At 45.2% G+C, this 42,824-nt stretch carries 36 protein-coding genes and 5 pseudogenes; 23 read left to right on the forward strand and 18 right to left on the reverse strand.

Annotated elements, in window-relative coordinates; all coding sequences use genetic code 11:
• Positions 1-181 (reverse strand): annotated as a pseudogene (locus QUB44_RS22950) (hypothetical protein); the annotation flags it as partial.
• 63 nt (positions 182-244) lie between these two features.
• Here QUB44_RS22950 and QUB44_RS22955 point away from each other — a divergent pair.
• Both QUB44_RS22955 and tnpC read left to right on the forward strand, forming a co-directional pair.
• On the forward strand, positions 245-1,441 hold the full coding sequence (locus QUB44_RS22955) for a CapA family protein (RefSeq protein ID WP_333371059.1): 1,197 nt from the start codon (positions 245-247) through the stop codon (positions 1,439-1,441).
• 705 nt (positions 1,442-2,146) lie between these two features.
• Positions 2,147-3,599 (forward strand): annotated as a pseudogene (tnpC, locus tag QUB44_RS22960) (IS66 family transposase).
• Here the strand turns inward: tnpC and QUB44_RS22965 are convergent.
• From QUB44_RS22965 to QUB44_RS22980, 4 genes and pseudogenes are all read right to left on the reverse strand, one after another.
• A complete protein-coding gene (locus tag QUB44_RS22965; RefSeq protein WP_333371061.1) occupies positions 3,546-4,994 on the reverse strand; it encodes an NAD(P)/FAD-dependent oxidoreductase in 1,449 nt (482 codons plus the stop codon). The pseudogene tnpC and the gene QUB44_RS22965 sit on opposite strands and share 54 nt — an antisense overlap.
• A gap of 272 nt (positions 4,995-5,266) precedes the next feature.
• Positions 5,267-5,578: pseudogene (locus tag QUB44_RS22970) on the reverse strand (precorrin-6A/cobalt-precorrin-6A reductase); the annotation flags it as partial.
• A 448-nt stretch (positions 5,579-6,026) separates the two neighbouring features.
• Positions 6,027-7,107, reverse strand: a pseudogene (locus QUB44_RS22975) (ISKra4 family transposase).
• Between the two features lie 67 nt (positions 7,108-7,174).
• A pseudogene (locus tag QUB44_RS22980) lies at positions 7,175-8,318 on the reverse strand (ISAs1 family transposase).
• Between the two features lie 732 nt (positions 8,319-9,050).
• Between QUB44_RS22980 and QUB44_RS22985 the strand changes: the two are divergent.
• Complete coding sequence (locus QUB44_RS22985) at positions 9,051-9,614, forward strand: transcriptional regulator (protein ID WP_333371063.1); 564 nt, start codon at positions 9,051-9,053, stop codon at positions 9,612-9,614.
• Positions 9,615-9,911: 297 nt separating this feature from the next.
• On the opposite strand, the gene QUB44_RS22990 is transcribed toward QUB44_RS22985, so the two are convergent.
• Together QUB44_RS22990 and QUB44_RS22995 are read right to left on the reverse strand one after the other, a co-directional pair.
• Positions 9,912-11,816, reverse strand: a complete 1,905-nt coding sequence (locus QUB44_RS22990) for a penicillin-binding protein 2 (protein ID WP_333371065.1) — start codon at positions 11,814-11,816, stop codon at positions 9,912-9,914.
• Between the two features lie 282 nt (positions 11,817-12,098).
• Positions 12,099-12,674, reverse strand: a complete 576-nt coding sequence (locus QUB44_RS22995) for a hypothetical protein (RefSeq protein ID WP_333371067.1) — start codon at positions 12,672-12,674, stop codon at positions 12,099-12,101.
• A gap of 337 nt (positions 12,675-13,011) precedes the next feature.
• Here QUB44_RS22995 and QUB44_RS23000 point away from each other — a divergent pair, with 337 nt between their 5' ends.
• From QUB44_RS23000 to glgB, 4 genes are all read left to right on the forward strand, one after another.
• Positions 13,012-13,215, forward strand: a complete 204-nt coding sequence (locus QUB44_RS23000) for a serine protease (RefSeq protein WP_333371069.1) — start codon at positions 13,012-13,014, stop codon at positions 13,213-13,215.
• 119 nt (positions 13,216-13,334) lie between these two features.
• Complete coding sequence (locus QUB44_RS23005; RefSeq protein WP_333371071.1) at positions 13,335-13,643, forward strand: hypothetical protein; 309 nt, start codon at positions 13,335-13,337, stop codon at positions 13,641-13,643.
• A complete protein-coding gene (locus QUB44_RS23010; protein ID WP_333371073.1) occupies positions 13,621-13,767 on the forward strand; it encodes a hypothetical protein in 147 nt (48 codons plus the stop codon). The genes QUB44_RS23005 and QUB44_RS23010 overlap by 23 nt, the downstream gene beginning before the upstream one ends.
• A 628-nt stretch (positions 13,768-14,395) precedes the next feature.
• Positions 14,396-16,690, forward strand: coding sequence for a 1,4-alpha-glucan branching enzyme (glgB, locus tag QUB44_RS23015; RefSeq protein WP_333371075.1), 2,295 nt, complete (start codon positions 14,396-14,398; stop codon positions 16,688-16,690).
• A gap of 378 nt (positions 16,691-17,068) precedes the next feature.
• Here the strand turns inward: glgB and QUB44_RS23020 are convergent, their stop codons facing one another.
• Entirely contained in the window at positions 17,069-17,986 is a 918-nt protein-coding gene (locus tag QUB44_RS23020) for a glycosyltransferase family 2 protein (protein WP_333161493.1), read from the reverse strand.
• An 86-nt stretch (positions 17,987-18,072) separates the two neighbouring features.
• Positions 18,073-18,903 carry a hormogonium polysaccharide biosynthesis protein HpsJ gene (hpsJ-B, locus tag QUB44_RS23025; protein WP_333371077.1) on the reverse strand — a complete coding sequence of 277 codons (831 nt, stop codon included), beginning with the start codon at positions 18,901-18,903 and terminating at the stop codon, positions 18,073-18,075.
• A 796-nt stretch (positions 18,904-19,699) separates the two neighbouring features.
• Here hpsJ-B and rfaE2 point away from each other — a divergent pair.
• From rfaE2 to QUB44_RS23060, 7 genes are all read left to right on the forward strand, one after another.
• The gene (gene rfaE2, locus QUB44_RS23030) at positions 19,700-20,194 is read left to right on the forward strand and encodes a D-glycero-beta-D-manno-heptose 1-phosphate adenylyltransferase (RefSeq protein WP_445243279.1); all 495 of its coding nucleotides are present in this window, start codon (positions 19,700-19,702) and stop codon (positions 20,192-20,194) included.
• Between the two features lie 140 nt (positions 20,195-20,334).
• The gene (locus tag QUB44_RS23035; protein WP_333371079.1) at positions 20,335-21,204 is read left to right on the forward strand and encodes an STAS domain-containing protein; all 870 of its coding nucleotides are present in this window, start codon (positions 20,335-20,337) and stop codon (positions 21,202-21,204) included.
• 56 nt (positions 21,205-21,260) lie between these two features.
• On the forward strand, positions 21,261-21,638 hold the full coding sequence (locus QUB44_RS23040) for an STAS domain-containing protein (protein ID WP_242717860.1): 378 nt from the start codon (positions 21,261-21,263) through the stop codon (positions 21,636-21,638).
• Positions 21,639-21,902: 264 nt separating this feature from the next.
• Positions 21,903-22,301, forward strand: a complete 399-nt coding sequence (locus tag QUB44_RS23045; RefSeq protein ID WP_333108114.1) for an anti-sigma regulatory factor — start codon at positions 21,903-21,905, stop codon at positions 22,299-22,301.
• Between the two features lie 346 nt (positions 22,302-22,647).
• Positions 22,648-23,667, forward strand: coding sequence for an ATP-binding SpoIIE family protein phosphatase (locus QUB44_RS23050; RefSeq protein ID WP_333371081.1), 1,020 nt, complete (start codon positions 22,648-22,650; stop codon positions 23,665-23,667).
• Positions 23,664-25,220 (forward strand): ATP-binding protein, encoded by a 1,557-nt coding sequence (locus tag QUB44_RS23055; RefSeq protein ID WP_333371084.1) that lies wholly within the window; start codon positions 23,664-23,666, stop codon positions 25,218-25,220. The genes QUB44_RS23050 and QUB44_RS23055 overlap by 4 nt, the downstream gene beginning before the upstream one ends.
• Before the next feature lie 593 nt (positions 25,221-25,813).
• On the forward strand, positions 25,814-27,286 hold the full coding sequence (locus QUB44_RS23060) for an MBOAT family protein (RefSeq protein WP_333371086.1): 1,473 nt from the start codon (positions 25,814-25,816) through the stop codon (positions 27,284-27,286).
• A 343-nt stretch (positions 27,287-27,629) separates the two neighbouring features.
• On the opposite strand, the gene QUB44_RS23065 is transcribed toward QUB44_RS23060, so the two are convergent.
• On the reverse strand, positions 27,630-28,454 hold the full coding sequence (locus QUB44_RS23065) for a sulfurtransferase (protein ID WP_333371089.1): 825 nt from the start codon (positions 28,452-28,454) through the stop codon (positions 27,630-27,632).
• Positions 28,455-28,481: 27 nt separating this feature from the next.
• Complete coding sequence (locus QUB44_RS23070) at positions 28,482-29,447, reverse strand: hypothetical protein (protein ID WP_333371091.1); 966 nt, start codon at positions 29,445-29,447, stop codon at positions 28,482-28,484.
• A gap of 321 nt (positions 29,448-29,768) precedes the next feature.
• Between QUB44_RS23070 and QUB44_RS23075 the strand changes: the two genes are divergently transcribed.
• Positions 29,769-29,930 carry a hypothetical protein gene (locus QUB44_RS23075; RefSeq protein ID WP_333161471.1) on the forward strand — a complete coding sequence of 54 codons (162 nt, stop codon included), beginning with the start codon at positions 29,769-29,771 and terminating at the stop codon, positions 29,928-29,930.
• 12 nt (positions 29,931-29,942) lie between these two features.
• Complete coding sequence (glmU, locus tag QUB44_RS23080; RefSeq protein WP_333371093.1) at positions 29,943-31,331, forward strand: bifunctional UDP-N-acetylglucosamine diphosphorylase/glucosamine-1-phosphate N-acetyltransferase GlmU; 1,389 nt, start codon at positions 29,943-29,945, stop codon at positions 31,329-31,331.
• 170 nt (positions 31,332-31,501) lie between these two features.
• Here glmU and QUB44_RS23085 read toward each other — a convergent pair whose 3' ends face one another.
• The 3 genes from QUB44_RS23085 to QUB44_RS23095 all read right to left on the reverse strand — a co-directional run bounded on the left by QUB44_RS23085 (position 31,502) and on the right by QUB44_RS23095 (position 33,840).
• The gene (locus QUB44_RS23085; RefSeq protein ID WP_333161468.1) at positions 31,502-32,254 is read right to left on the reverse strand and encodes a hypothetical protein; all 753 of its coding nucleotides are present in this window, start codon (positions 32,252-32,254) and stop codon (positions 31,502-31,504) included.
• Between the two features lie 385 nt (positions 32,255-32,639).
• The gene (locus tag QUB44_RS23090) at positions 32,640-33,128 is read right to left on the reverse strand and encodes a hypothetical protein (protein ID WP_333371095.1); all 489 of its coding nucleotides are present in this window, start codon (positions 33,126-33,128) and stop codon (positions 32,640-32,642) included.
• A 76-nt stretch (positions 33,129-33,204) separates the two neighbouring features.
• Complete coding sequence (locus QUB44_RS23095) at positions 33,205-33,840, reverse strand: tetratricopeptide repeat protein (RefSeq protein ID WP_333371098.1); 636 nt, start codon at positions 33,838-33,840, stop codon at positions 33,205-33,207.
• A gap of 187 nt (positions 33,841-34,027) precedes the next feature.
• On the opposite strand from QUB44_RS23095, the gene QUB44_RS23100 reads away from it, so the two are divergent.
• Complete coding sequence (locus tag QUB44_RS23100; RefSeq protein WP_333371100.1) at positions 34,028-34,510, forward strand: WD40 repeat domain-containing protein; 483 nt, start codon at positions 34,028-34,030, stop codon at positions 34,508-34,510.
• 51 nt (positions 34,511-34,561) lie between these two features.
• Here QUB44_RS23100 and QUB44_RS23105 read toward each other — a convergent pair whose 3' ends face one another.
• Positions 34,562-34,720: a hypothetical protein gene (locus QUB44_RS23105; protein ID WP_333371102.1), complete on the reverse strand. Its 159-nt coding sequence runs from the start codon at positions 34,718-34,720 to the stop codon at positions 34,562-34,564.
• Positions 34,721-34,737: 17 nt separating this feature from the next.
• Here QUB44_RS23105 and QUB44_RS23110 point away from each other — a divergent pair, with 17 nt between their 5' ends.
• Positions 34,738-34,836 (forward strand): hypothetical protein, encoded by a 99-nt coding sequence (locus QUB44_RS23110; RefSeq protein ID WP_333371119.1) that lies wholly within the window; start codon positions 34,738-34,740, stop codon positions 34,834-34,836.
• A gap of 329 nt (positions 34,837-35,165) precedes the next feature.
• Complete coding sequence (locus tag QUB44_RS23115; protein ID WP_333371104.1) at positions 35,166-35,561, forward strand: hypothetical protein; 396 nt, start codon at positions 35,166-35,168, stop codon at positions 35,559-35,561.
• 900 nt (positions 35,562-36,461) lie between these two features.
• Here the strand turns inward: QUB44_RS23115 and QUB44_RS23120 are convergent.
• From QUB44_RS23120 to QUB44_RS23130, 3 genes are all read right to left on the reverse strand, one after another.
• Complete coding sequence (locus QUB44_RS23120) at positions 36,462-36,686, reverse strand: winged helix-turn-helix domain-containing protein (protein ID WP_333371106.1); 225 nt, start codon at positions 36,684-36,686, stop codon at positions 36,462-36,464.
• Between the two features lie 513 nt (positions 36,687-37,199).
• Positions 37,200-38,135: an isoaspartyl peptidase/L-asparaginase gene (locus tag QUB44_RS23125; protein WP_333371109.1), complete on the reverse strand. Its 936-nt coding sequence runs from the start codon at positions 38,133-38,135 to the stop codon at positions 37,200-37,202.
• Between the two features lie 72 nt (positions 38,136-38,207).
• Positions 38,208-38,363: a DUF2256 domain-containing protein gene (locus tag QUB44_RS23130; RefSeq protein WP_333371111.1), complete on the reverse strand. Its 156-nt coding sequence runs from the start codon at positions 38,361-38,363 to the stop codon at positions 38,208-38,210.
• 159 nt (positions 38,364-38,522) lie between these two features.
• On the opposite strand from QUB44_RS23130, the gene QUB44_RS23135 reads away from it, so the two are divergent.
• The 4 genes from QUB44_RS23135 to QUB44_RS23150 all read left to right on the forward strand — a co-directional run bounded on the left by QUB44_RS23135 (position 38,523) and on the right by QUB44_RS23150 (position 42,741).
• Positions 38,523-39,311 (forward strand): RNA methyltransferase, encoded by a 789-nt coding sequence (locus tag QUB44_RS23135; protein ID WP_333371121.1) that lies wholly within the window; start codon positions 38,523-38,525, stop codon positions 39,309-39,311.
• Positions 39,312-39,609: 298 nt separating this feature from the next.
• Positions 39,610-41,196, forward strand: coding sequence for a serine hydrolase (locus tag QUB44_RS23140; RefSeq protein WP_333371113.1), 1,587 nt, complete (start codon positions 39,610-39,612; stop codon positions 41,194-41,196).
• A 65-nt stretch (positions 41,197-41,261) separates the two neighbouring features.
• Complete coding sequence (locus tag QUB44_RS23145) at positions 41,262-41,663, forward strand: hypothetical protein (RefSeq protein ID WP_333371115.1); 402 nt, start codon at positions 41,262-41,264, stop codon at positions 41,661-41,663.
• A 412-nt stretch (positions 41,664-42,075) separates the two neighbouring features.
• Positions 42,076-42,741, forward strand: coding sequence for a DUF1295 domain-containing protein (locus QUB44_RS23150; protein ID WP_333371117.1), 666 nt, complete (start codon positions 42,076-42,078; stop codon positions 42,739-42,741).
• Positions 42,742-42,824 lie beyond the last annotated feature (83 nt).

Genomic DNA, 42,824 nt, shown 5'->3' on the forward strand with positions numbered 1-42,824 from the left:
CTCGACTTTTTTTGACGCTTTTATTGATTTTAACTATTTTACACTTATTCGGATATTTACAAAACCGGGATGCTCCCAATTCAAATGGTCTAGTGGCAGAAGTTTGAGCGTAAGTTAAAACACCAAAACTTGTAATTAATACAAAAACAATAAAGGCAATAATCAGATAGTTTTTTTTCATTTATTTAGCCGTAAATAATTTAGTTATGATACCATATAAGCCGAAAAATAACTCTCAAAAATCATGAATTTTAGTCGGTTGCTCTCGGTAATTGCCATGCTTTCGATCGCAGGCTGCAATATCCAAACGCCACAAACCAACACACAGCCTACAGAAAGTCGATCGCCAATAGCAACCCCTGTTCCAGCCAAACCAAAGTCTGAGATCAAAGAAGCAACACTAATTGCTGTCGGCGACATCATGATGCACAGTACCCAAACGCGATCGGGCTACGACGCAAAAAATAAAACCTACAATTTTGACAATTTCTTCGCACCAGTTAAAAGTATCCTCTCAACAGGCGATTGGGTGATCGGAAATCTCGAAACACCTTTAGCGGGGGAAGATGCGGGCGGATATACGGGATATCCGCTATTTAACGCACCGGCTCAATTAGCGGATGCGACTAAAAAAGCCGGATTTAATATCTTGACAACCGCCAACAATCATGCTTTAGACCGTGGAGAAAAAGGGGTAATTAGGACGATCGCCAATCTGAGCGATCGCCAAATTGCTTCCATAGGAACAGCCACATCAGCCGCCGAGGCTTCACGCACTTTTATCAGCACCAAAAACAACATTTCATTAGCCAAGCTAGCCTACACCTACGGCACAAACGGCATTCCCATACCCAAAGGCAAAGATTACTTAGTTTCCCTAATCGACGAAAAAAAGATAGTCAAAGACATAGCCAAAGCCCGCAAACAAGGAGCAGATATTATCGCAATTTCCCTGCATTTTGGCGATGAATATCAGCGACAGCCAAATACCCAACAAAAACAATTAGTGGAAAACCTATTAAAAGCTGGTGCAGACATCATTCTCGGCAGCCATCCCCACGTCGTCCAACCTTACAAAATTTTTAACTTCCCCGGCAAAAATGGCAAAACTCGCAAAGCTGTAGCAATTTATTCAATGGGAAACTTCATTTCCGGTCAGAATAAAAAATATAGAGACTTAGGCGTAATTTTGCAAGTAAATATTCGCAAAACATTGCCCCAAAAAACCACAGAAATTACCAGCATCAAAACCTTTCCGACCTGGGTACACCGCTATACTTTGAACAATAAAACGAACTATCGCGTTTTGCCCTTAGAAACAACTGTCAGCCAGAAAAAAGATGCACTACTAGCAACTTCACAGTATCCTGTTTTATCAAAATATTTGCAGGATATGAACAATCATCTTAACTCTTTGAATAGTCCGAAAAAATCAAAATGATTTGGCATTGACAATTGGGAATTGGGCATTGGTGATGGGAATTGGAGGCCTAGCCGAGCGATTTGTATCCCCAGGCAGTGCCCATTGCTAAGGTAACAGCTTAAGCTAGGGAAGCATTTGTCAATCAGAAATTATGCTCATAATTTACTCAAGTTTTTGGTAGAAAACTTAGATTTGGGCGATCGAACAATCATGCTGAATCTTCAGCAAATAAATTTACCCAAGCTTGGATATCCTTTCCAATCTGTGCGAAAGGGGCAGCAGAATAGCGCGTCATATCAACTCCGCTAGCATCGAATTGTAAAATCGAATCAACAGTCAATACTCAACTATCATTCAGTTTTCCGACCCCTCCTTCAACAGTCAACAGTCAACAGTCAACAGTCAACAGTCAACAGTCAACAGCCAACAGTCAACAGTCAACAATAATTCCGGTGCAACCGGAATTGAGCTTAATTGACCCCTAATAAGCTTTGGAAGCAATCATGTATCCAAAGGAAGAGGGTGTAATGGAGTAGAGCGAGTTTTCTTTTTGTGATTATATTCTTCCGATACGCCAAGATAATCTGAGGGTTGATATCTGCCAAATATCTCAGCGAAAATATTAGGCAGTTTTCGATAAGGAGAAACACCCATATCTTTAAGCGTAAGGATTCAGGTGAAAAATAGTCGATCGCTCGCCGAAAAATATGGTAATGTAGTCAGATGAGCGAACAACCAGAGTTATCAGCAGCACTAAAATTAGGAAAAGTGGAGCAGTTGAGCCGCGAGGAACTAGTCCTAATTGTGCTGACTCAACAGAAGCTGATTGACAAACTACAAGCAGAACTCGAAAAGCTCAAAGACAGACAGCCCACCAATAGCAAAACATCATCGAAACCCCCATCGAGCGATCTGATACAGAAATCAGAGACAGTCCCTGTCGAAAGCTCAAAAGCATCAGAAACAGAACCCAAGCGTAAACCAGGAGGACAGCCGGGACATCTGGGTAAAACCCGAAAAGGATTTGGGCGAGTAGATAGGTATCAAATCAGCACTCCTGACTCATGCTCGCATTGTGGTAGCAGAGAATTAAGTGACGCTATTGGCTATAGCTCGCAGCAAGTAGCGTGTAAAGCCAGCCAAACCAATTGAAGTGGTGGAATATCAACGAGTCAAATGTCAATGCCTCGAATGTGGAGCAATAACGCTCGCAGCACACACAAACGGCATCGTGCCAGGACAAGACTTAAGCATCAACCTACAAGCATTATTGGTATGGCTAGGTAATTATGGACATATGTCCTATGAAAAGCAACAAGAATTTCTGCGAGAATTAGGTGGAATTGAAATTGGGATAGGCACATTACAAGCTACAAATGCGCGGGTAGCCGATGTTGTAAAGTCTGCCGTTGAAGACTTATGGAAATGGGCACCTTTACAAGCTAACGTCCATGTCGATGAAACCCCGTGGTGTGTCAAGGGAGTCAAAGAATGGTTATGGACAGCCACTGGTCAAAATTTTTGCCTGTTTCATGCTGCCGACACTCGCAGTCGCTCAGAATTAGAAACCATGCTGGGGCATGAATTTGCAGGAGTGTTGAGTTCTGATGATTTTAGCGTATATAACGGTGTTGAGGTGGGAGCGCAGCAGAAATGTTTAGCCCATCTACGACGACATTTTAAGAAAGTTCTGCTTCTGGGCCACGGTAACAACACAGTAGTTGCGTCTGCGTTCTTGGATTTAATTGATGAGGCATTTCGACAACATCGAAAATGGCGCTCTCACCCCGAAGAAATCGATTATTATGCTTGGGCGAGGGACTTTAAGACCAGACTGGCAGCATTGTTAAATACTTGGCAAGGTCATGTTGGTCATGCTGCGGGACTTTTACTGCGCTCGTTACGTGAGAAAGCGCACCAATGGTGGTATTTTTTAGACCACCCATCCATCCCTCCTGACAATAATTTAGCGGAACGTTCTCTACGATTAGCCGTGACTAAACGTAAGGTATCTGGTGGTTCCCGATCGATGTCTCGGTTTGAACAAACTGCTGATTTGTTATCAGTGATTCAGACTTGTCGGTTTCAAGGTAAAAGTGCAATGGCTTTTTTTCGTGATGCTCTATCTGCCCATTCTTGTAACTTTTTGATGCCTGCTCTGATTCCCCAGTCTTAGACCTGAATCCTTACCTTTAAGCATGATGTCAATATATTGTTGAAAGCGAGTATTAATCGCACAGGATCGCGAAGGTTCAAATTGAATATTTGCGCGTTTCCACTCGCGGATATATTCAATACTTTTTTCCATATTTTCGCAGGAAGGTAACTCAAGTTCACCACGCAAGTAAGCACATAGCCATTGTGTGGCAATTTCGACTGCTGGCACGTGCATATATCCATGATTGAACCCAGCAAAGGCAATGCCAGGAATGCGAGGATGAAGCAAGTGACGATATAACTGCACGCCATCGGGTTCGATTTCCAACATTTTTCGATATTTATCAGGCAAAAATGGAAAAATCGGCGTTTGCGAACCCAAAGATAGAACAACTAAATCGCATGGAATCTCGCAACCATTTTTCAACTTTACTGCTTCTGGCGAAAAACCAGATAATTCTGCACGGCGGGGCGAGATTTTTCCTTCTGCAATAAACGGATAGTAATCTTCAGGCGCAACCGCTGTGGCTGAACGTAAATCATGCAATAGTTTGTGGTCTGGTTGTACAGCTTTGATTCGACCCTGGGCGGCTTGGTCTTTTCCAGAAACATTTCGCTGAACTTGAAAGCGGAAGATGGATGCAATCAAATCCCAAAAAGCTGAAACAATGAAGCCAAGGCGATTGTGCAGGAAACGTTCAATGGCGGTTGGATGTGCCCAACTTGTCATCATCACTGTTCCAAAACGGCTGAATAATGGGTAGGTAAAATGTACGCCCAAAATCCATTCGGGGATAAGCCAGCGCGGTGTACGAAATACATGATTTACTTGCGCGCCTTGTTTTGCTGCGAAAGTCGCCATGTCCAAGGCGCTCTTTCCGAAGCCAACGATTACAACTCGTTGATTATCGAATATATCAAGCGTGTGGACATCCCGTTCAGTGATGATTTTCCCGCCGAAATCTTCGATACCTGGAAATTCAGGTTTATACTTTCCTTCTGTATATTGCCCAACTGAGATAACGACGTATCCAAATAATTGTTCGTGAACGCCATCCTGGTTTTTATATCTTAATAGCCAGCCCTCTTCTGTTTCTTTTAGTTCGATAACTTCGTGATTTAACCGCACATCAAGCTTTAGATGGTTGACCGCTTGCTCCCAATAATTCAGGATTTGTTCTTCCGTGGGATGTAAATCAGGCGTGAAGGGCCACGGAAAATCTGATAAATGATACTGTTCTCCGATATTTTGCAGGTGTATGTTTGCGTATGCAACTGCCCATACTCCGCCCATCTTTTCGGATTTCTCAAAAACAACTGCTTGGAAGCCATTTTTCTGGAGAATATGGGCTGTCGTAATGCCTAATATTCCCGCGCCAATAATGGCAATTGGCATACCGTTTTTGTATTGCATATATTTGAGTCTCCTGATTGGGTATGGTTATTAGAGTAATTTTGCTGAGGTAGTGACAAAAAAACGGAAAGCCTTGCACTGAGAAGGGTTTAAATCGATCGCTCTCAAAAAGACAGAGGCGTTGTCACCCCGTCAGATCGGCGACCTTAACCCCAACTGCTGATAGTAGCTTAGTTGGTTATAAACGCTTGGGGGAGAGGAATCCTTGCAGTCTGGCTGCTACAACCTCAGTTGAGGCTAGCTGGCACAGTCCGATCGCCCCAAGGATGTAACTAATAACTAATAACTAATAACGGCTTAATTAACCAAGCGATCGCCCCTTCAGCATCAGCAACCTGCTCAACATCGGGAATCGGCGGCCGCTGCACCATCACAACCGGAATTCCCAGTTCCCTAGCCGCGACAATTTTGGCATAAGTAGCATCACCGTCGCTGTTTTTACTCACAATTTTATCAATTTGATATTTTAATAGTAATTGCCGCTCGTCTTCCAATCAAAAAGGCTCCCTTACTAATAACAATTTACCATTAGGTACAGGAGTATTTAGTGCAGGAGGAGCGATCGCCCGCATCAAAAACCAAATAGTCACTGATGTAGGGTGCGTCAGGGAGAACGATATTATCCGAAATCAGGGCATCGCAGTCCCGTTTCCCTACAAATCGGGCGATCGTTACATCCGATTCGGTTGATTTTACCCGTTACCCGAAATTATGGCGCCGCAGTGCTGTTTTCCTACAATTAACCGGGCGATCGTTAGATCCATCCGATCGCGCGATCGCCCAGAACTCCGTAAGATTATGATAGAGTTCTTTTCTATAATTCTCACAGTGAGGACAAACTATTCTTGACGCTAAAACACGAGCGTCGAAAGTAAATTTATCCCTCAATTTGAGTACAAGTTTCTACCTTGACTCCAGGCAAGTCTAATGGATAGTCTAAATGAAAATTCATCACTCTAACTGTATTGATTGCTATATTTTACGCCCTAAACTCAGAAAAGCCTGGGAGCGTGTCACTTTTGCGATGAGTATTTATACCCGAACATTTTTTCGCTTACCAATTAAGCCATTTAAGTAAGCACATCGATGAGCCAATACCTGCCCAATATGTTCTGATTTCCAACTTGCTCCAGATATTTTAATTCGTCTAGCTATTTGCTTAATTCCTGATTCTACTGCGTCAGAGCCAATTGAACATATTTCATCTATGAAGGAAAACTTCGTAATTAATAATTCTTTCTTGGTGCTTTTCCTTCATATTTGCAAAAATTAACTGGTGGTTGTTTCTTTAACTCTGTAAATAGTGCTTTTGCACTTTTTACATTTCCTTTCCATAAATATGTTTCTGCTTGCTTCAATCGCTTAATTGAACCGCCTACTTTCTGAATATTTTCATTCAAATGATACCAGTCCAAAATTTCTCTTCTGTCCTGTTCACAACTAATTTCCTTGAATATATTCCATACGCCATCATGTCCATCACCTAAACAAGTTACAGCTTTTGCTAGTGGCTGTTGATTTGCCCAATTAACGATCATCTCATTTTGATCGAAACTGGCTACTATGCCTGCTTCCGACACAATTGCTTTATAGTCTTTCCACTCGGATTTTTCTCCGAGTGGTGTTATCAATCGTGCTTTTCCACCGTCTGCACTTAACTCGGTAATATCTGGTGTTGCTACAGGCTGCTCAAATTTTTGATAATCTACTAATATGAGTTGTGTCTTCGCTGGAACCGTAATCCCTGTTATATATTCAATATCTTTGGCTGCATTTTGATATGCAACATTAGCACTCAGTCTTAAACAACAGTTTTCTAAAGGTGGACTCAATCTACTCCCACTCCCACACCCTAGTTTATCTGCTTGCTTTTGGGTTATGCTTAAATCACCTAATGTACTTTTTAATCTCTTTACCCTTCCTGCTTTTGTCCCGCTCGCTGAGTAGATAAAAAAAATCCGATCTGCGGTGTCACATGAGTTAACACCTTATCTTTAACCGCGATCTCGATATCTTCTAATGTTTTCAACGATTCCGGATCACAATCAGCATACAGGATTGCCGAAATAGCCTCTACATATGTTTGAATCGCCTGTGGTTGTTCGGGAGTCATCGTTAAATCGCCACTAATTAAGACATCATTATTTTCGCCGATTTTCCCCAGAGTAAGAGCATCTCAATCATGCTTGACAAAAGCACTTGAGAATTTGCATCATATAGTCATTTTTCATCGCCGCCCGTTTGATTTTTTGTCGCAGGCTACGCTGGAGAGTTGTTTCTTGGTTAACCGCCGGCCAGCGCGAGCCGTCTTACCAGAGGGAAGTTCTGAGGACTGTTTAACGAGCGAATCCGGGATTTATCTTCATTAAAAGTCACATCTAAACTCCAATGAACTTGGTTTTCAATGCTCCAATGTTGACGAATAACACGACCATTTAGCTGGGCGTCTACTGGTAAAGAACTTAGGTAAAACTGTACCTCGTGCGTAGTTTTTTTCCACAGATGACGAACTCTTTCGACGATAACAATAGTGCGCAAGCCTGCCCATTGCTCTTGCTTGTAAATTCCTCCCAGTTTGGCAACTGATACCGCCCAGAATTTTCGAGTTTCAAGGCGATGATGTCCCTTTTCGGTTCGGGAATCATAACTGATTTCAATTCCCATAAATTCCTGAGTTTTTGCCGTTTCAAACCAGTCTTTAACTTGATGATAAAGAGTGGGATGATTGCTTTTTAGTGCCACGACATAATCAGCTTTTTTCTGACGAATTAGTCAGACTATTTCTGTTTGAGTCCCCATCGCATCAATGGTGATAATCGCTCCGGCAATGTCGATTAGTTCTAGTAGGGCTGGAATTGCTGTAATTTCATTGGAATGGTCTTCTACTTTGACTTGCCCGAGTACCAAACGCTGTTCGCTCGCCCAAGCTGTCACTAAATGTAAGTTTTTTAAACCTTTCTCTCGATCGTAGGAACCTCGCAAACTTTTGCCATCTATGGGGATAATTTCTTGGAAGACTGAACCCATAATTTGTTGCAACCATTGCGATAACTTCTGCTCTAAAACTTTCGGGTCTAGCTTTTCAAACACCTGACGAAATGTATCATCGCTGGGGATGCCATTGGGTAACTCTAAAAATTCTTCTAACCATTGCTGCTTGCTGAGTCCATAATTTTCGATGTCTTCCCACCCCTGAGCTCCTGCGATCGTAGCTAATATGGTAATGACCAGAATGTCTTTAAGTAAATGTTGTTTTGTTCGGTCTACTCTCGGATCTGATATGTCATCAAAATAAGTTGATAAGCAAGCTTGTAAATATTGCATGGATAGCGGTTGAGACCTGTCGGGTTTCGGTGATGATTTTGCCTCATTCACAACACGATCGAATTCTTTCTAAGAATGATTTTTTCTCACCATTCGTGACACAGATGAAGCACTATTATAGAACCCATTTGACATCTTTGAGGCTGCGAGTCGAGCGCCCGTTGTCTGTCGAGCGTCAAAATATCTCAAATGGGTTCAAAGAACCGCTATTGACAGGATGCTATTTTATATCTTGCCCTTTTTGTTAAGTACAATTTATACCAAATTAGATGAGCTTACCCTGCGATTTTGCCAACAATAGCTCAAAACCTTTGCCCCAGTCATTTTTAGTATTTATACTTATCGCAAAAGTGACACGCTCCCGAAAAGCCTTTCCTTCTGGCTCCTGCCTTCTGCCTCAAAACTCCAATTTCTAGCTTGGCTGCTTTCATTGAAATTCTCCCTACATATCTTCGGGATCTGGTGCGATCGCCAGATCAACAAAATTGCTGTAGGGAAAGCGTACTACCGTTTCCTGACTGCCCTTTTCTTACCCGCAGTTTTTTTAAAGTCGCATAAATTTTCAGTAAATACCGATCTACACACTCGCCCAACCCAAAGTTAAAATATACTCAACAAAAAATAGCTCCTCCTAGCTGTTTTTTGGGCCAGCTAAGTATCAGGGAGTGCATCTACGTGTCAATAAATAAAACGCTCAAAGGCAGAGCCACTATACCTGCCGCAGGTTTTACAATGATTGAGCTATTGATAATTATTTTAATCATAGGAATATTTTGTGCGATCGTCGCCCCCTCTTGGCTAATGTTTATCAACAATCACCGTTTAAAGCTATCGCTCGATCGAGCTTATTGGGCAATGGAACTTGCCCGCAGCAACGCCAAACGCGACAAAACCTCATGGCAAGCCAGCTTCAAACAAGTCGGAGAAAATGTACAGGTAGCAATTCATAAATCCGACATTTCCCCAGCCCAAGTACCAGCAAACCAATGGAAAAGCTTAGAATCGCAAATTCAGATAAACACAAATGATACAACATTGCTCCCAATCAATGATCAAAATGAACACAAAGAAAATGGAACAATTCGGCGAGCCATGTTCAATTTCCAAGGCTGCCCCGTATACAAAATCAGCGACGAGTGCGGCCTAACAAATCATCGAGCAAAAGGAAACCTCACACTATCTCATCCTAATCTCAAAAATGGCGATCGCTGCGTCATAATCTCTACAATTTTAGGACATACACGCACCTCCAAAAGACAAAGCAAACCCAATGACAAAAATCGATACTGTTACTGAATTCAGATGACCCACAGTCAGGACACGGCAGCGCCGTTTCCCTACAAATCGGGCATGGTTACATCCGAGCATCGGGCGATCGATTATTTTGGGGCGCAAGAAACAGCATTGCCGTTATTTTGGGGCGCAAGAAACGGCATTGCCGTGTCCTCAATAGTCCTGTTGTCGATCGTTACATTCGATCGCGCGCTCAATTTTCTTGAGGTAGGGAAACGGCACTGCCGTCTCCTCAAGAGCCCTGTGGTCGATCGTTATATTCGAGATCAATTCCTGACGCCACATCTCAGATATAATCAACTACTTCTTACTCGGCGCAATCTTCTCAATAGAAATCAGCGCCTCCATCACCGACTCCACAATCGGCGCCGCCACCGTACCCCCCGAAGAACCCTCCTTCGGCTCATCAATCACCGCCAAAACCACATACCGAGGAGCCTCCACAGGCATGATCCCCACAAAGCTAGTAATAATCGCCTTGTCAGAATAACCCCCACCAGCATTAGCTTTTTGAGCCGTGCCCGTTTTTCCAGCAATCCGATACCCAGGAATTTGTGCAGCTTTCCCCGTACCACCATCAACCACAGTTTCCATCATTTCTAACACCTTCTTAGTAGTTTCCGGCGAAAAAACCTGCTTTGGAACCGCCCTCGGAAGCTTCCAATAAGCTCCACCTTCCCTATCAAAAAGCCCCCGCACAACGTGAGGAGTCACTAACTTGCCACCGTTAGCCAAAGCTCCATTAAGCTGCACCAACTGCATCGGAGTAATTGAAAAACCTTGCCCAAAAGCCGTAGTAGCAACTTCCACCGGAGAGTTAATAAATTGCTCTCGATTTTTAAGCTGACTGGTTACTTCAAAAGGTAAATCTGTTCCCGCAGTTTGTCCGAGTCCGAGTTTTTCTAAAGCTTGATAGTAAAGAGAAGCTTTCATACTTCTCATTACGTGCACCATCCCCACATTGCTAGAATGTTTCAAAATCTCAGTAACAGTCGAAGGGCCGCGCGCGCCTACGACTTTATAATCGGAATTTTGGATAGTCCAGCCATCCATGTAAATCCGACCTTCGTCCTTAAAGACAGTATTAGGTTTCACCGCACCCGCTTCCAGAGCGATCGCCACATTAATCGCTTTAAAAGTCGAACCAGGCTCATAAACATCAGTTACAGCCCAATTTTTATAGCGCGACAAATCGAAATTAAAATATTGATTCGGGTCATAAGAAGGTTCCGCTACAACTGACAGCAATTCTCCGTTACGGGCATCCATCACAATCACTGTGCCCCGCTTCGCATCGTGTTGCTTCATTTTTTCCTTGAGGGCAACTCGGGCAGCCCGCTGCAAGCGACTGTCGATCGTCAGTTGCAATTTCAAGTCATCAAGCTGCACAAATCCCGCCGTCAGGCGATCGGGAACCCAATTCCCATTGCTCGACCTGCTAAACTGAATCGACGGCATCGATCGTTCCAACAAATTCTGCTGGCTGTATTCCACCCCGGCTTGTCCCTTCCGTTCCCCGTCCACATAACCGAGGATATCCGCCGCCAACTCCTGCTGCGGGTAAAAACGCTGCTGCTGCCGCAGCAACTCCAAGCCATCGACCAGACTCTCTTTAATTTGCATCTGAGCGACGCGATCGGCAACCTCTTGAGGCAGAGAGTCAGCAATTGTAATACCGCTTTCAGCAAGATTAAACCTGCGTATCAATTCAGTTTCCGACGTAGTGCCCGGACTCAGTTCGATCGCCAGCATCGGAGCCAACTTAGCAGCAATTTCCGCCTTCGAGTGGTTAAACAACTTCGGGTGAGCGTAGAGCGTGTACACCTGTCTGTCGATCGCCAAAACATTTCCTGCGCGGTCAATTATCGGGCGTCTCGGTACAAACGGCTTCGTTTTGAGAGTTTGCTGCTGCTCGGCCTGTTTACGTAGCGCCGGAGCTCGCGTCACCTGCAAATAAAACAAATTCACAGCCAGCCCCAGCCCCCCCAGCATCAACACCGCCCACACGGCCCACAAACGGAACTTGCTGCGCTTTAAACGCTCCACCGGTCGTCCCCAAGATGAGGCCGTCTGTTGTGGCGAGCGGCCGAAACTGCCCGAAGATCTAGGTTTGGCTGGTTTTTCCCACCCAGTGCGAGCGCCCGCCTGTTTTGTGCGTTTGAAATTCGGCGATCTGTAGCGGTCAAAACGGGGGTCGTAGCTCATGGCATTAAAAATTCAATAGCAAGTTAGAGCGTTTTAGAATTTATAATTTATAACTTAAATTTTAAAAGATAAAATTTACAACTTGGGAATGAGCAGGGTTGGCTTCACACCTACAGTTGGATTCTGTTTTTTTAAGGGGTCTTATTATTTTTAATCTGTAACTTCCGGTTGAAAGCAGAAAATTGCTCGCGACTTGCAAAAAAGTCAAAAAGGAAATTACACCTCGAATTTTCAGGCCCTCGGACACTCAGGCCCTCGGGCGCTCTCCGCTTTGACACAGGTTTAATAGCCCAGCGGTGTTTCCACACCGGCTCCCTTCTTGAGAGCGGGTTCAGAATTTGGTGCCGCGACGGGCGATCGAGTTTCAGGGGCCGGCTGCAAGAAAATCGTGTCCCCAGGATTCTGCGGAGCCAAACCGGTTTCGGGATTTTGGGCTTCTTTAGCAAGTTGGTGTTTCAAAACTTCGCTAGCAGCACTCAACTGCTGTTCTTGGAGGCGCAGAGTTTCCAGTTTTTGATAATCCTGACTCCAGCGCTGCTCGCCGTAAACTGTCAAGCCGTAGAGACTCAGAGCGCCGCCCAAAAGCATAACTGCTGCCACTGAGGAGGCGCGCTGTGCCTGCAGGAGCGATCGCAACCACACTGGCTGCTGCTGGCGTTCAGGCAAGACTTTCAGCACTGATGCGGACAATCGAGTCTGAGCCTGTTCGTCGGCTGGCGAGTAGTTGGGCAATACCGGCCCTGTCTTCGCCCGCCTAGCTCGGGCAATAGAAGTAACTTTGCTTTTGGCTGCGCCAGCAGCGGGCTTGCGGGTCGATCGGGAGCGGGGAGAATCCGGGGATCTGATAGCAGCGGTCATAAAGTTCACCAATACGTAAAGTGGGGTAGCTTCAGCTTGATTGAGGTTAAGAGTTTTTTGTCTCCCAGATCGCCAGTGGTGGCTATCTGCGTTTGATCGGTTATCCTTACCAAGGATACCTCACAAGCCAACCAACCCATCCTACCACTGGTCTCTTTGACTTCAGGATTTGCCAAAAAAAAGAAATCTTTGCTGGTTAGCCATAATCTATGTGAAATTTATTAATAAATGCAGTATTGTAATCAACGAGCGAATCGTTGAGCTATTCGTGCCAGCATTGTTTCTCAAGTACACTATTCCCTTCCTTGCGATGGGTTTTCAATGTTAAGGAGTTTTTATGAACAAGGGATTAATTCGTTTGACTTTGGTAGTGGCCTTGGCAGCAGCCCTCGGCGCCTGCGGCGATGGCACTACTACTCCGGGCAGCACTAGCCCCTCTCCGGACGGCACTGGCACTACTACTCCTCCTCCTGTTTCTTCTCCATCTCCAAAGGCTACTCCAACTACTAGCCCTGCCCCTGCTCCTAAAAAGACTCCCTAACTAGGGCTATCCCGGAGTTGGTTCCCAACGAGCCTAGCCTCGGGGTGAAAAATGGTTCGCTCCTCGCATTTTTTCATCTCATCGGTCTAGGTCTCAAGTTGGGTGGTAGTGATTGTCTGATGCTTTTACTACTAAAGTTCAGTGCGTCCCTTACAGCAGCAAAGTCCGCTGATTCGCTGCGTTACAAGAACATTCCTTTTCAAGTAGAAAATTTGACTCCCGGCCTGCACGTTTTGAAACTCAAGCCTGTGACAGGATGTTTGAGGACATTGCCAGTGCAGCTGCCTCAACTGAATATCAACCGGAGGCAAGCGAGACTCGACGCAAATTTTGCACTCGATCGAGTCTCGCTTGCTTTCCCCGCCACTGTTCCCACAGACGAGAGGAAAGCAAGCAGAGACTTGGATGCTCGAAAACTGGCGAGATGAAAGCATCGGCATTGCTACTCGATTTGTTGACTACGAGTTTCGCGCCGGTGCGGGCAAGCACATCGACCCGTCTGTTTTAAGCCAGTTTAGTGATTCAATTGGCGTCGCGCCAGTTCGGTATTAACCCTGCCTAGGCAAAACTCGCTCCTGTTGCGCCTGAGTGGTGCTTTAAACCTATTGCACCGTCGCTGGTAGGCGAGGCCTTGAGCATGGCAGATATGGCTTGCTGCTGTCGCCACGCTGAGTCCTTTAGCTTTCATTTCTCAATATCGAGTTAAGCATCCTTAGCTGTTTGAGGGTATTGCCCAAATTCACTGGCTTTGTGGGCCAACCCAGCCTCTGGGATGTGAAAGTCTACCGATCGGGCGATCTTCCCTGTGGTAAAATTCCAGGTAAACTATTAACTGTTGCCCAACACTTACAAGGTTGACCCTCCTGCAGCGGCCAATCGACAAGAGTTTGAAAAGTTCTGTTATCACATATTTAATAATAAGTCAAGGAAATTTGGGAAAAATATAAATTTTTCAATTTGTTTTAATATTTCTATACTTAGATGTTAGCAGTAAAACCCCAGCTCTGCCGCCGGCAAGGCAACAGCCTGCTGTGTGTGCAAGGGCGCGCTAGAGCTGCAGCAGGCAAGATCATGCTAATCAGTGGTAGGATCAGCGATCAAAAATGTATCGAAATGTAAAGTGCAGCGCCGCTCTAGGTTTTGAAAGCCATTTAGTTAAAAGATTGAGGTAAGTAGTTTTATGCCCGCGACCGTCCCCTTTGAACAGATTGACCGCATTGTTTGGAATCAGCACCAGGATCCATTTGAAGTGCTAGGCCCTCACGCGATCGAAGAAAATGGCAAAAAAGTCTGGGCCGTCCGAGCTTATCTGCCGAATGCGGATGCGGTATCCGTAGTTTTGCCGGAGGCCAGGGCCGAATACCCGATGAAATCAGAGCATCACCCTCACTTTTTTGAATGTACGATCGACACCCCAGAACTAGCAAACTATCAATTGCGGGTCAAAGAAGGAGAACACGATCGCTTTATCTACGACCCCTACGCCTTTCGATCGCCCAAACTCACAGAATTTGACATTCACTTATTTTCAGAAGGCAACCACCACCGGATTTACGAAAAACTCGGGGCGCACCTCACCGAAGTAGGCGGCATCACAGGAGTATATTTTGCCGTTTGGGCTCCGAATGCTCGCAATGTCTCTGTTTTAGGAGATTTCAACTATTGGGACGGCCGCAAACATCAAATGCGGAAATCGCAAAACGGCATCTGGGAATTATTTATCCCGGGACTATCCGTGGGAACTTCCTACAAATACGAAGTGAAAAACCAAGACGGACATCCCTACGAAAAGTCCGACCCTTACGGTTTCCAGCAAGAAGTGCGGCCTAAAACAGCATCAATTGTCACGGACTTAGACACCTACACTTGGCACGACAGCGCTTGGATCGAAAAGCGGCGGCACACAGACCAACTGACGCAGCCGATTTCGGTTTACGAATGCCACATCGGTTCTTGGCTGCACGCCGCTACTGACGAACCCGCCGTTCTACCAAATGGGGAAATAGCACCCGCCGTGCAGGTTTCGGAACTCAATCCCGGGGCACGCTTTCTGACTTACCGAGAATTAGCCGATCGGCTGATACCCTACGTCAAAGATTTGGGATTCACTCATATCGAAATGCTGCCGATCGCCGAACATCCTTTCGACGGTTCTTGGGGCTATCAAGTCACCGGTTATTTCGCCCCAACCTCCCGCTACGGCACACCTGAAGATTTCATGTATTTTGTTGACCAGTGCCACGCCAACGGCATTGGCGTACTGGTGGACTGGGTACCGGGACATTTCCCGAAAGACGGCCACGGTTTGGCTTTCTTTGACGGAACTCACTTGTACGAACACGCCGACCCCCGCAAGGGCGAGCACAAAGAGTGGGGAACCCTAGTATTTAACTACGGCCGCAACGAAGTGCGGAATTTCCTAGTATCAAACGCTCTGTTCTGGTTTGACAAGTACCACATCGACGGGATTCGCGTAGATGCCGTAGCCTCGATGCTTTATTTGGATTACTGCCGCGAACCGGGAGAATGGCTGACCAACCAGTACGGGGGTCGGGAAAACATCGAGGCTGCAGATTTTCTGCGTCAGGCGAATCACGTCATTTTTAGCTATTTCCCAGGTGCGCTGTCGATCGCCGAAGAATCTACCTCTTGGCCGATGGTATCTTGGCCGACCTATGTAGGGGGTTTGGGTTTCAACCTGAAGTGGAACATGGGTTGGATGCACGATATGCTCGACTATTACCACATGGACCCGTGGTTTCGCCAGTTCCACCAGAACAACATAACTTTCAGTATGTGGTACAACCACAGCGAGAATTTCATGCTGGCTTTGTCCCACGATGAAGTAGTGCACGGCAAAGCCCACATCATCGGGAAAATGCCAGGAGATGAATGGCAAAAGTTTGCAAACGTGCGGTGTTTGTTTACTTTTATGTTTACTCATCCCGGAAAGAAAACGATCTTTATGGGGATGGAGTTCGGCCAGTGGCACGAGTGGAACGTTTGGGGGGATTTGCAGTGGCAGTTGCTGCAATTCGAGCCGCACCAAAAGTTGAAGCTGTTTTTTAAAGATTTGAACAATTTGTACCGCAGCGAAACGGCGCTTTACAGTCAAGATTTTGCTGAGGATGGGTTTGAGTGGATTGATTGCAGCGACAATCGACACAGCGTCGTGGCATTTGTGCGCCGAGAGAAGGATGGCGACGAGTTTGTGGTGACAGTGTGCAATTTTACGCCCCAGCCGCACTCTCACTATCGCGTAGGAGTGCCGGAACCTGGTTTCTATACGGAGTTGTTTAACAGCGACGCCCGGGAATACGGCGGTAGCAATATGGGGAATTTGGGGGGCAAGTGGACTGAGGAGTGGTGGTTCCACAACAGTGCTTATTCGATCGACTTGTGTTTGCCACCTTTGGGGGTGTTGATTTTAAAGCTTGATCGGGCAAAAACAACGGCAAAATCTCAAGAGTTTTAATTTGTGAGTGATGATAGTTTTGAGTTAAGAATCAAAGCTTTATTAAACCTAAAACTTTGAGGGTATTCAGAAACCCGGTTTCTTGGACAAACCGGGTTTTTTCTTTTTTGTTCTGGCAAAAGAAGGAAGTTATGCAACGGATTCGTTTCCTTCGGATTTAAAAAAATTAATATTAATTCCGGTTGCATCGGAATGATTTAACCGCAGAGTACGCAGAGTTCACAGAGGAAGAGAGAGATGAATAATTTCGATGCACACGGAAAGCATATAATAACTCTTCTAAATACTTAGGCTACCCCTCGAGTCCGATCGGCGGGGGAACCGCGAGGTTAAAAGTTCCAAATACTACCGCTAGGCGAGCGTACCTCTTACCAATTTTTAATTTCGAGTATCGGAAGCACCAAGATTATAAGAAACTTTTGACGGCTCAACTGTTACTACTTCCGAAATAGATTGTTCTGCTGCTACCTCTAAAGTTGGCAGTGGTAGATGCTTCATTTCCCAAACTTTCAGCAAAATTAGATATTCATAAAAAGCTTGCAGCGTGCACCAAGCCAATCCCGCTTGGCCGTCAAGAAATCCGCCAAGTAAAATATACATATAGAAAAAGCGCACCACAGGCCGCAAAGGCAAGCGCAAAGAAAAATCTTTCAAAGCGCGGCGCCTTTCCACCTCCGACGCGCCAAACAATAAACCCCACCAATTTACTTGACCTGCTTCTAATTGGCGGAGAGTTTCAGCCGCCTCGTCAGTCGAGTAGCGGTTGTGCTTTTCAATCCAGCGGGAAAGACCTTTGCTGCAAGTATAGTGAGGGTAAGTTTCCTTCAAAAAGTGAGTAGGCCCGTTGCAGACTTCGCGTTCAGTGTGACCGTAGTCAGTAAACCACACTCGGTCTTTGCGAAAGAGACGCATTTGATAGCGGGGATATTGAGTGCTGCGGCGAATCCAGCGCTCCATAAATATTACTTTTTCAGCTACGTAATAGCCGATATATTCTTGACTTTCGATCGCCTTTAAGCATTCAGCAAACAGTGCAGGCGTCATCCGCTCGTCAGCTTCGAGGATGTAAACCCATTCGTACTTGCACGGGACTTCTTGGAGCATCCAAGTCCGCTGGCGTCCGTGACTTTCAAAGCGGTGCTGCACTGTTTGCACGGCATAGTTCTGAACAATCTCAAGGGTGCGATCGGTGCTGAAAGAATCAACTACAATGATATCGTCACAAAGCAGTGCCGATTCAATGCAAGCGGCGATATCAATCTCTTCGTTGTAAGTCAGAATATAAATTGAGAACATTCCCAGCTTTCAGTAAGGGCAAACTATTGGGTAAACAAACTATTTCTCAGGGATGTCTCGACCAGCGCGATCCCTGCCAGCGCTGGTCAATTTTTGCGGCGGCCGAACCGCAGAATTCCCATGCTTCTCAATCCCGTCCAACCAACAGTAATGTAGCCGATCGCTAACAGCAAACTGGTGATTCCCGTCTGCAAACTCGAATTTCTCGATCGAGTTCTTAACTCTTTCTCTTTTTGTTGCTTGCGGGTGCGAATCTCGTTGCGAGCTTGAGTGGGAAGTGATTGAGCTTGCTGTTCCAAGAACTTGTCGAGGGCTTTCGGGTCATTTTTCGACTCCTGAAGCACAGCTTTCAATTCCTTGGGAACCTCTGGACTCTTGAGTGCTTCTTGCAGCTTCCCCTCGTCTTCCAGCAGCGCCCCTATCTGGGTGCGACGCTGGCTTTTGAGCTGTTCTACCTGAGCTTTAAATTGAGGGCTTTTAAGTTCTGCCTCAAGTTGACCTTCCGCTTCTCCCGCTTCTTGATCGACTTGAGCCAGAGCATCCTTGAGTTCCAAACGAGTATTGTTGAGGTGAACGGGAACCAGAGATAGGTAAACTAGACCTAACAAGCTGGAAATCAACAGCGCCCAGAATCGCAAGTCCAGCCAAACGTTGCGTCGCTCAATAGAGACTCCACTGCTGCTGTCCACCCAAAAGCCAGTCATCAGGAGGGCGATACCGATCAAAGGAATAATGCCCTTGTCAACTATCTGAGTTGCAGCAGTCAACTGCCAGCCTCGATTGAGAAGGTCTGAAGTTTCTCCCGGCAGCGACAGAACAATGCAGTCAAGCAAAGCAGAGAGAATCAAGATAATCCCGACTACTTTGAGAGTTCGAGCAGCTACTGAAGAAAATTGACGGCTATTACTTGCTTTCATAATTCGTGTTAGATAATTCTACACCTTTAGATTCAAGGGGGTAGTTGAGTGGATTTTGTTGAACGAGTTTAGCTATTTTCCACCAAAATAGCTGCTTCGGGTACCGAACTCGACTTTCCTCTGGGTTTTCACAGGCTGCGGTTGCGACCCAAAAGGTCGAGTTTCTGCACAGCTATATACAGTTGGACACAGGAGGCTGTGCGCTTCTGGGTTGGCTGTAAAGCTTGGTCAAGATTGCGCCCAGACACTGCAGCAAGCAACTGCTGGCTTCTTCTATAGTCTGACGAATCCAGCGTAAAGATGAGTTCTGCACGCTTGGGTTCGGTGCTTTTAACTAGCTTTCGCTCGCGCGGCGGTGTCAGAAATAATAGACACAGGAGGAGCGCGTTTCGTTGGGTTTCACCCCCCTAGGGCTCTCACTCCCCGATCGCCTGCCCGATGCGGTGGAACTCTCATCCCTTGTCTTATAGTAATTGATATAAGAGAGGGCGGGAATAAATAATTGTTTACCAACCTTTTTAACCTCTAATTACCAACAGCAGGATATGGCAGTTACCGATAGGCGACTACCTGTTTTTACTGGAAATTATGTTTTCTAAATTTGCTTCGTTTTCGGTAATATTTACTTATATAGTATGGCTTAAAAATTACGATTTACTAATTAAATTTTAGTCAGAGGTAAGTATTAATTAGTGGGAGATTGATTGATGAATTTTTAAATAACGAAACTGCAAAGTATCACATTTTTTGGTAGGATAATTTTGAGCGCTGTTCAAATTGGGTGGTAATGACTGCAATGATTTCTGATGTTTATACGTTGAGAGAACTTGAAAGATTGATCGCATCCGATCCGGACAAGTGGCGTCCGATCGTGTTTACTAACGGCTGCTTCGATATCCTGCACTGCGGTCACGTCCGCTATTTGCAGGCGGCAAAAAATTTGGGGCGATCGCTAGTGGTGGGCTTGAATAGCGACGCCAGCGTGCAAGCTATCAAACCGCAGCAGCCGGGATTGCCACCTCGCCCGATCGTACCGGAAAATCAGCGAGCCGAAGTGTTAGCCGCTCTCAAACCAGTAGACGCCGTAGTAATTTTTTCCGAGATTACAGCAACTAAACTGATAAATATCCTGAAGCCTGATATATACGTTAAAGGAGGCGACTATCAAGTCGAAACTCTGCCGGAAGCACCGGCCGTTATCGCCGGAGGTGGCAAGATTTCCTTAATCGAAATAGAAGTTCCGAGTTCTACCAGTGCGATCGTTAAACGCATTTTGCAACTAGGTACTTAACCATCGATCGAAAACAGCAAACAGTGAGCTAAACTCAGAAGTTGCCCCATCTAAAAATACTAAAGTGCGTGAAGCCAAGCTATCCCGTAGGGAATCGCTCGTACAACTTCATCCCAATTGCTAAGCAGGAGATAATTTTAATGGAACTCACAAGCAATAACACGATCGCGGAAATCCTAGAAAGACACAAAGCAGAGCTACTAGCAGACTGGCTCAAAGAACTGCAAAATACCGGGCTGCGGCGGGACGACTTGATGAGAGCCAAAGAATTGCGCTCCGAGTGTCAAGAGTTTCTGCAATTGCTCCACATTGCAGTCGGGCACGGTAACTTTAGCGACATCCAGACACCCGAATGGGAAAATATGCGGGTGTTGCTAGCAGAAGTTTCGCGATCGCGAGTTCAGAGAGGCTTTACTCCCTCAGAGATAGCGAGTTTCATTTTATGCTTCAAAAAGCCATTGTTCGATCGGCTTTGTCATGAACTGACAGAAAACCGCGACGCACTTGTCGAACAACTATGGCTTTCCACCAGTTTATTAGACCAGCTTGGCCTTTGGGTGACAGAAATTTTTCTCAAAGCTCGCGAAGAAGTCATTGAACGCCAGCAGCAAGAAATGCTCGAATTGTCAACACCCGTAGTCAAACTTTGGCAAGGCATTCTCGCTTTACCCATGATCGGGACTCTCGACAGTGCCCGCACTCAAATAGTCATGGAAACTCTGTTGCAGGAAATCATGGAAACCGGCTCCGAATTTGCGATTTTAGACATTACAGGCGTGCCGACTGTTGACACTTTAGTTGCTCAACATTTATTAAAAACTGTCGCTGCCGCCCGTTTAATGGGTACTGAGTGCATCATCAGTGGCATTCGCCCGCAAATAGCTCAAACTATAGTTCATTTAGGAGTTGACTTGCAGGATATTCTCACCAAAGCTACTTTAGCAGATGCTTTTAAAGTCGCTTTGCAGCGCCAAGGTTTAACTATAAGAAATATTCAAGAGGAAAGATAAAAAATATTGCCTCTTTGCCTAAAAATTTAAGTGAAAATTAAAATAGAGGTCAATTTGTGGAACGTATACCGATACTTCAAATGGGAGAATTTCTGCTAGTAACTATTCAAGTAGATATGCACGACCGCTTAGCGATGACGCTGCAAGACGACCTGACCAACCGCATTGTCAAAACAGGAGTCAAAGGTGTTTTAATAGAAATCTCTTCCCTGGAAATTGTCGATTCCTTTATAGGTCGCATTATCAACAATATCGCTAGTATGTCGCGAATTTTAGATGCTGAAACAGTTGTGGTCGGGATGCAGCCAGCAGTTGCGATTACCCTCGTTGAGTTGGGGCTTTCCCTGACAGGAGTTCGCACAGCTTTAAGCGTTGAAAAAGGCATGATTTTGTTGAGAAAATCCTTGGGTTTCTCTCCTGACGAGCAACCGTAAGCAGTCGATTAATTGTCTCATGACTGAGGTACAGGCAGTAAAAAAACCTAGTTTGTTTGGAGATACCTTGTTGACAAACTGAAGATTTCTGAGAACGGGGCTTACGCACTCAAGAGGGTTAAATCAAGGGTTTGAGATTGCTTCACTAGGTTCTCTATTGAGAGAAAATCGTAGTAAGTGCGTAAGTCCTATTAGGAGAAACTAAGTTGACGAGCGTAAGTCCTATATTTTGTGGAGAAGTTCTATTTTGGTACAGTAGCCGCCATGTCAAAACGTGAGACACTAGAAATCCGATCGTCATCCGATATAGTCCACGTCCGACAGCAAGTGCGAACTTGGGCTGTAGCAATGGGATTCGGTTTACTAGACCAAACGAAAATCGTTACCGCAGCCAGCGAACTCGCCCGCAATACTGTAGAGTACGGCAAAGGGGGAACTGTAACACTCGAAACGCTCCAATTAGGCACCCGCAAAGGGCTGAGGCTGATATTTGAAGACAAGGGTCCGGGAATTCCAGACATCGAATTGGCAATGACTGACGGTTATACTTCTAATCACGGTTTGGGTTTGGGGCTCAGTGGTTCCAAGCGGTTGATGCACGAATTTGAGATTGTTTCCAAAGTGGGTAAGGGAACTAAAATTGCGATCGTCCGCTGGCGGTGAGTAAGTAATACGATTTGAGAGTTGAGATTTTAGATTACAGCATTGGGAATGAGTGAAAGCATCCAGGATACAAGCCACCGGATTTATCTGTCCAGAAATAAAAAACCTGTATCCGATAAAGGAGCCCCCGAATTTATCCGTGGGTTCAATGCTTCAATTCTAAAATCTAAAATCTAAAATCGATTGACTGAGGACGATCGGAGTTTGGAGGTTGCGTATAGTTGTATTATTTTTTAAAATTTGTATAAATAGCAACCAGCAAAGCCAAGAAGTGATTCTTGGAATGCCACACCATACCCGGAGAGGGTTGGCGTATGGAGGATTTCATTATGAGAACTGATAAAAAATGATAGATGCCGTAGCCCTGCCCGTAACAGAAGAAAGTCAAGTGGGAGAAGCGCGCCGAATCGCAGTCGCCCTGGCGGCCGAAGTCGGATTTAACGAGACCGATCGCGGTAAAGTAGCAATTGTTACCACCGAAGCAGCAAAAAACGTGGTCAAGCACGCCCGCGAAGGAGAAATTTTGCTGCGAACATTAAAAACAACGGCAGGATATAGCATTGAAATAGTAGCGCTCGATAGGGGGCAGGGAATGGCAAATGTCGCGCTGTGTCTACGGGACGGTTTTTCTACAGCGGGAAGCCCTGGAACTGGACTGGGTGCAATTCAACGCCTCTCTACTTTTTTTGATATTCATTCTGTACCAAAACTGGGGACAGCTTTATTAGCGCGGCTGGAACCGACCCAAAATAGCCGGGAAGCATCCCAAAACAGCAATTACTTGGAATTAGGGGTCATCCACTTGCCAAAAGCAGGAGAGCAAATTTGCGGGGATTCCTGGGCTGCGGAAAATCACTGGGAGAAAAACCTGATTTTAGTTGCAGACGGGCTCGGCTACGGGGATTTGGCCCAGGAAGCGTCTCAGGAAGCAGTGCGCGTATTTGAGGAAAACGCCAAACTCGGGCCGAAAGCAATTTTAGAGAAGGCGCACGCTGCTTTAAAAAATACCAGAGGAGCGGCTGCGGCGATCGCCCAAATCGATCCTACCCAACAAACAGTTTGTTTTGCCGGAATTGGCAACATCAGTGGTGTAGTGGTCACAGATAACCAAAGCCGCACCATGGTTTCCTACAATGGCACAGTTGGACATATGATGCGAAAAGTAGCAGAATTTGTTTATCCTTGGTCGCAGCAGTCCCTACTCATCATGCACTCCGACGGTTTGGCGGCGCAGTGGAATTTAAACCGCTACCCGGGTTTAGCCTCCAGACATCCTGCTTTAATCGCAGCCGTGCTCTACCGGGACTTCAAACGCACTCGCGATGACATGACAGTTATAGTAGCCAAGGTGAGAGAAGCAGCGTGAGTTACCCAATCCTGACGACGGAAGTCCGCTTTGAACAAGACATCGTACAAGTACGCCAAAGAGCTCGCCAAATTGCTAAAGGGCTGGGATTCGATTCCCAAGTACAAACCCGCATCGCCACAGCAGTTTCCGAAATTGCCCGCAATGCTTTCAAATATGCAGGCGGTGGCAAAGTAGAATTCATTGTGGAAGGGGAATCGCCCCAAGTTTTTCGGACTCGGATTTCCGACACGGGGCCGGGAATTGCTGATTTACCGGCTGTGTTAAGCCCCAATTTTCGATCGCAAACCGGCGCGGGACTCGGTTTAGCAGCAGCAAAACGGTTGATGGACGAAGTGAAAATCGACTCGGCGCCCGATCGCGGAACGGCTGTACAATTAATTAAACAGTTTTCCAAAAATATGCCGGCGCTGAGTGCGATCGAACTAAATCAATTAGTTGACAAACTAGCGCGCCAAATTCCCGAAGATCCCTATGCCGAAATTCAGCAGCAAAATCAAGAATTACTACGCACTTTAGACGAACTCCGCCAGCGTCAAGAAGAACTCGTACAATTAAATCAACAACTAGAAGATACCAATCGCGGAGTTCTGGCACTTTACGCTGAATTGAACGACAAGGCCGAATCTCTCCGGCGCGCCAGCGAACTCAAAACCAGCTTTCTCTCCAATATGAGCCACGAGTTTCGCACTCCGCTAACGGCAATTATGAGCCTTTCGGAAATATTGTTAAATCGCCTCGACGGAGAACTTTCAGCCGAACAGGACAAGCAAGTAAATTACATTTACAAATCCGCCGAATCTCTCGCAGAACTTGTCAACGATTCGTTAGATTTAGCCAAAGTGGAAGCCGGAAAACTAACTGTTCGGGTGGCTGATTTTGAAATCGAAGATTTGTTCAGCGCTCTGCGAGGAATGATGCGCCCCCTGCTTCCCCAAAACTCTGCTGTTTCTATAATTTTTGAAGAGCCTCTCGAACTTCCCATCCTCACAACCGACGAGGGAAAAGTTGCTCAGATTTTGCGAAATCTGATTTCTAATGCCCTCAAATTTACCGAAGCAGGTGAAGTTCGAGTTGCTGCGGAAATAGGAGAGGAGGGAACAGTTACTTTTTCAGTAGCAGATACGGGGATCGGCATTCCTCCAGCCGACCAAAGGCGGATTTTTGAAGAATTTGTCCAACTCGAAAACCCCTTGCAGAAGGGCGTCAAAGGCACGGGATTGGGATTGTCTCTATGCAAAAAACTGGCGGAATTTTTGGGGGGAAGCATTAAAATCACAAGTTCACCCGGAGTGGGTTCGACTTTTTTGGTGACACTGCCGATTCTGTATCCTGGAGAGGAAGAAAACCCTTTGGAAATGTCGGCTGCTAAGGGAGATGAAATATCGCCCAAAAGCGCCAATTCTCGTAGCTTGCGGGGTTCCGGGCGATCACCCGCGGCGGATTCAGCAGCCAAAGTTTTGATTGGGGAGGATGAAGATAGTTTTTCCGTATTTGCTGAAAAACTTGCCACCAATTCCTTGTACTGCGATATAGGTCGCCAACGGCGCTGATGGTGGATGCGACTGCTCCTTGAGCAACCGCAAGCAATTTTTATCGACATTGTGATACCGGATCAGACCGAATTTCAGGTTTTGGAAGGGTTGAAATGCGATCGAACTATTTGTCAAATACCTGCTATTGTGATGAATTCAAAACATTTTGGGTTACATCACTTTTTTACTGTGCGGGATGCTAGGACTTCATGATAAAAAATATTATTCCGATGCGAAGAGAAACGATATCAGGAATTATAGCTGTTGAGGACTGAAGTCCGATGCTGCAAACCTAATTATATTTTTTCCCCGAATTTTATATGGTTCGTAAGAGAGTTAATTTATAGCAGGCAAGATTTATTTAATTTGCAACAGAATTTAACCTTTGTGCTGTAAAATGTAGCAGTTCTCAGTTGCCGACTATATAGTAGGGGCTTACCGAGGGTCTGTTTTCGTGTCGGCGATCGGCTAAAACCCATGATAAATCTCGTTCTTAGCAAAGTCTCGATTAATAAAAATAATGCAACAGTAGGCCCGTAATTCAAACCCATACAAAATAAGCCATTCCCAATTCTAAAATCTAAAATCTAAAATCTAAAATCTAAAATGGTATGACTTTCATCTCCCTTCAATATGCGCTGTTTCTGTTAGTTTTGTTCGCGGCTTACTGGTTGGTTCCGCTGCGGTGGTGGCGGCTGTTCATCATGCTGGCGGGTAGTTTAATTTTTTACGCTTCGCTGCAAATTTGGTACATTCCTCTGCTGTTAATCGGTGCTTTGTTTAATTACTGCTTGGCGATGGCGATTGGGGAACCTCTGGATTGGCGGATTGCTAATGAATCTTGGAACCGCCGCCGTTTGTTGCTGCTGTGGATAGGCATCTGCCTGAATGTGTTGCTGCTTCTGGGCTTTAAGTATGTGCCTTTTTTATTGAGTTCGATCGGCACTTTGTTCAATTGGCCTTTAGCTATCGAGGGGGCTGACTGGGTGAAAAGTCACGTCATCGCACCCCTGGGATTGAGTTTCTTTTGCTTTGAGTGCATTGCTTATTTGATTGACGTGTACCGAGGCGCGCCGGCTGCTACTTCGCTGCTGCACTTTGCTGCTTACAAGTTGTTTTTTCCCAAGCTGATTTCCGGCCCGATTACTCGGTATCACAACTTGATCTATCAACTGAAAACCCAGCAATTTCCGACGCCCGATCGCATTTCTGAAGCGCTTTGGACGATCGCCTTTGGTGCAGTAAAAAAAGGTCTTTTCGCAGATAACTTGGGAATTTATGTCGATTTAAGCTTTACCAACTTGCAGCGGGCGGGTAGCGAGGATTTGTGGCTGGCTATTTTTGCTTACGGGCTGCAACTTTATCTCGATTTTAGCGGCTATGTTGACATGGCGCGCGGTACTGCTTTGCTGTTGGGTTGGTATTTGCCACCAAATTTTGATTTTCCTTATTTTAGTGCCAGCATAGCTGATTTTTGGCGACGCTGGCACATGACTTTAGGCGATTGGCTACGCAATTATTTGTATTTTCCTTTGGGCGGTTCGCGAGTCGGTTTGTGGCGCACTTGTCTGAATTTGTCAATTGTCATGTTAATTGCGGGAATTTGGCACGGGGCAGCTTGGGGATTTATTGTGTGGGGGGGTTTACACGGTTTAGCTTTGGCGGTTCACAGGCTGACTGATGTGCTGTTTAAGCGGTTGCGGATCGAGTTTTTGTGGGAAAATCCGATCGGGATTGCGATCGGTTGGCTGTTGACTCAGGCCATGGTTTTTGGTAGTTGGATATTTTTCCGCCTTCCCGATTTAAAGGATTCTGGATGGGCGATTTCGCATTTGTGGGGACACACTGCTGACGTGCAGTTTGCTGAGAAAGTTTATGTAGAAGCTTTGGGTTTAGATAGAGTGAGTTTAGCTTGGATGTTGGCTGCTTTGGCTGTGGCGATGCTGGGGAATTATGCGTTGAGTCGGGGTTTGAAATTAGAGTTAAATTGGCCGATGAAATTGGTGTTAGTGCCGCTTTGTTTGTATGCGGTTTGGGTGTTGGCTCCCGAAGGCGGTTTGCCTTATATTTATTTTGATTTTTAGGGCATTATAGAAAAAGGAAGAAGGAAGTTCGGCAACGGATTCTGTAACGGATGTAACGGATGTAACGGATGTCATGAAGAAGGAAGTTGGGCAACGGATGTAACGGATGTCATGAAGAAGGAAGAAGGAAGAAGGAAGAAGGAAGAAGCAATAAAATCAATCGTTTCAGCCATTAACAACGTCCTAACCGTCTTGGCTGTTGCTATATTTGATTTTCCTTTTATTCCCCGTAAGGTGCGCCGAAGTGATTCCCCGCTTTGGTGCGCGGTGCCCACCCTAGAAATCACAGTCAACAGTCAACAGTCAACAGTCAACAGTCAACAATCATATCGAGGAGTGCACCCTACAACTGATAAGAACACCAGTCACTCCAGCTACCGACATAAAGTTTAGCATCGGGAATTCCGGCGATTTCTAAAGACAGTAAATTAACGCAAGCCGTCACCCCGGAACCGCAATAAACAATAATTTCTTCGGCTTTTTCTAATTCCGTCCACCGCTGTTTTTGTTCGGATGCCGATCGCACTTTTCCAGTTTCATCCGTCACCCCTTGCCAAGGATAGTTAACCGCACCCGGAATGTGACCTGCAATGGGGTCTATCGGCTCCCGCAAACCTTCATATCTCTCACTTTCTCGCGAATCAACCAAAACCTCTCCCGGCAAGTCTTTACGCTCTTTTACCGCCTCAATATCTACCGCCAAATTCTGCTGCAATTGAGCAACAAATTTACCCTCGCGGGGTTCTGGCAAAATATTTGTTACCGGATATCCCCCCGCTTTCCAGCCGCTGAAACCGCCGTCTAACAAAGCGACTTTGCTGTGTCCCATATATCGCAGCAGCCACCACAAACGAGCAGCAAAAGCCAGCCGCGAATCGTCATAGGCGACGACTAAAGTTTCTGGTGAATTAATGCCGATCGCGCTCAATTTATCAGCTAATTCTTCAATATTTGGCAGCGGATGTCTACCGCCGTGTTTGCCCACTGAACTCGCGAGATCGCGGTTTAAATCTAAATAGAAAGCTCCCGCAATGTGACTTTCTTGATATTGTTTTTGTCCCAATTCAGGGTCGGCAAGGGAAAAACGACAGTCAATGATTACAACTTGCGGATTGTCGGTATTGGTGGCTAACCATTCAGGAGAAACGATTAAAGTGTTGTCAGTCATAATTCTTCAAAATCTATATTTTAACATTTAGCGGGAAGGAGCTTTTTTATCGCGTTCTGCTTTGTCGGTACGAGATTTTTTTGAAGTTTCTTTCTCCGAAGCTCTTTTTTCAGAATTTGATTTTTTAGGAGTTGCTTTTTCCGAAGGTGATTTTTCGGCGGGTGCGGGAGTTGGAGTTGGCAGAGGAGGAGTTACTGCTGCTTCTTGAGCGTAAAGCAGATATTTCTGATACTCAATTACTTTTGCTTGAGCTAGTTGATGGTTGGGGCTAGAGACTGGTACTCTTCTCATTAATGAAACCGCTTCTTGCCAACGATCTATAACTGTACTCCAATCTTCCTTGGTTTTTGCCGATCGCCCCAATTCTGCTGCTTTGAGTGCGCTGTTAACGGCTTCTCGAAAAGTATCTGGTATAGTATCCGGTGCAGTTGCTAAATTTGCTGTTTCCTCGGGATTATTCCCCGCAGTTGCTGCTGGCTGGTTCAAAATTTTACCGACAAATGCCACCACCGCGATCGCCAACATACCCGTTACTAGCCCGACTACAATGAAAGTCGATCGCAGTCGGTTTTCAAATGCAGCAAGTTCCGGCGGTTTTTCCTCCTCAATATTGCTCTCCATGTCTGTGCGATCGTCCATATTAACAACAGCAGTATTTGGTACAGATTCTCCTGCAAAGCTCTGTGGTTCAAAATTGCTGTTCTCCAAACTAAACTCTTGACTCCAAGCAGCAGCAATCTGACCGCTTTCTCGGCCCTCAACCTTCACTTTGCGAATCGAATCCGGCTGCAAATTCGTTAGCTCGGTGCGGACAAAATCAACTAACTTATTTTCTCTGGGTACCTGCTCGGCCTCAAGAATTACATCCAAACAGTCGCCGTCGAGATTCGCCGAGGCTGTGATGCCTTCAGATTGCAACTGGCTGTTTAGCCAAGATGCGATAGCCTGCGGATTTCCCTGCTTGGCAAGTTCCTGAAAATTAAGCTCTGTCATAGCTGGACACCTGATAATGCAGAAGGTAGAAGGTAGAAGGAATGAAAAAGTCAGAAATAGTTTTTTTAAAGTTGAAAACACCCTAACTGAAATTCAACAAATAGTATAATGTATCGTGGCAAATCCCAGCCCTAAGATGCAAATTATCACTCTCGCTCCCCCTCCCAGCCCTTGGGAAAAGACTTCAGTCCTTTCTACGAACCGAACTCAGGTTTGCAGTACAGCCAAAAATCTTCTCGCTGAGCCGCCAAATACCGCTGCTTCAACCTGGTAATTGATACCGGGCGCGCAAGCAAGTCCAGATACCGCAACGGCGTTAAGTTGAACCGCAAGCATCGCCCCTACAACCAGCATCCGCCTGGAAAAATCCTCGATCGCGCGGATGCGAGATTTGAGATTAAAAAATTGTGCGATCGCAGTGCCATCGGCGGACAGCGAGTGATATCATCAGTTAGTCAATATTCAAGTTTTTATAGCAAATAACTCGATCGCACAATGGTAGCAATAGCAATTTTAGCGGCTGGACGCGGCACGCGCATGAAATCTGACTTGCCTAAAGTTCTACACGAATTGGGCGGTCGATCGCTAGTTGAGCGAGTCCTCCAAAGTTGTCAAGAAATTCAAATTACCAGGCGACTTGTCATCGTCGGTTATCGAGGCGAACTCGTTAAAGAATCCCTGATTCGAGGTCAAGAATTATCAGGGAAAAATCCTCAATCTCCTCCCCTAGAATTTGTCGAACAAACTGAACAATTGGGAACAGGTCATGCCATCCAACAATTGCTGCCTCACTTAGAGGGATTTCAAGGAGACTTGCTGGTATTAAATGGGGATGTACCTTTGCTGAGGGCAGAAACTATCAAAGAATTGATTGCTGTTCACAAACAGCACCAAAATTCTGCTACTTTATTGACAGCTAATTTGCCGAATCCTCAAGGATACGGGCGAGTATTTGCTGACAGTCAAAACTTAGTCCAGCAAATTGTCGAAGACCGCGACTGCACACCAGATCAAAAGCAAAATCAACGAATTAATGCAGGTGTTTACTGCTTTCACTGGCCGGATTTAGAGAAAATTTTGCCAGAATTGAAGGCAGACAATGACCAAAAAGAATATTACCTAACTGATACGGTAAATTTCCTCAATCCGGTGATGGCGGTGGATGTGGAAGATTATCAAGAAATATTGGGAATTAACGATCGCAAACATTTAGCCACAGCTTGCGATATTTTGCAAACGCGGGTAAAGGACAAGTGGATGACAGCGGGAGTGACGCTGCTCGATCCCAACAGCATTACGATCGACGATACCGTAGAGTTGCAGCCGGATGTGGTAATTGAACCACAAACTCACTTGCGGGGAAATACTTCGATCGCCTCTGGGAGTCGCATCGGCCCCGGCAGTTTGATCGAAAACAGTCAAATTGCAGAAAACGTGACTGTGCTTTATTCGGTGGTTTCTGACAGTATGGTTGCTGAAAATGCGCGAATTGGCCCTTACGCACACTTGCGGGGACACGCAGAAATTGGGTCGAACTGTCGCGTCGGCAATTTTGTAGAATTGAAAAATACTCAAATAGGCGATCGAACTAATGTCGCTCACTTGTCTTATTTAGGCGACGCGACTTTGGGGGAAAAAGTCAACATCGGTGCTGGGACAATTACGGCGAATTATGACGGAAAAAACAAGCACAAAACTCAAATAGGCGATCGGACTAAAACGGGTTCTAACAGCGTGCTGGTTGCACCGATAACTTTGGGGGAAGATGTTAATGTAGCGGCGGGTTCTGTGGTGACGGAAGATGTGCCGAATGACTGTTTAGTAGTTGCCCGTTCCCGGCAAGTTGTCAAACCAGGCTGGAAGTTGAAAGAACCTAAAAAGTGAAAAATCGTTCACTTTTTAGATGATCGGTTTCCACCCGCGAGTTTCGCACTGGATACCAAAGAAACCGGGTTTTTATAACGGAAGCGATCGCACTCTAGAAGAGATTTTGGTGAAAAACCCGGTTTCTGCGTAAGTCTCCAACCTTGAGAAATCGGGTTGATCGCGATCGGCTATTTTTGGTTATTTTGTTGGTGCAGATAGTTGTTAATCGCTTTAGCGATTTTTGCTTGCTGGTATGGGTTCATCGTGCGGGGTAGGGAGATGCGAGAGCCTCCACAAACTAACAATCTGATTTCGTACCAAGTGTCATTATCCCGATCTTTTGTTCGATCGACTTCCACGCCATAAATCTCGCACAGAGAGTATTCCATTACTTTACGTGCCAACAAACCCCGCTGTTTAACAGTCAAGGTGTTTAAAGTTCCATCGAAGCTGTAGGTTTCATTATTTCTCAAGACGATCACTGCGATTGCTGTAAGCAAAAATATGCCTCCTGTCCATCCCAACCAGCGATCTTCTTGGCTTAAGCGCAGCAATCGATCTTTTGCATTTTTAACATAAAAATTGATATCCGAAGCAACAGCGTCTTGGGTTCCCCAATTAGTGGAGTTAGCAGTGAAAGGAACATTGCCAATAGAAGTCAAAAGTACAACTCTGGTTTTATAGCCGCATCTTTCAACTTTAGCTCCCCGCAAAGAAGCAAGCTCAATTTCTTTGATGTTCGACCCCAGTAAATTCGAGCGCACCAACTGGCAATTTCCTTGTTTTGCCTGCAATCGCTGGCAACTCAAGGTTGCTGCATGATAGTCGAAAGTCACCGATATCAGTCCAACTGCCATGAATAAACAACTAGGGAGCCAAAAATCAAATATGCTTTTAGTCTGAATTATTAATTCACTTGCTGTTTGCTTGATTATTTTCATTTATCTCCCCCTTAAATTCCAAAAATGATGTTGCAGAGCGCCTTACTAACCCCGATCAGCCGAATTGTTAACTTATATATTATTTGAAGTCGTCCTCTGCCATGACCCTTTTATTTTAGTAATAGGTTAGCACTAAAATTCCTGACCGACAACAAATGTCGCGAGTTTACCGGCGGCTTAGTTTAAGATAGCTTTCCATGATTTAAAACACATGAATCTTAAAAATATATTAATTATGTTATGTGGAATAAAACGTTAGCTTCGTGCTCCGTAGGGAAGTAATCACCCAGGTGAGTACAGGTTTACATTTGGTTACATTATCAGTTTTATTTGCGCCTACTTAATTATCGTTAGTTATTAACTTGGGCGATTCCCTACATGATAGCTACGATTCACGGACTTGCAGGGCAAATACATTGCTAAGCGTGCGATTATCGCTAATCGATATATAGCTGCGAATCAAGTCAGCCATTTTGTACTGTTCTGTTAGTGAATAGCTTCTTAAACAGATGATATCGCCCCCGAACATCCACAAATGAACATAATAGCTACGATTTCCCTCGCTATCTCTTATTTCCTCTAATTCCACCGCAGAAATCTCGCGAGTTGAGCATTCGGTAACATTATGAAGCCACACACCCCGTCGTTTAATGGTCATTTTGCTAAAAGTTTTATCAAAAATATATGTTTCATCTATCGCCCCGTCCAATAAAGACAGAGAAAACAACAGAAATATGCCTCCACCTATCCAATTTGACGCTAAAATAATCTGCAAGAGTCCAATGACGATGAAGGGAGAAATTAATAGCAAACCATCCCAGGCGCTGGCAGTTTTAATTGTTAGTTTAGTTGGTGTTTGTTTGAGAATTTTCATGAGTTTAGTTATTCAGCTTAAAAACGAGGTTAATTACTTATATATCCGCTGTCTGCAATTTTTAAGGCACGGATTATTATTTGACACTGCTTTGGACGATCGCACTTTTGGTGTTGTCAACAGCCTTGACAGCATAAGCATCGCCCGGACGTAGCTGTAAAGCTCTGTTAAAATTGATTAAAGCCGTTTGATAGTCTCCCTGCCCGTAGTAGATATAACCGAGTTTCATCGATTGTTTGAAGTCAGAATTTTGAGCAGAAACACGAGGAGAATTAGGCTCAGAAACAGGTGCTGCAGAAGCAGGAGATGGCTCGGCAGCAGGAACTGACTCGAAAGCAGGAGATAACTCTTGGTTGGGTGATGGAGAAGTGTTGAAACCAGAAGGAAAAGAAGAGGGCGATTGCTCGTTATACCCCTGCTCTACATTAGATCCAGAGTCAGAGAGTTTTACAAAATTTTTGCCATAAAATACTGAAGTAATGCCTCCCAATACAAACATTAGTAATCCAGCACATTGAATCAAAAAGGTTTTTCTGATTTTTTTATTGCTCCAATTTTTGATATAAAAAACCACTGATGCCAATGGGACAAGCAAGTAAAGCACTCCCCAAATAGTTTCCTCTCCAAAAGCTTGAACTAATCCCCAAAAATAGCCAACAAGACTTAAAACTAAACCTAGGATAAAAAATAAGGCGATCGCAATTCCAGGCATTTTCTATTTCTCCGATTGATGTATAGTTATTTTGCCAACTGTAAAGGAGAGGATTTTCTACCTGCAACTCATTCCCCCGTTGGCTGTATAAAAAATAGATTAGCGGTGACAACAGTTCGATCGCGCACAGCCAATGTTAGGATTTTGGTTAGGAATTTGACTAGGAACTCGATCGCGACTGCCGCAAATGATACCCTCTACCCTCGATCGACCCGAAGAACCATTTGCACGGGCAAGCAAAGGCTGGGACATCCAAAAGCTTTACACCGACTTGGCAAATGCCAAAAAAGAATTCGCCCCCCACACCAGAAGAGGGCTGACACCTGTAGAAAAGCGGCATCTCTGCGGCTTGTTGTGCGGCTACAGTCCAGCGGAAATTGCGGTTTTTCTCAACAAACAAATCAAAGGTGTAGAAGTTGATTTGTCAAAAACTTTGTACAGATACATAGAATTATTGACAAATCGGCCCCGAAATGCACTCAAAAATTGGAGAGATGCGATCGACTGGCTGGAAATAGCCGGATATAAAACGCAGCCAAAAACCTCAACCGGCGCCATCTTAAAAGCAACTCTCCACCATTCAGACAGGATTTTGTCTGCAGCTATTAGTCCCGACGGACAATTCCTCGCAACGGGCTCAGAGGACAGTACAGTGAAAATTTGGAGTTAGCACAGCGGGGAACTGCGGCAGACGATTTTCGGACATTCCACAGCCGTATTGCTAGTTGCTTTCAGCCCTGCCAGCAAAACGCTGCTGATCGCGCGCGGGCACAGTCAAACTCTGGAACCTGCAAAACGGCGAACTGCTAAAGCGTTTGGCAGACGTGCGCCGCCACGAATCCGTCGCCGTTACGCCATGCCTGTGGGTTTTATCTAGCATCTCTTGGTCATGACACCATAGCTATTCAGGCTTATCTGGGACACAAGAATATTCAACGCACTATTTGCTACACGGAGTTATCGCCAGACCGCTTCCCGAATTTCTGGCTCGACTGAAACTATTTTTGGTTCAAAATCTCTACAAATCAATGGTTTCAACTGCCTTGCTTTACAAAATTTTACAACCTGTCCTCTTTTGCGCGTATCCCGGCTGAACCCCATTGAGACTGTGGTTTAATTAATGTCTAAAAAGTTACACAGAATTTTTTTGTTCTACAAAGCTTTCACAGCAATGGTTTTAGCCTATCTTCCCTCTGGTAACAGCTTCGCTAGCTCCTCGCCACCCTGCAATTTTCTTGACATCTTCCTTAAGGAGGAAGTATATTTGTTTATATTGTAGTAATGCTACTTCGGTTTTTACTAATATCCCTAACTAGACTCTGATAATGAAAAATCTATACAGCTTGCCTTCCTTGACAATGAATTATTCAGTTCCAATCGCTAAAATCCTTCAGAGTTTAATGGTTGCTACGGCCTTAGCCTTACCACTATCCGTAATGACAGCAAAGAGTGTTTTAGCTGAAACTTTCGAGTTTACTATTACTAACAAGACGGCTACTAATATAACAACATTTCAGACCTCTCCCACAGGAGTAGATGATTGGGAGGAAGACCTTCTTGGTATAGATATACTGAAACCTGGAGCATCTACAATAATAACTTTTCCCGACGGTCGGAATGTCTGTACTTACGATATCAAAGCTGTTTTTGATGATGGGGAAGAAAGTATAAAATATAAAGTTAATCTTTGTACACTAGGAACCTTTTCGTTCTACGACTAATAACGCAAGTTGCTAGTTATGCGAAGCGGTTTCCGAGCGCGTAGCGCCTGTCGTCGGGCGCTACGCGCTGTCAAGCTGTTCAATAAATCGCGATAAGATGCTTCGCTTGAGTCATTTAAGCAATACAATTGGATCTATGAATAGAATTTGGATAGTTAAAGGCTGGCTGAAAAAATTGCTATTTATGCAATCGTACTCCCTTCCCGCTGTAAGATTATAGAATCAGGTTGTAGATCTGCTTAATTGTCTTTGGGATTTGACTTTGTGTCGGCAATTCTTCCGTTTCAAATAATTCTTTTATTCGTTTTTTTACCTCTTCTATGCTCGTTCCCACTGGCAAATGGTGTAGTAGCCTCAGTCTTAGTAAATGGATTAGATATTCTGCTAGATTGAAGTTCGGTGAGTATGTTGGTGTATAAATTAACTCTACTGTGATCTTCTCCTCTATCTCTAATGCTATTTGTTCAGCTATTAAATATTTCTTCATCTTCTTTCTCTAGGTCGAATTATTATCCAACAATATCCTTATGTGATGCGCTTTTTCTTTGATACTTTCTTGGGACAATTCTCCTATCTATAATGCTATATCTTCGGTTTTTGCTATGGGTGATATAGCCTTTCTCAGAAAGATGGAGTACGCCGAAACCCTGTCTTGTCATGTCAAGCTTTTGAAGTTTAATTGTGTACCTCATCTACCCAAGAACCGCTATAGTCTGACAAACTTTTTTCCACTTATAGCATCTACCGCTAATAGTCCATTCAGCTTCTCTCTTTTTTTCCCTTCATTTGATGCCACTTCTGCTCGCGTATTTTTTTCTTCCCATCCATAGTATAGGCTTGGTCGATTCGTGACTGCAAATTCATCAAAAAATACTATTTTCTCCCCACTCTTTCTCTCTGCTATTTTTTTTTTGAACTTCCACAAACTCCTTCTGCTTCTGGCGATGCCTTTGCATAATCTCGATGCGCTTTTTGATGAGATATATTTAGATCGGCTAAAATTTTATATATTCTCGACGTTTTTAGCTCTACTTTCCACCGTTGCTTTGTTACCGCCGGCATGATTTTTCCTGTCCAGATTTCTCTGTCTGTCCCATACTTTGTTGGTTTCGCCTCTAAAATCATTCTCTTTAATTAATTTTTGCCGTTTTTCTTGCTCCCGTCTTGATTTTACCTGGTGCTTGATTGGTTGGACTATTCCCTATAACCCGATTTCTAAGTACGTTTTGACCTATCTTGCAAATGTTATATCTGTGCAGCCTAATAGCTTCGTCACTTCTGCACGACTTTTTCCTTCACTTAGATGCCTAATTGCCGATAACCTTTGCCTGATATAGGATTGCTGATTCTTGTAGTACAGTCGTTGCCACTGCTTTTTCTCTAGGCTTACCTACCGCAATTGTTGACTAAGATTCATTTCTCTTACTCCCTTTTTTTGATTTTACCTCTATCTATATTCTTTGGGCGGGAAGGGAGTAAGCATCGGCCGATGAATTGTAGGGAAATGGCACGGCGGCGTGTCCTGACTGTGGGTAATATCCATTCTGATGCCATTAGATTTGATATAAAACTAACGCCGATCAAGCTCCCCGACTTCTTGGAGAAGTCGAGGATCGGAATCACCGATTAAGAACCATTTTAAGCAATAAAAATCAACGTTCCCTTGCTCATTTCCAAAGTATCGCCCCTTTGCATACCGTTGTGAAAAGCACCCAAAATCACCTCGCTAGTTTTGCCGAAAGCGATCGCCCCGCTAGCATCAATTCCAATTGCGCCAAAATCCCGTTGACGTTCGTCAGCTTCAGTAAAAGAACGCTCAAAAGCAGCTTTCAAACTCAAACCATCTGTCACCCGAATCACAATTCGCGCCGCCAAACACTCGTCCATAATGTGCTCGCCAATCCCCGTACAGCTTACCGCCGCACTTCCAGCGGCGTAATTTCCCGCCGGCATCGCCGAGTCGCTAACCCGCCCAATCCGCTCAAAACCCTTGCCACCAGTCGAAGTGCCAGCAGCCAAGCGTCCATGCACATCCAAAGCTACGACTCCGATCGTACCCACACCGGCGGGTTCGGCAACCACGTCAGCCATTGCTTTACTAAAATTGCCTTGGCGTTCCTGCATCCACTCGTGCAAGCGCAAATCCGTCATCGGATCGTAAATCGGCAATTGAAGTTCTCGCAGCAATTCCGCCGAACCAAAATCAGAGAGAACCCGATCGTCCGAATGCTGCAAAAATTGAGCAAGTTCGATCGGATGTTGAACGCGAGAAACATTAATCGCCCCGCTGAAACGCTGCATCAAACCGTCCATTAGCGAAGCACTCATCCGAATTTGACCGTCCGACTGCACTACAGAACCAGTACCGGCATTGAATCGCGGGTCATCTTCCAACAATTGGCAGCCCCGCACCACTGCATCTACGGCACTTGCACCGTCTTTCAGCAGCGGATAAACTTCCTCCAAAACATCGTAAAGCGATTTCCGCACCGCCTCAATTCCGCCTTTACTATGTAGAGAACTGCCCGCACCGCCGTGAATAACTAGCTTTGGTTGCACTTGTTGCGATGCCATAATTTATAACCTAATAACCTAAAATTTTTCCTTTGCAATCTTAGCTTTGATCGAGCAACTTGCCCTACATTCTTAATCTTGAGCCGCCAAACGGCGGCGACGACAACGTTCAGAGCAGTATTTGACCTCATCCCAGCAGTCCGCCCATTTTTTGCGCCAAGCAAAAGGTCGATCGCACACCGGACACATTTTTGTAGGCAAATCAGATTTGGATCGTTGCTTAGCCATGCTAATTTTGACAATAGATTAACTAATTCACATCTTGTACCATTTTTATGAACAGGCAAGATGACTGTTCCACAAGAGTTAAATTTGATTGTGGAACAGGCATCTTGCCTGTTGCTAAGGAAACAACCTAATTTCTACCAAACACCTCCCCAAATAAAAATGCTCGAAACGGCCGACGCCAACATCCGAATAGTTTTAGTCGAACCGGCAGGCCCATTGAATGTCGGTTCTGTTGCCCGCGTCATGAAAAATATGGGTTTGCACCAATTAGTTTTGGTAAATCCCCACTGCGATCATTTAGGGGAAGAAGCCCGACTGATGGCTGTTCGCGCCGCCGACATATTGGAAACGGCCAAAGTAGTCGAGAGTTTGCCCGCTGCTTTGGTGGGATGTGTCAGAGCGATCGCAACTACAGGGGATGATTGTCGATCGTTGCCAACACAACTAGAAGAACCCGCAGAAGCCTTGCCTTGGCTCCTAGAAGCCCCCAGCGCCCTCATTTTCGGCCGAGAAGACTGCGGCTTAACCAATGCCGAGTTAAACCGCGCTCAACGCCTGATCCGCATTCCCAGCAGCGATGCCTACACTTCCCTAAATCTCGCCCAAGCCGTCGCTATCTGCTGTTACGAACTATACAAGTCAGTTGTCAGTTGTCAGTTGTCAGTTGTCAGTGGCCAAAAGGAATCGGCTCCCTTGGAAAATTTAGAGGGATATTACCAGCAACTAGAAACGCTGTTACTCAAAATAGGATATTTGCAGCAGCACACAGCAGCAAGCCGGATGGAAAAATTTCGGCGTTTGTACAACAGGGCCTATCCGACAGTGGATGAAGTCGCCATGCTGCGGGGCGTCCTCCGCCAAACAGAATGGGCAATCAAAACTTATCCACGAGAGGCAAATTCTGATACTCTGGATAGGGCGTTACCGGAAAATCCAACAGATAGCTAGGAGAAAAGCTGATAATTGGGGATGTGAGATTGAGAATTTTTTTCACAGAGAACTTTCGTACACCCACTTGTCACCTTCGTAACAGGGTTTCTTGACTAAAAACCTAAGCTTTGCGATAATTTGCGAGCAATAAACCCGGTTGCTGATACCATGCAGCGTCTGGGGTAAATCTAAAATCTAAAATCTAAAATCTAAAATTGATTGGCTGACAAGCTGAAAAATCTTAAACTTGAACTTTACATTAGTGATGAAGGAGTAAGACGTGGCAGAGCGGTTTCCCAAAGGATCGATATTATCGGTGATATCCTCGATATCCTCTCCCAACTCCGGCTCAAAGCAGCCTAAGTCCGGCAAAGCAAGTCAGTCTGGCAACTCGGGCCGCCGCCGTCCTCCCCAACCGCAAAACGGCAATCCAGAAATTCGATCGCCCGAACCTGCAACTTTGCCACCGCAACAAGGCCGCGGCAGCAGAATTGGAGCCAATTCTCCCACATCTTCGGAAGAATTTACTACACAAGACTTTTTATCCGATCCTCGATCGGCAATTAACCCCAGAAAACCCAGAACCAGCAAAACTCCGCAGTCGAAGACTCGCCAACCGCGCAAAAAAGGTCTCGCTGCTGTCGATATGTTCGAGTTTCCGGATCCGACTCTGGAGCGGGAAAATGTGAGTTCGATCGCCAGCAATCCCAACACCCAGCTCCCAACTGCCACTCCCCCTGCAACCCGTGGAAGTCGTCCCAGTTCGCCCCCAGTTCGCATTTCAGACACGGTAATCCCCGCAGATACCAAAAAACCCCCCGTGCCTAAACCGCGCCCACAAGCGAGTCAGAGACCGGGTAAACGCTCTGCACCTCGGAGCGTGTCGCCGTTGGTGTACGCTACTCGCTTGCTGATTTTGGGAGTTGGGATAGCGGTGATTTGCGGTACCCTGCTGTCGGTGGTGAATGCCGTCAGTCGAGCATCCACGGTAGCGACAGAAGAACAAACCACCGTAGGGCAGAAAGACCCAGCCGATAGCGCATCTGCGGCATCCGCAACCCCAGAAGTGCTACAACTGAATCAAGAATTAGGAGCTTTGAAAACCCAAGTTCAGGTTTTAGCAACAGAAAATCCTAGTTTGACAGCGGGAATATTTCTAGTTGATTTAGATACTGGAAGCTACCTAAATTTTAATGGCGATACTGCTTTTGCTTCAGCTAGCACGATTAAAGTGCCAATTTTAGTAGCTTTTTTCCAAGCAGTAGATGAGGGCAAAGTGCAGTTAGATCAGATGCTGACGCTGAAGTCCGAACACATTGTCGGCGGTTCTGGGGATATGCAAGACCAGGCTCCTGGCAAGAAGTATTCGGCTTTGGAAGTAGCCCAAAAGATGATTGTTGTCAGTGACAATACGGCGACAAATATGATGATTGAGTTGTTGGGAGGTGCTGAGGTGTTGAATCAGCATTTTGCCAATTGGGGTTTGAGGGCGACGGTTCTCCGCAATAATTTGCCTGATTTGGAGGGAACTAATACTACCAGTCCGCAGGATTTAATTAATATCATCGCCCAGATCGATCGGGGTAATTTGGTGTCGGTGAAATCGCGCGATCGTATTTTGCAAATCATGCGCCAAACTAAAAATGATTCTTTGCTGCCGAAAGGTTTAGGCGAAGGTTCAATTATTGCTCACAAAACCGGCAATATTGATACAATTCTTGCGGATGCGGGTATGGTGGATTTGCCGAATGGTAAGCGTTATTTGGTGGCGGTGATGGTGAAGCATTCACCGGAAACAGAGAAGCCAGCTCAAACATTGATTCGGGAGGTTTCTCGGATGAGTTACCGCTATTTGTACGGTGGGGAAACGCCAGCCGATTCACAAGTGAAAATTAAAAAGTGAAAATTTAACCGGGTTTTTTCCGGCTAGTGTTGTAGACTTTATCAAACTATAAATCAGTTTGTATTATGAAAGTAAACATCCGCCTTGCTTGTCTGGTAGCGCTCTCAACTTTAGCCGTTGGAGTCTCCCCCACCTTGAGTAATGCTAATCCTGCTCCTGAATATGAGACCGACGGTGTGAGAGTGATCAACAATAATATCGAACTCAATCGGGCAAAAAACTTAGCCCGTCAAGCAGCAGAAAGGGCTAATGGGGGGTTAGGCAACTATCGAGCTGAACCTTCTATGCACGGTACTTCTAAGGAATCGCCGTTTGTTGACAATGGCGATGGAACTTGGACTTTTACTTTTAAGGGTAACAAGCCTGGTTCGTCTGTCTATACTGTAGAAACAGTTGTTACGGTTTCTCAAGATGGCCGAATCAGAGTTGATTATAATGGGCGAATCCGCGAGTCAAGCGGAATTTAACAATACTTCGGACTTATATCAATTCCGGTTACACCGGAATGATGGGGAGTGGGGAGTGGGGGAATGTGGAATTATTGACTTTGACTTTATCATTCCCATGCAACCGGAAACGATATGAACTTGTGAAATAGCGATCGCCCGATTAGAGAAATCCTTGATTAAGCTTTCGGAGCGGGTGATTCTCGCAACATTCTTTCGCTACTGAGATCACGATCGATTTTCTTTGTTAAGCCGAGAGCGGGATCTGTCAAATAAACAAACGAGGGCACTCCGGTCACGCTTTCAAGTTGCTTGTTACCTCGTCAGGCAAAATAGAAGCAGGTTGATAAGTTTGCTCGTGATAAGTAGTGATATCTAAAAAAGTGTAATATAAAGAGAGATAGAGTTTACTAGATAGAGATTAGCAAAAGCTATGAAACTCAAGCATTTTATCAATCTGCACAAAGGACTCAGCTTTCCATTTATTTTGACACTGATGTTCATTTACCAAAATTTTAATTTTGGTGCTTGGGTTTATCTCGCTCTGCACGGTACTTATGGTTTGTTGTGGCTGCTCAAAAGCCAGATATATCCAGATAAACAGTGGGAACAAGAAATCTCTGTCGGAATGGGAATATTAGGCTTTGTGTTAGTTAGCCTCTATTGGGTAGCACCTTTTATTTTGATTAGCAGTGGCTCACAACCACCTCTGCCGTTAGTGGCAGCAGCAATTTCCCTAAATATTATCGGTGTCTTTCTACACTATACTGCGGATGCACAGAAGTATTACACCCTTAAGTACCGTTCGGGACTAATAACTGAAGGATTTTTTGCCCGATCGCGCAATACGAATTACTTAGGAGAAATCCTAATCTACGCAGCGTTTGCGATGCTAGTTCAGCACTGGCTACCTTTTTTAATTCTGGCAGCTTTTATTGCTGGTGTTTTTATTCCTAACATGATAAAAAAAGATCGTTCACTCGGACGATATCCTGAATTTGCCGACTACAAAACTAGGTCAGGACTTTTACTACCTCGACTATTTGTATCGACAGCTCTCGAACAAAAAAAAGACAGTTTAGAGGAGAAAGTGGGTTAAAAATAGTAGACCTCTTGCAAAATAATTTTATGCTATAATCAAGGGTTTGGCTTAAGTGGAGCAGATTGCAGGTTATAGCTAAT

The sequence above is a fragment of the Microcoleus sp. AT3-D2 genome (assembly GCF_036705715.1).
Taxonomy (GTDB): domain Bacteria; phylum Cyanobacteriota; class Cyanobacteriia; order Cyanobacteriales; family Microcoleaceae; genus Microcoleus.

What these genes read in the sequence shown, in the direction of transcription:
- QUB44_RS23085 (WP_333161468.1), bottom strand. Translation starts at nt 32,254, where the DNA reads ATGAAAATAATCAAGCAAACAGCAAGTGAATTAATAATTCAGACTAAA.
- QUB44_RS23100 (WP_333371100.1), top strand. Translation starts at nt 34,028, where the DNA reads ATGATACCCTCTACCCTCGATCGACCCGAAGAACCATTTGCACGGGCA.
- QUB44_RS22995 (WP_333371067.1), bottom strand. Translation starts at nt 12,674, where the DNA reads ATGACCGCTGCTATCAGATCCCCGGATTCTCCCCGCTCCCGATCGACC.
- QUB44_RS23135 (WP_333371121.1), top strand. Translation starts at nt 38,523, where the DNA reads ATGCTCGAAACGGCCGACGCCAACATCCGAATAGTTTTAGTCGAACCG.
- QUB44_RS23010 (WP_333371073.1), top strand. Translation starts at nt 13,621, where the DNA reads ATGCTCGAAAACTGGCGAGATGAAAGCATCGGCATTGCTACTCGATTT.
- glgB (WP_333371075.1), top strand. Translation starts at nt 14,396, where the DNA reads ATGCCCGCGACCGTCCCCTTTGAACAGATTGACCGCATTGTTTGGAAT.
- QUB44_RS23065 (WP_333371089.1), bottom strand. Translation starts at nt 28,454, where the DNA reads ATGACTGACAACACTTTAATCGTTTCTCCTGAATGGTTAGCCACCAAT.
- QUB44_RS23130 (WP_333371111.1), bottom strand. Translation starts at nt 38,363, where the DNA reads ATGGCTAAGCAACGATCCAAATCTGATTTGCCTACAAAAATGTGTCCG.
- QUB44_RS23005 (WP_333371071.1), top strand. Translation starts at nt 13,335, where the DNA reads ATGCTTTTACTACTAAAGTTCAGTGCGTCCCTTACAGCAGCAAAGTCC.
- QUB44_RS23060 (WP_333371086.1), top strand. Translation starts at nt 25,814, where the DNA reads ATGACTTTCATCTCCCTTCAATATGCGCTGTTTCTGTTAGTTTTGTTC.
- QUB44_RS23035 (WP_333371079.1), top strand. Translation starts at nt 20,335, where the DNA reads ATGGAACTCACAAGCAATAACACGATCGCGGAAATCCTAGAAAGACAC.
- QUB44_RS23000 (WP_333371069.1), top strand. Translation starts at nt 13,012, where the DNA reads ATGAACAAGGGATTAATTCGTTTGACTTTGGTAGTGGCCTTGGCAGCA.
- QUB44_RS23045 (WP_333108114.1), top strand. Translation starts at nt 21,903, where the DNA reads ATGTCAAAACGTGAGACACTAGAAATCCGATCGTCATCCGATATAGTC.
- glmU (WP_333371093.1), top strand. Translation starts at nt 29,943, where the DNA reads ATGGTAGCAATAGCAATTTTAGCGGCTGGACGCGGCACGCGCATGAAA.
- QUB44_RS22965 (WP_333371061.1), bottom strand. Translation starts at nt 4,994, where the DNA reads ATGCAATACAAAAACGGTATGCCAATTGCCATTATTGGCGCGGGAATA.
- QUB44_RS23105 (WP_333371102.1), bottom strand. Translation starts at nt 34,720, where the DNA reads ATGCTAGATAAAACCCACAGGCATGGCGTAACGGCGACGGATTCGTGG.
- QUB44_RS23095 (WP_333371098.1), bottom strand. Translation starts at nt 33,840, where the DNA reads ATGCCTGGAATTGCGATCGCCTTATTTTTTATCCTAGGTTTAGTTTTA.
- QUB44_RS23050 (WP_333371081.1), top strand. Translation starts at nt 22,648, where the DNA reads ATGATAGATGCCGTAGCCCTGCCCGTAACAGAAGAAAGTCAAGTGGGA.
- QUB44_RS23120 (WP_333371106.1), bottom strand. Translation starts at nt 36,686, where the DNA reads ATGATTTTAGAGGCGAAACCAACAAAGTATGGGACAGACAGAGAAATC.
- QUB44_RS23070 (WP_333371091.1), bottom strand. Translation starts at nt 29,447, where the DNA reads ATGACAGAGCTTAATTTTCAGGAACTTGCCAAGCAGGGAAATCCGCAG.
- QUB44_RS23150 (WP_333371117.1), top strand. Translation starts at nt 42,076, where the DNA reads ATGAAACTCAAGCATTTTATCAATCTGCACAAAGGACTCAGCTTTCCA.
- QUB44_RS23115 (WP_333371104.1), top strand. Translation starts at nt 35,166, where the DNA reads ATGAAAAATCTATACAGCTTGCCTTCCTTGACAATGAATTATTCAGTT.
- rfaE2 (WP_445243279.1), top strand. Translation starts at nt 19,700, where the DNA reads ATGATTTCTGATGTTTATACGTTGAGAGAACTTGAAAGATTGATCGCA.
- QUB44_RS23125 (WP_333371109.1), bottom strand. Translation starts at nt 38,135, where the DNA reads ATGGCATCGCAACAAGTGCAACCAAAGCTAGTTATTCACGGCGGTGCG.
- QUB44_RS23090 (WP_333371095.1), bottom strand. Translation starts at nt 33,128, where the DNA reads ATGAAAATTCTCAAACAAACACCAACTAAACTAACAATTAAAACTGCC.
- QUB44_RS22955 (WP_333371059.1), top strand. Translation starts at nt 245, where the DNA reads ATGAATTTTAGTCGGTTGCTCTCGGTAATTGCCATGCTTTCGATCGCA.
- QUB44_RS23145 (WP_333371115.1), top strand. Translation starts at nt 41,262, where the DNA reads ATGAAAGTAAACATCCGCCTTGCTTGTCTGGTAGCGCTCTCAACTTTA.
- QUB44_RS23020 (WP_333161493.1), bottom strand. Translation starts at nt 17,986, where the DNA reads ATGTTCTCAATTTATATTCTGACTTACAACGAAGAGATTGATATCGCC.
- hpsJ-B (WP_333371077.1), bottom strand. Translation starts at nt 18,903, where the DNA reads ATGAAAGCAAGTAATAGCCGTCAATTTTCTTCAGTAGCTGCTCGAACT.
- QUB44_RS22990 (WP_333371065.1), bottom strand. Translation starts at nt 11,816, where the DNA reads ATGAGCTACGACCCCCGTTTTGACCGCTACAGATCGCCGAATTTCAAA.
- QUB44_RS22985 (WP_333371063.1), top strand. Translation starts at nt 9,051, where the DNA reads ATGATTGAGCTATTGATAATTATTTTAATCATAGGAATATTTTGTGCG.